Below are 57,013 nucleotides of genomic sequence, written 5' to 3'. Positions count from 1 at the left end.
GCTGGCGGTGCTGGCGCTGATCGCGCCGCTGCTGACGCTCGGCGAGCACGAGGACTCGGCGCTGACGCTGCTGGAGCCGATCTACGCGCCGCCGGACCTGTCCTCCACGCACCCGCTGGGCACCAACGCGCTCGGCCTGGACATGCTCGCCCGGGTCATCTACGGGGCGCGGGTCTCGCTGACCGTGTGCATCAGCGCCGTCCTGGTCGGCATGGCCATCGGCGGCATCCTCGGCATCACCGCCGGCTACCTGCGCGGCAAGGTCGACATGGTGATCGGCGTGTTCACCAACTCGCTGCTGTCGGTGCCGACCCTGATCATGCTGATCGCCCTCGCCAGTGTGCTGCGGCCGACGCCGCAGAACATGGTGATCGCGCTGTCCCTGGTGGCCATCCCCGGCATGATCCGGGTGGCCCGCGCCCAGACGCTGGCGCTGTCCCAGCGCGAGTACGTGACGGTGGCACGGGCGCTCGGCGCCAAGCGCAGCCGGATCATCGTGCGGGAGCTGCTGCCCAACGTGGCGCTGGCCATCATCCCGCTCGGCATGATCTACATCTCGGCGCTCATCGTGGCGGAGGCATCCCTCAGCTTCCTCGGCATCGGCATCCGGCCACCGCAGCCCACCTGGGGCAACATGATCGCGGAAGGCCAGGACGGCAAGATGGAGGAGCACCCCTTCCTGGTGATCGTGCCAGCCTTCATCCTCTTCCTCACCGTCTTCTCGTTCAACCTCATCGGTGAACGGCTGCGCAAGGTGTGGGACACCCGGCAGGTGAAACTGTGACCACTGCTACCAAGCCCCTCCTGCACATCCGCGACCTGCGCACGGAGTTCCAGACCGCGCGCGGCACGGTCCCCGCCGTGGCCGGCGTCTCCTTCGATCTGCACGCCGGCGAGACGCTGGGCATCGTGGGCGAGTCCGGCTCCGGCAAGTCCGTGCTCGGCCGGACCATCATGGGCCTGGTCGCCCCGTCGCGGACCACAGCCGTGCACGGCACCGTCGAATTCGACGGCACGGACCTGCTGCGCGCCTCGGTCAGGGAGCGCCGTGCCCTGCTCGGCGCGCAGATCGCCATGGTCTTCCAGGATCCGCTCAGCTCGCTCAACCCGGTCAAGCGGATCGGCGTGCACCTCACCGAGACGCTCCGCCAGCACAACGAGCTCAGCCGGAGCGAAGCGCGGCGGCGCGCCATCGAACTGCTCGACACGGTCCGCATCCCTGAGGCGGCCCGGCGGTTCGACCAGTTCCCGCATGAGCTGTCCGGCGGAATGCGGCAGCGTGTCATGATCGCCATGGCGCTGTCCTGCGATCCGAGGCTGCTTATCGCCGACGAGCCGACGACCGCGCTCGATGTGACCGTGCAACGGCAGGTGCTCGACCTGCTGGCCGTGCTGTGCGAGGAACGCCAGATGGCGACCATCCTCATCAGCCACGACCTGGGGATCGTGGCCGGCCGCAGCGACCGGGTGGCCGTCATGTACGCCGGCCGGATCGTGGAGAGCGCCAAGGCGGAGGAGTTCTTCCGCCACCAGCGCCACCCCTATCCGCGGGGCCTGCTCGCCTCGACCCCCCAGCTGGAAAGCCCCGCGCGGACGGTGCTGACGACCGTGCCCGGACGGCCTCCGGACCTGGCGCGCTGGCCCGGCGGCTGCCACTTCTCGCCGCGCTGCCCGAACGTGCAGGACCAGTGTCGCCAGACCCAGCCGCCGGTCGAGCAGGCCGCCGACGGCCGTACGCTCGCCTGCTTCCACCCGGTCGGCGCGGCCGGTGTCTCCGAGGGAGGAAAGTCCGATGGCCGGAACGGGTAAGGCGCACCTGCGCGACGACGGCGCCCGGCTGACCGTCCAGGACCTGGTGGTGGAGTTCCGCACCAAGGGCGACCAGACCGTGCGGGCGGTCTCCGGGGTGAGCTTCGACGTGCTGCCCGGCGAGACGCTGAGCATCGTGGGCGAGTCCGGCTGCGGCAAGTCCTCGGTCGCCCGCGCGGTCATGCACCTGCCGGCGCCCACCAGCGGCCAGGTCCGGCTCAACGCCCAGAATCTCGGCTCGCTCGACAAGCAGGCGCTGCGCCGCAGCCGGGTGGCCATGCAGATCATCTTCCAGGACCCGGTGGCGTCGCTGAACCCGCGCCGCAAGGTCAAGGACCTGGTTCAGGAAGGCGTCTCCATCTGGGGGCGCGGCACCGCCGAGTCCCGCGACCAGGACACCCGCGACGTCCTCGACTCGGTGGGCCTGGACCCGGACGTGGTGTGGAACCGCCGCCCGCACGAGCTGTCCGGCGGGCAGTGCCAGCGGGTGTCCGTCGCCCGCGCCCTGCTCATGGAGCCGGAACTGCTCATCTGCGATGAGATCCTGGCCAGCCTGGACGTGTCCATCCAGGCCCAGATGCTCAACCTGCTCAGGGAGACCAAGGCTCAGCGGCAGCTCAGCATGCTGTTCATCGCGCACGACCTGGCCGTGGTGAAGAACATCAGCGACCGCATCCTGGTCATGTACCTCGGCAAGGTCTGCGAGGTCATCGACGTGGAGGCGCTGGACCGGCCCGCCACCCACCACCCCTACACCCAGTTGCTGCTGGACTCGGTGCCGTCCATCCACGCCAGCCGGGTGGCGCCGGCCAAGGCCCCGGCGGGGCAGGACCTGCCCTCGCCGCTGAACCCGCCGTCCGGATGCCGGTTCCGGACCAGGTGCCCGCTGGCCACCCCGCGCTGCGCCGTCGAGGAACCTCGGCTGGAGCGCAAGCAGGACGATCAGTTCATCGCCTGCCACGAGGTGGCCTAGCCCGGCGTCAGTCCTCGCCCCGCCGCGTTATCGCGATCAGCCGTACCGTCAGGACGGCGGCTCCGAGGGCCGCGGCGGCGGCCTGGTAGGAGGGCGTGGACTTCAGCACGAGCGCCGGCATGGCGGTGAAAGTGAGGCCAGTGCCGACCGCGACCAGGCACGAACTGGGCATGATCAGGGAATACGCGCCGGAGGCTCAGCCGACGGTCAGGTGCCCGTGATGCTCCGGCAGCGTCGCCGGTGCCCTCTGCGCCAGCGACGCTTCGATGGCGCGGGCGGTTCTGGAGAGTTCGTTGGCGATATCGGGAATGAGCGCGTCCGGGCACCGCAGCAGTGGGATGCCGGTCGCGACCGAGCCCAGCGGCTGACCCGAGGCGTCCGTCACGCAGACGCCGATCCCGATCAGGCCGCGCTCGCTCTCCTCGTCATTGACGGAGTAGCCGTTCCGGCGGATCGTAGCCAGCTGCCGCTTGAGCGTGCCCATGTCGCAGGGGCCGGGGCCGTACGTCAACGGAAGCCCGCGCGGGTACAAGGCCGCGAGCTCGGCCGGGGTCAGACGGGCCAAAATGGCCTTACCGGCCGCCGTGCAGTGTGCCAGCATCGACATTCCCGCACGTGAGGTGACATGGACCTGATGCCGGCGCACGGTCTCCACGCCATCGACGAAGATGGCCGCCGTGCCTTGCAGCCGGACCAGGTGCACGGTCTCACCAAGCCGCCGGCTCAGCTCCACTAGATGATCACGGGCGAAGGTCGCCAGCTCGGCCCCCGGCGGAGCGTCCGCCGTGGCGCGCAGGGCCCAGCCCCGCTGGTACATCCGCCGCGCGTTCTGCTCCGCGAAACCGTGATGGACGAGCATCATCATCAACCGGTGCGCGGTGGAAGGCGCCACGCCTAAAGCGCGAGCCGCATCGGTGACCCGCAGCTCCCCGGAGTCCCGCAGGAGGTGGATCAGTCGAAGAGCATTCCCGACAGACTCGATGGGATACGCGACAGCAGGCTCCATGTCGGGAGTATGACAATCGGGTTAATCGACGCGACAGAGCGGATCTCAAGATTTCTGCGGAGTAGAAACATCGGGTCTGCCTAGCCACGGTTTCTGCGCCGCAACCCACTCGTTATCAGTGGGGATTACACAGACCGCATGGTCGGAGACGTAGCGTCCGCACCCGGTCAGCGCGTGAAGATTCTGTCCGCCAGAATCTCAAGGGCCATTTTCGAGCGTCTGAGAGCCGAAGTCTATGCTCGGGGACTAGTCAAGGCTGACGCGAATGGACAGGCAGCGGCTAGGGATCGCAGCAGCGAGGCCCACCCCCGCATCGAACCCGCGCCGCGACACTCATCACCGGATCGTCCCGCGTTCGACCACGACGATGCCGACAGAAAAGGGAAATCACATGACCGACGAAGCCACCGAGTTCCGTGGCTGGGTGCGACACGGCAACGTCCTGGAAATCCTCCCGATGCGATTGCGACCGCGCCGCCCCACGGACGTAGTGGTTCGAAACCTGGCCGCCCAAGCATGTTACACACTTGTGTCCAACGTCTTGGACTCGGACAAGCACATCCCGGGCTTCGGCGGACGCGCCCGCAGTCCGGGCCACGGCGCGATGGGCGTCGTCGTCGAGGTCGGGTCGCAGGTGCGCCGGGTCAAGGTCGGCGACCGTGTGGTCACTCCGGTGCTGCCCGCGTGCGGAACCTGTTACAGCTGCTCCCGCGGCGAATGGCACTGCTGCGGGCACAAGAACGACCTCGACTTCGCCACTCCGGACAACCCCCCGTTCGCCGAGATGTTGGACGGCACCCCGGTCTGGCAGGACCACACCGGCGGCTTCGCCGAGCTGGCCGTCTGCCCGGAGCCGTGGGTGGTCCCCGTCAACGACTCGCCGCTGTCCAACATCGAGCTGGCGACGCTCGCCTGCGTGCCCGGTCCCGGCTGGACGTTCGGCCTGATCGGCGCCCGGGTCGAGATCGCGTCCACGGTGGTCGTGCTAGGCGCGGGTCCGCTGGGCCTGTCCATCATCCAGGCCGCGAAGATGTCCGGCGCGCGACTGATCATCGCGGCCGAGCGCATCCCGCACCGCCTCGAGGCCGCCAAGAAGGCCGGCGCACACGTCGTGCTGAACACCGACGAGATCGGGGACACGCTGGTCCAGCGCATCCACGAGCTCTGCCGTCCGGAGACGGAGAACATGGCGGCTGGTGGCAAGCCCACCATCGGCTTCTACAGCGGCACCGGCGCGGACCACGTCTTCGAGGCGGCGGGCGCCACCCTCGGCGACCCCACCACCGGCAAGCCCGCCGACCTCACCGGGGCCGCCCTGATCAGCCAGGGTGTGCAGGCCACCCGCCGCGGCGGGTTCTTCGTGCACACCGGCGTCACTCTCAAGACCAACGACTCCTCGGTGTGGACGCCGGCCCCCGGGCCGTTCGACTACAACGGCAAGCGGTACCTGTCCGCCGCCTACGGTGGCGGCAACGTGCTCCGCGACATCCCCCGCCTCGCCAAGCTCATCGAAATGGGATACCTCGACGCCATGTCGCTGGTCGACCCGGTGCTGCCGTTCGAGAAGGGCGACGAGGCGATCTGGTCCTCCCTCAACCGGGACAAGCTGCTCCCGATCATCACGTTTGAAGACTGATCAGTGACTGTTCAGCGCTGCTCAGGGACTCCCATGAAGGGACCCAGATGATAACCACCGCTCGCCATGCCGTACTCGCCCTCGCCGCCACCTCCCTCCTGCTGGCCGGCTGCTCCGGCGGTGGCAAGAGCGGCGACAGCGGCGGCGCCGCGTCCACGCCGAGCCAGGCCACGAACGTGGCGCCGATCCCCCGGGGCTTTGTCGAGAACGACGCCCCCGCCGGTGACCCCGTTCAGGGCGGCACGCTCACCTACGCGTTAGGCACGGAGGCCGATAGCCTCGACCCGGCCACCGAGTTCGGCGCGGGCAGCACCGGAGGGTCGGAGCTCGCCGCGATCTACGATTCGCTGGTCCGCTATGACCCGGCGACCAAGAAGTACGAGCCTCAGCTCGCCGAGAAGATGGAGGCGAACAAGGCCAACACCGAGTGGACGGTGACGCTGCGCGAAGGCACCAAGTTCACCGACGGCACGCCCATGGACGGCGAAGCGGTCAAGTACAGCGTCGAACGCTACATCGCCGCCGGCGGCGGCTGGTCGGGCTTCCTCGACGACGCGCTCGACACGGTCACCGCCGATGGCATGAAGGCCGTCTTCAAGCTCAGCCGGCCGTGGGCGGACTTCCCGTTCATGCTGGCCCAGGCGCCGGGGAACATCGTTTCCAAGACCGGGGTCGACCAGTACGGCAAGGAGTTCGTCCGCAACCCGGTCGGCGCCGGCCCGTTCAAGCTGGAGAAGTGGGCACCAGGTGAGGAACTCGTGCTGGCCGCCAACCCGGACTACGTGAACGGCAAGCCGTACCTGGACAAGCTCCGGTTCGTACCGGTGACCACTCCGCAGGCGCTGGGCGACCTGATGACCACCAAGGGGGTCGACGCGGCCTTCCTGTCGGCTCCTCAGGTGATGCGCCCGATCCTGGAGGGGAACTTCGGCGGCTACAACGAGCCGATGAACACCGGGTCCATCCTGCTCATCAACAATGGCATCGGCGGCAAGCCGCGCCCTGGTGAGGACGTCCGGGTCCGGCAGGCCATCGCGTACGCCATCGACACCAAGGTCATCGACCAGCGCGCCACCGGCGGGACGGGACTGCCCGGCAACGATGTGTTCCAGGCCGGTTCGCGCTGGGCCAACGGCGTGGGCGGGATCAAGCCCGACACGAACAAGGCCAAGGAACTCCTCGCCCAGGCGAAGGCGGACGGCTTCGACGGCAAGCTCGTCATGGTCATCCCGCCGACCCAGCCGGAGGCGAGCCTGACTGTGCAGGCGATGCTCAACGCGGTGGGCTTCCAGATCGAGACCGCCCCGGCGCAGACCGTCCAGGACCTGATCCGGCGTGTCCTCGTCGAAGGCGACTTCGACATCTCGGTGTACGGCTGGTCCGTGCCGGACGAGCCCGGTGAGGTCTTCGCCCGGTACTACGACCGAATCGGCCGGGCGGGCAACCCGATCGGCTACAAGGCAACCGACCTGGGCCAGCTGCTGCTCGACTTCGCCGCCACCAGTGACGAGACCGAGAAGAAGACCATCATGGGCAAGCTCCAGGAGACCTGGAACCAGCAGGTGCCCAGCGTTCCCCTCGCCCAGACGCCCTCGATGGTCGCTTGGCAGGAGACCGTGCACGGCATCAAGCCCTCATCTCAGCTGATCCTGCACTTCGACAAGGCCTGGATCAGCAAGTAACAGCCGAATCGTCGGGGGGCGGCTCATCACGGCGGCTCCGATTCTCACCATCGAAAGAGATCATGACGAAACTCAACCTCACCTTCGCCTGCCTCGACTACGACCGGACACGCGCGATCCAGGACGGCCGGGTCAAGCCGGAGGGCATCGACCTGAACTTCCTCGCGCTTCCCGTGGAAGAGACGTTTTTCCGGCAGCTGAGGTACCAGGAGTTCGACATCGCCGAGATGAGCCTGTCCTCCTACGTCCTCACACTCGACCAGGAAGATCCGCCGTTCCTGGCGATCCCGGTCTTCCCGTCGCGCTACTTCCGCCATCAGTCCATCTTCGTCAACTCCCGCAGCGGGATCGAGCAGCCGGCCGACCTGGCCGGCAATCGGATCGGCGTGCCGGAATACCAGATCACCGCCGGTGTCTGGCAGCGGGGCATGTTGGCGGACGAATACGGGGTGGACCTGTTCTCCCCGCAGTACTTCACCGGCGGCGTCGAAACGCCGGGCCGCGAGGAGAAGATCACCCTCGATCTGCCGGCCGAGCTGGACATCCAGCCGATCGGGCCTGACCAGACGCTCTCCCAGATGCTGGCCGACGGGGAACTGGACGCCCTGATGACCGCCAGCGTGCCGTCGTGCTTCGGCCGGGCACCCGATGTCCGGCGGCTCTTCGCCGACCCGAAGGCCGCCGAGAAGGCGTACTACGCCAAGACCGGCATCTTCCCGATCATGCACACAGTCGTGATCAAGCGCGCGCTGCTGGACCGGCACCCGTGGGTCGCCCGGTCGCTGACCAAGGCGTTCGCGGCTTCCTTGCGCATCGCCAAGGAGGACCTGCTGTACCGCAGCGCGCTCAAAGTCATGCTGCCCTGGCTCGATGACCACGTTACCGAGACCGTCTCCGCGCTCGGGGCGGACTACTGGTCCTACGGGGTCGAACCGAACCGCCACGTCCTGGAGGTGTTCCTGCGCTACTCCCACGCGCAGGGCCTGGCCAAGCGCCTGCGCACCCCGGACGAGCTGTTCGCCGGTGCTGCGGACACGGGCTACACGGTATGAGCACCCGCCGGGGCGGCAGGTCGTCCCTACGACCGGCCGCCATCGGCACGGAACTAGGCAGGAGGAACGATGAGTAACGCCGAGAACGGCCAGGCCGCGGCGAACCGGGTGGCGGTCGTCACGGGTGCCGGCCAGGGCATCGGCGCCGCGGTGGCGCGGGATCTGGTCAAGCAGGGATACCAGGTGGCGGTGGTCGACCTGACCGCGGAAGCCGCCGAGCGGGTCGCCGGCTCGCTGGGCGAGCACGCCCTGGCAGTCGAGGCCGACGTCTCCGACGAGCAGCCCATGGCTGCGGCCAGGGAGCGGATCCTGGCGCGGTTCGGGCGGGTCGACGTCCTCGTCAACAACGCCGCGATCTTCTCCACGCTCGCGATGAAGCCCTTCGAGGAGATCGAGGTCTCGGAATGGGACCGCGTGATGGCGGTGAACGTGCGCGGCGTCTTCGTGGGCTGCCGCGTGTTCTCGCCGGACCTGCGCGCCGCCGAACACGGCAGGATCATCAACCTGTCCTCCGGCGCCGTGCTCCTGGGCCGGCCCGGATATCTGCACTATGTGGCCTCCAAGTCGGCCATCGTCGGCATGACTCGCTCGCTCGCGCGCGAGCTGGGCGGCAGCGGGGTGACGGTGAACGCGATCGCGCCCGGCTCGACCGAGACCGAGGTGCCGCGGGCGACGGTCACAGCCGCCGACGTGGCGAACATCATCGCCGGGCAGGCGATCAAGCGACGGCAGACCGCCGACGACCTGCTGGGCGCGATGGCGTTCCTGGCCGGCCCGGACAGCGGCTTCGTCACCGGCCAGACGATCGTGGTGGACGGCGGGATGTCGTTCAACTGACCGCGTTTTGATCAGCACCAGCAAGTATGAACCGACATTCTGAACGAGGAGCTTCACCATGACGTCGGCGAACTCGTACGACGGGATCATCATCGGGGCGGGCCAGCACGGCCTGATCCTGGGCAGCTATCTGGCCAAGGCCGGTTTGAAGATTCTCCTGCTGGAGCGGCGGCTCACCTACGGTGGCGGGCTTTCCACCGAGGAGCGCACGCTGCCCGGCTTTTACCACAACCTGCACTCGATCAACCATTTCAGCATCAGCACCACACCTTGGTTCAAGGACCTGGGGCTGTCCGCCAAGATGCGCTACATCGTGCCGCGCTACGAGTTCGCGCAGCCGCACTCCGACGGCTCGGCGCTGGTCTTCTCCCGCGACCTCGATGAGACCGCGGCCAACATCGGTCGTTTCTCCGCCAACGACGCCAAGACCTTCCGCGAGTGGAACATCAAGGCCGAGGAGATGACGAAGAACATCTTCCTCAAGGAGCGGTTCGCGCCGCCGCTGAGTGAGACCGAGCGGGCCGAGATGCTGGGCAAGTCGGTGCTCGGCTCGGAGTTCCTGGAGCTGACCAAGAAGCAGCCGCTGGACGCGGTCAACGAGCTGTTCGAGAACGAGTACGTCAAGGTGCTCTTCCTGTTCAAGCTCTCCCTCTTCGGCACCGTGCTACACGAGGCGCTGAACACCGGCAGCCCGGTCGGCTCGCTGATCCGCGCCTTCGACCTGGCGACCGGCTACGAGCTGGCCGAGGGCGGCAGCTGGAACCTGGCCCGGTCGCTGATGGAGACCTTCATCGCGAACGGCGGCGAGTTCCGCAACCAGACGCAGGTCGAGCGCGTCATCGTGGAGGGCAACCGCGCCACCGGCGTGGAGCTGCCCGACGGCACCGTACTGAAGGCGCGCCAGTTCGTGGCCAGCACCATCGACGTGTACCAGACCTTCGAGAAGATGGTCGGGCGCGAGCAGCTGCCCGCCGCGGTCCAGCAGAAGGTCGCGCAGCACAAGTTCACCCCGTGGACGCTGTTCGGCCTGCACCTGGCGCTCGACGAGGCCCCCAAGTACCGGTCCGGCGCGTTCGACCCCAACGTGGACAGCGCGCTCAAGTACAACGTCGGCTCCGAGACCATCGCCAGCCTGCTTGAGGCACACGACCAGGTGGAGCAGAAGCTGGTCCCGACCAAGGCCCAGTTCGGCGCCGGGGCCCTCAGCGTGCTCGACCCGCGGCAGGCTCCGCCCGGCAAGCACACCGCGTACGCCTGGCAGGTGGTGCCGTACGACATCGAGGGCAACCCGGACGCGATCGACGGCGTGCGCGACGGCCTGGCCGACGCCATCCTGAGCAAGTGGCGGGAGTACGCGCCGAACATGACCCCGGACAACGTGCTGGGCTCCTACACCTACACGGCGAAGGAGTACACCCAGGAGCTCACCAACATGCGCTACGGCGACATCTTCATGGGTGCGCTCACCTCGGACCAGGTCATGTACAACCACTTCGGCTACCGGACCAGCATCGACGGCCTTTACATGGCCGGTTCGCCGTGCCACCCCAACGGCGCGATCACCGGTGGGGCCGGCTACATCGGGGCGGGCGTCATCGCGTCGGACCTCGGGATCGACCCGTGGTGGACGCCGATGGACGCGCGTGCCGAGCTGGAAGGGCTCGCCTAGCAGCGATGCCGGGGCGCTTCAGCGGGAATCGGGCTTGTCCAGCCCGGCTTCCCGCAGCGCCTCAGTCATCTCCTGCTGGGCCTGGAACAGGTGGGCCAGCGCGTCCGGGCTGCACAGCCGGTCGAATCGCGAGATCGGGCTGGACAGCGAGAACGCGGCGATCGGACGGCCCGCCGGCTCCAGGACCACCAGGCCGATCGCGCCGACCCCGCTCTCGGACTCCTCCCGGTTGACGGCGAACCCCTGCGCCCGGACCGTGGCCAGTTCGTGGAGCAGTTCCTGGAACTCGGCGGGGGACAGGCGGTGCTCGGCCGCCAGGCCCACGTTCTCTAGGTAGAGCCGCCCCAGATAGTCGTGGCTCTGGTAGCTCAGCAGCGCCTTGCCGCCAGAGGTGGATCGGGCGGGCAGCACAGAGCCCGCCCGATCTCCCACACGCAGGATGGCCGTCGCCTCAACCGAGTACAGGAACCGCACGTGCGCGCCGATCCTGACCATCAGGTTCGCCGTCTCATCGAACAGCGCGCACAGTGCCTCCAGCGCCGGCTGCAACACCTGGCGCACTTCCCGGTGCCAGCTGGAGCTCACCGCTCCCACGCCCAGCACCGGGCTGGGGGCGTAGCGCTTGGAGTCCTCCTGGACGGCGAACCCCCGGTACACCAGCATCGCCATCAGGCGATGGGCGGTCGAGACGGCGACGCCCAGATCGGTCGCGATATCCGTCAGCCGGACGCTGCCCTGATCCCGGAGTATCTGCAGGATCCGCAGGGCGTTGTCCACCGAGGCGATCGGGTACGGCGGCGGCTGAATGTACTTCTTCTGCACTGCAGAAGAATATCGCGCTTGGGCCCCGACAACTGCCCGGGCAAGACACACTGAATCTGTGAGTCTGACGTAGTCCTCACAGAGTCTCCGCATCAGGGTGCCTGGATTGGGGACCGCTCCCGGCGCAATGGACGTGACACGAGAGGTTCTGTTGTGAAGAAAAATAGCCGGCCGGTTGTCGTCGTCGGAGGGGGAATCGGTGGCCTCACGGCAGCGCTCGCGCTGCGGTTACGAGGTGTCGAGGTCGCCCTGCTGGAGCGCGCCGACGAATTCGGCGAGGTCGGCGCCGGGCTGCAGTTGGCCCCCAACGCGACCAGGATTCTGGCCGAATGGGGCCTGCTCGACAAGACCCTCCAGCTGGGCTACGAGCCGCGCAGCATCGTCCTGAAGGACGCGCTCGACGGCGCGGAACTGACCCGGCAGGACCTGGGCGAGGAGTTCCGGGCCCGCTACGGCGCGCCGTACGTGGTCATCCACCGCAGTGACCTGCACACGATTCTGCTCGACGCGGCCCGCGAGGCAGGAGTGGAGCTGATCACCGCGTCCGAGGTCGACTCGGTCACCGAGCGGGAGCCCGCGGGCGCGACCATCACGGTGACCAACGGCGGCACCTGGGAGGCCGACGCGTGCATCGCGGCCGACGGCCTGACCTCCCGGCTGCGCGACTCGATCGTCGGCGACCAGCCCATCGCCTCCGGCTACGTCGCCTACCGCGGCACCCTGCCCCGGGGCGAGGACGCCTTCGAGGACGTGGTGGCCTGGGTCGGACCCGGCTGCCACTTCGTGCGCTACTCCCTGCGCAACGGCGAGATGCTCAACCAGGTCGCCGTGTTCCGCTCGCCGCGCTTCGCCGAAGGGCACGCGGACTGGGGCGGCGTGGAGGAGCTCGACAACGCCTTCAGCGAGTGCTGCGACGAGGTCAAGCACGGCCTCGCCCACCTGTGGCGGGACCGGCGCTGGCCGATGTACGACCGGGCCCCCACGCAGCAGTGGCGGCGCGGTTCGACGCTGCTCGTCGGTGACGCCGCCCACCCGATGCTCCAGTACCTGGCGCAGGGCGCCTGCCAGGCCATCGAGGACGCGGCGACGCTCGGTCGTGCTCTCGACCGCCACGACGGCATGCCGACCACCGGCCAGTGGCAGCCGATCTTCGACCAGGTCGTCGCCGAACGCGAGCCGCAGACCACCTTGGTGCAGAACTCGGCCCGCGTCTGGGGTGACATCTGGCACACCGAGGGGCTGGGCCGGCTCCTGCGCAATGAGCTGATGCAGCGGCGGGACACCAAGGATTTCCGCTACAGCGACTGGCTGTACGGCGCCCGCTGAAACTGGAAGGAATGACATGAGCCAGACAGATCTGCCTCCTGACGCCGATACGGAAGAGGCGCTGAAGCAGCTCTACGCGGACTTCGAGGCCAACGACCTGACCCCGCTGTGGACCCAGCTGGGCGACCTCATGCCGCTGGTGCCGGCCCCGTCGGCGAAGGCGCACGTGTGGCGCTGGGCCACGCTGCACAAGCTGGCCGAGCGGGCCGGCGACCTGGTCCCGGTCGGGCGCGGCGGCGAACGCCGGGCCATCGCCCTGGTCAACCCCGGCCTGCCCGGCACCGCGTACATCTCGCCCACGCTGTGGTGTGCCATCCAGTACCTGGGGCCGCAGGAGACCGCGCCGGAGCACCGCCACAGCCAGAACGCGTTCCGGTTCGTGGTCGAGGGCGAAGGCGTCTGGACCGTCGTGGACGGTGACCCGGTCGCGATGCGCCGCGGCGACCTGCTGCTGACCCCCGGCTGGCACTTCCACGGCCACCACAACGACACCGACCAGCCGATGGCCTGGATCGACGGTCTCGACATCCCGTTCTCGCGCTACGCCGACGTGGGCTTCTTCGAGTTCGGCTCCGAGCGCGTCACCGACGAATCGTCCCCCGCGGTCTCGCGCAGCGAGCGGCTGTGGGCGCACCCCGGCCTGCGCCCGATGTCCGAGCTGGACAACCGGACCAGTTCCCCGCTCGCGGCCTACCGCTGGGAGCACACTGACGCCGCCTTCACCGAGCAGCTCGCCCTGGAGGACGAGGGCCACCCGGCCACGGTGGAGCAGGGCCACGCCGCCATTCGGTACGTGAACCCGACCACCGGCGGCGACGTCATGCCGACGATCCGCGCCGAGTTCCACCGGCTGCGCGCCGGCATCCAGACGCGGACCCGCCATGAGGTCGGCTCGTCCGTCTGGCAGGTCTTCGAGGGCAACGGCTCCGTCGTCCTCGGCGGTGAGGAGCGCGCGGTCGCCACCGGCGACCTGTTCGTCGTGCCCTCCTGGGTGTCCTGGCGGCTCCAGGCGGAGAAGCAGCTCGACCTGTTCCGTTTCAACGATGGGCCGATCATCGACCGGCTCGGCTTCGCTCGTACGTTCATCCCGGAGACTGACTCGTGAAGTGGGGTCATGGCGCGCGGCGGGGGCTTTATTTGCCTACTTCGCCTACGCCGCCAACGGGAGGCTGGAGGCCGGGTTCGACCCTGCGGACTTCGACAAGGCCGACCCGGCCGCCCGGTGCGGCTGGAATACCGGGGCAGTGGACGCCTACCTGCATGACCTGGACTTCAGTGCGGGCGGCATTTCCCGGCACGCCTGCATCACCATGCTGGAACGCATTGCCGGCGCTACCTTTCCGGAGGATCACCAACGGCCGGCCGGGCCTCATGTCGGCTTCACCATTGCCAGGCCGCTCCCGGTCATGAGTGATGCTGAGGTCGCCCACTTCATGGGTCCACCGCTGAGTTGAGGCTCGCGTCGCCGGCTCCACGGAATCGATGAAGCTGGCGACGCCTCTCTTAGTATTGCGGTGTCAGCCTATGACCGAGAGCCCGTACCTGCGGAGATGAGAATTCAGAAGGGGTCTTTTTCGAGTAGCCTGTATTTCTGCCAGAACCATCTCAATGAGGTGCCCGCACTGCCGTTGTGCGGCTGAGGCACGTACTTGTAGCTGACATTGGCCGTGAGTGTCCCGGAGGCGTTTCTTCCGGCTCCTTCGTAGCTTGAGGCGAAGGGGTACTCGTCGCACTGGTAACCGGTAGGCCGATGGAGCAGCGCGCATGCCCTATCCTTCGCACTAACGTTGGCGCTGTAGAGCGGGTTGGGTGTGCCGTCCTGGTTCTCGTCCCAGATTCTGTGCAGCGGAGCGCCCTTGCCCTCATCGCCGTTTACGATGTACTCCAGGTAGTTTCCTGGGATCACCTTGCTGGTGTTGGCGAAGGCGCTTTTGATGTGACGAGCGACCTCTCCGTGGGCGGTGCTGCTTTCGTAATAAGTGAGGAACCTGTTTCCGGCTCTTCACAGATGAGGGTGTAGGTGCGGGCGTGGGCTTGCGGGTCTTGGGCCACCCCTCTTGCTGTCGTTGGGAGTTTCCATCCCGAGAGCGCAGCCTTGCAGTTTGGGCCCGCTGCTGAGACCTCTTGTTGGGCCGTGCTGATGCCAGGCTGATCGAGGTGGGTCAACACATCGAGACTCCCTCCTTCGGTGTCCGCCCCGGGATGCCCCGCGAACGCCCTTGGTGCCGACGGCCTCGATTGCGTAGGCATCAGCTCCTTTGGTGGCGGCGGGACTCTGTCGCGGTCGGTCGGACTCAGTCGTTGGTGGACGCCCCTGGTCCAGTCGTGGCGTACCGGGCGGCGATGGTGCGGACGGCCTCGTCGACTACCTGAGCGACGCGTTCGGCGCTCACCTCCCAGCCCGGCACTAGGAGTGTCGGCCAGAAGACGTAGTTGGAGATCATGCCCAGGAACTGGGTGGCTGCGAGGTCCACGTCCTCGACCCGCACCGTTCCCGCCTCGTTCTCAGCCAGGAGATAGCTGCGTACGGACTCGAAGTAGGGCATCTTCCCGTGCGAGAACTGCGCATGGGCCAGCTCAGGGAACCGCGGTAGCTCGGCGATGACGATCCTGAACAGGTCGGTCATCTGGGCACGGCCTAGCAGCTCGGCGTAACGGCGACCGATGATGCTGAGCCCGTCAACGACGTTGCCTGCTGGCGGAGGATCCTCCTCGTCAGCGGTCGACCAGGACTCGGTCACGATGGCGTCGAACAGGGCAGCTTTGCTCGGAAACTGCTTGAACAAGGTGGCCCGCGAAACGCCCGAGCGCTCTGCGATCCGCGCCAGCGACGTCCGGTCGTAGCCCAACTCGAGAAACAGTGCGGTCGCGGCCGTCACGATCAGCGCGCGCTTCTCCTGGGCGACGCGCTGGTGATACGTCGTCACGACCCTGCTCATGGGCCAAGCATACGAGGTGAGTGGCTTGACTCGCCACTGTCGCCGACCTAGTGTCGAGGAGATGGTGAGTCGCCTGGCTCACCACTGGCCGCCGTTCATCACTGGTGATCCCGGTCATTCCTCCCCGTACCGAAGGAACATTTGATGCCCCGCTTCGACAACCAGACCGTGCTCGTGACCGGTGGGACCGGCGGCCAGGGCTCGAGTCACGTACGCGCCTTTCATGCGGAGGGAGCGAACGTGATGATCGGCGACATCGACGCGGAACGCGGCGCCGCTCTCGCCGACGAGCTCGGGACCCGCGCTCGCTTCGCCCGCCTTGACGTTACCGACGAGAGCTCGTGGTCCGCCGCTGTGCTAGCCGTCGAGAGCACCTTCGGCGCCCTGAACGTGGTCGTCAACAACGCGGGCGTGCAGAACCCGCCAGCGCCGATCGAGAAGACGGACCAGGCCACGTGGTCGCGCATCCTCGACATCAACCTCACAGGGACCTTCCTCGGCATCAAGGTCGCCGCCCCCGCTCTGCGCCGCGCAACAGGGGGAGCCATCGTCAACATCGCCTCGACCATGGGCCTGGGCGGCACGGCGCACTACGCGCCGTACGTCGCCAGCAAGTGGGCCGTGCGCGGTCTCACCCAAACGGCAGCGCTCGAACTCGGCCGCGACCACATCCGCGTGAACACCATCCACCCCGGCGTGATCGCGACCTCCTTCATCCACGAACCAGCAGCCGGCGCAGTCGCGGCAATCGCCGACTTCTACTCACCCGAGCCGTTTGCCATCCCCCGGCTCGGGGAGCCGACTGACGTCACCCGGCTTCTCCTGTTCCTCACGTCATCGGACGCGTCGTTCATCACGGGGTCGGAGTACGTCATCGACGGTGGACTCCTCCTCGGGCCCGCCCTTCAGACCGAGACCGCATGAGCAGTCCAGACACGACCGGATGGAACGACTCCGTACGGGACGCGTCTTTGTCGCACCTGCCCGATCACATCCGGCGAGCCATCGAGATCACACCCGCCGCAGGCACCAGCGAACGGATCATCGACATCACGACGCTGGGGCGCCGCACCGGCCGACCACGCCGCATCGAGATCTTCTTCTACCGAGCTGCGGGCACCACCTACCTGTGTAGCGGCGCCGGCGGGGCCGCTACCGACTGGCATGCGAACCTTCTCGCCAATCCCACCTTCACCTTCCACCTCAAGAACGGGATCCGCGCAGATCTGCCTGCACGGGCCACGCCGGTCACCGCCCCAGCTGAACGTCAGGCCGTGCTGGCGGAGATCGTCGCGGATCTCAATCAGCCCCACGACCCCGGCACCATCCGGCCGACTCAGCTCGAAGACTGGGCCGACAGCCGGCTGATGCGCATCAGCTTCCGCCATCGGCCGTGATCCCGGACCCCTCGACAGATGACCTACTCCCAGAGACTGGGGTGTAGTCGCGGCTAGAGCGGCTCTTCACCAGATGAAGGTGTAGCTGGCGCGGCGGTCCCGGGATAGATGTCGAGGTTTCCAGAGGGAAAGGCTCCTACACGCTCATCCTGAGAGACCTCCACGTGCCCGACGCCACCGTCGGCGAGCGCTTAGATGCGTTCGCCCACCCCGATCTGACAACCTTCTGCCGCCTCGACGAGCTTGGGCTCGTCGTCACCGGCCAGCGCCTCGAGCCCGAGCGCGCAGTCCTCGCGTGCCGGGTCGTCGAACCCGACCGTTGGTGTCACCGCTGCGGCTGTGAAGGGACCCCACGGGACACCGTGACCCGGCGCCTGGCCCACGAGCCGCTCGGCTGGCGGCCCACGACGCTGCTGGTCACGATCCGCCGGTACCGATGCGGCGGCTGCGGCCACGTGTGGCGCCAGGACACCTCACTGGCGGCTGAGCCGCGGGCCAGGTTGTCGCGCCGCGGGCTGCGGTGGGCGCTAGAGGGGATCGTGGTCGGACACCTCACCGTCGCCCGGGTCGCCGAAGGGCTCGGGGTCGCGTGGAACACCGCCAACGACGCCGTCCTCGCCGAGGGCAAGCGGGTCCTGATCGACGACCCGGCACGGTTCGACAACGTGTTGGTCATCGGTGTAGATGAGCACGTCTGGAGGCACACCCGTCACGGCGACAAGTACGTCACGGTCATCATCGACCTCACGACGATCCGCGACGGCACCGGCCCGGCACGGCTGCTCGACATGGTCGAGGGCCGCTCCAAGCAGGTGTTCAAGACCTGGCTCGCCGCCCGCACAGACGCCTGGCGCGACGGCGTGGAGGTCGTCGCGATGGACGGGTTCAGCGGCTTCAAGACCGCCACCACCGAGGAGCTCCCCGACGCGGTCGCGGTCATGGATCCCTTCCACGTGGTCCGGCTGGCCGGCGACGCGCTCGATCGGTGCCGGCGCCGGGTCCAGCAGGCCATCCACGAACACCGCGGCCACAAGGACGACCCGCTCTACTCCGCGCGCCGGACGCTGCATACCGGGGCCGGGCTGCTCACCGACAAGCAGATCCACCGGCTGCGGGCGCTGTTCGCCGTCGAGGAGCATGTCGAGGTCGAGGCGACCTGGGGCATCTACCAGCGGATGATCGCCGCCTACCGCCACGAAGACCGCCGCCGTGGCCGGGACCTGATGACCGCACTGATCGACTCGGTCAGCAAGGGTGTCCCGGCCGCTCTTGTCGAGGTCGTCACTTTAGGTCGGACACTGAAGAAGCGTGCCGACGACGTGCTCGCCTACTTCGACCGGCTCGGCACCAGCAACGGGCCCACCGAGGCGATCAACGGACGCATCGAACACCTCCGCGGCTCAGCACTCGGGTTCCGCAACCTCACCAACTACATCGCCAGAAGCCTGCTCGAGACAGGCGGGTTCAGACCACGACTACACCCTCAACCGTGAAGAGCCCTGTTTCCCCTGCCCAGGACGCAGCCGCCGCGATGGTCGGTGTATTTGGGGGAGGTGTCGCACATCACCTCCGGCTCTGTGACGAAGTTCTCGACGTCCTCATCGTTCAGGAGCTTGCCGTTGAGATATCCTCCGACTTCGATGTACGTGCCTATCCTGCAAGTGCCCTCATTGTGGAAACCGGAGCTGGCGGCGGTACTGGACTTGATTTTGAAGTGCGCGTAGGGGGCGGATTTCCATCCCGCGCGCAATGCCGTTCTGGAAGAGGCCCCATCGACGGCACAGACCCCCGGACTCGGGTGGCCAGCCGTCGTGATGTTGGCATTCAGTGTGATGCTGTTGTCGTTGATGCTGACGCCCTCGGGTTCGATCTTGTACCAGACGTCGATGTCGCGGCTGTGCCTGCTGTAGTCATCCAGGGCCTGGGCCAGGTAGTTCCCGACGCGAGTAAGAATCACCGTGGTTGCGGTGAACTGGGTGAGTCCCGCAGGCACCTTCACCTTCACGCCATCCACGATGACCGTGTGGATGAGGACGACCCCGTAAGTCAAGGTGAAGCACCACGTGAAGGGCCGGTATTGATTGTGGAGAACGGCTCGGCCACCCTGCCAGCCTTCTTGCCGACAGGTCTCGGTCGTGAAGTGATCCAGGAAATCTGGCGATGCCGCCGCAGCGGACTGGGTCGCCTGCTCTCCGCTGCGGATGGGTTGGCCGCCAGTGGTATTGATCGTGGCGGTGCGCCAGGTGGTCCACGCGTCGTTGACGCCTGCAGCAATGGTGCGGGCGCGCCATCTCACTGTCTCGCCGTCCCGTAGCTTCCCTCGGGGACCTGCAGAGTTACCCGGGTATCGTCGGGCTTGGCGGTGACCTTGCCCGACCAGCGGGCCGGTCTACCTATCGGCCCGCTACTACGACCCCAGCATCGCCAAGTTCATCAGCACCGACCCGGTACTGAGCCTGCAAGCGCCGGACTGGGCCAACCCCTACAGCTACGCCGCCAACAACCCCATCACACTGTCCGACCCCGACGGGCTCAAGCCGCGGCGCGCCGCGAAAACGGCAGACGGCGACAAGCCGTGGAAGTACAACGCCTCAAGACACAACCGCGCGGTCGATGTGGCGGCGCTGCTGATCAAGTGGATGGCGCTGCTGGGCTACTCGTCCGGGAAGATCGTGCTGGAGTACCACATTCCTGGCGCCAAGAAGCTCGGCACCGACGCCCACTCGACGAGCGGGGCTTCCCCGGCAACGGCACCGCGTGGATCAACGTAACCGCTCCCATCGGGGATAGCGAGCCATGGGTCAAGCTCCAGGTGGAGCGGGTGCCGCGTACCGGCGACCGGCATCCGCCCGAGGTCCAGTGGCGCTGGGCGGAGGCGCTGAAGAGACAGGCCGCCATCACTGGCGCCTGCTATGGCCATGTCACCGACGACTGCCTCACCGACGAGACTCCCCTGGAGACCGCGCTCGGCGCCGTGGACATCGTCACCATCCCGCGCTGCGAGCTGGAACTGCGCGGCTACTCATGGGTCACCGTGTGTGCAGGCGCGCTGGGGGCGCGGTTGGGCGGGCCGGCGGCTTTGGCGGCCGCGGGTGTCTTCGAGGAGGTCGACGAGTTGCCGGGCGGCGCGCTGTTCCTGCGGGCTACCCCGACGCTCGACGATTACGACGAGGCCGCGATCGAGCGGGTGCTCACCGTGCTTGAGCCCGTCCTGATCAAGGGAGATATGCGGCGGGTGTTCGGCATGGAGCATCTTAGGTTGCACTTCCCCACCCGCTGATGTGCCGTCATAGACCGGCGTGCCAGGTGCCTCCGTGGAAGCCGGAGGGGTTCAAGATCGCCAATTGAAGAGTCTCTGATGCCTTGGGGTGACGTCCAGCCCTGGAGGGACGCTCTTTATGATCGATGGGACCACTCCGGGAGGTACACGCGAGGCCGAGGGCCGAAGCGGGAACCATCTCGTGTGCGGAGGAGGCACAGCCGTGCGCACGTATTTGGCACGATCATCCGCAATCGATCGACCACAGCCGTACAGCACCGGACACATTATGAAGCCCTTGACCGCCGTTTCCGCTGGTCAAGGGCGCTTTGCTGCTGGTCGAACCTGGTGCCCCCGGCAGGATTCGAACCTGCGGCACCCGCTTTAGGAGAGTGGGGACTGTACGGCTGGCTCACAGGCTCTGACCTGCGCAGACGCTATGCCCAGCCCGCATCGTCCGTAAGATCATCCCGCGAATGCCCCTGCACCCGTAGAGGCTGGCCACCCGACACTCGATGGCAAGCAGAGTCCTTGATTACAAAATCACCCTGCTCAGAGCGGCGGTCAGAAGATTGCAGCGTAGCTAAGTGGTCCGACCGGGAAGTCTCTCGGGGGTTGACGGACTGAGGTCGGTCGTGCGTCGGTGTTCAGGTGTCGATGCTGGTGACGTACAGGTCGCAGACCAGGTTCAGGGCTTCCTGCGGGGTGCCGGTGAACCAGGGTGCGGCTTCGTAGCGGTCGTTGCTGGGGGTGTGGACAGCCAGCCCCCAGTAGGTGGCCGAGCCGCCGTAGCGCAGTCGCATCAGGGGCAGCCGGGCGCCGTCGGTGAGCTGTCCTTCGACGTAGGCGAACTGGCCGTGGTAGCGCACATGGACCGTGACCAGTTGGGGCCAGTGCTCCCTGGCGTGCAGCGTGAGCCGCTGGGCCAGCGAGGTCTTGGTCGACTCGGGGATCGCAGGCATGACCGCCATCTTGCCGTGCGGGCGTGTCGCGCGTGCACCCACTGGCATGTGCCGGGCAAGGTCGGCGGGTTACCCGTGAAGATCGACCAGGGAAAGACCGTCGGTGCCCCGTTGCCGTGCTCGCTCCATCACGCTGACCGCCTCCGAACGGCGGCGGCTCAAGAAGATCGCCTACTCCCACACCGCTGCCTACCAGCTCGTGGTCCGGGTCAGGATCGTGCTGGATGCCGCGCACGGCTACTCCAGCAACAAGATTGCCCAGCGCCGTGGGGTGACGGTGGACACCGTGCGGTTATGGCGAGGACGCTACCGCAGCCAGGATGGCATCAAGAGCTTGACGGATCGGCCCCGCTCCGGCCGGCCACCCACCTTCAGTCCTCTTCAGCGCGCCGAGATCAAAGCACTGGCCTGCCGGCCACCTGCCGAGACCGGGGCGCCGTTGTCGCGCTGGAGCTGCCCTGACCTGGCGCGCGAGGCCATCGCCCGCGGACTGGCCGCAGCCATCTCCGCCTCCACCGTGCGCCGGATCCTGGCCGAGGACACGCTCAAACCCTGGCAGCACCAATCGTGGATCTTCATCCGCGACCCGCAGTTCGCCGCCAAGGCCGCCCGCGTGCTCGACTTATACGCGCGCCGGTGGGACGACCTCCCGCTCGGCGACGATGAGTACGTCATCAGCGCCGATGAGAAGACCTCCATTCAGGCCCGCTGCCGCTGCCATCCCACCCTGCCCCCAGGCAAAGCCCGGATGATGCGCGTCAACCACGACTACGACCGCGGCGGCGCACTGGCCTACCTGGCCGCCTACGACGTCCACGCCGCCCGCGTGATGGGCCGCACCTCGCCCAAGACCGGGATCGCCCCGTTCATGGAGCTGGTCACCCAGGTCATGACCCAAGAGCCCTACGCCTCGGCCAAGCGCGTGTTCTGGATCGTCGACAACGGCTCCTCCCACCGCGGCAAAGCCGCCGCCGACCGGCTCACCGCGACGTTCCCCAACGCGGTCATGGTGCACACCCCCGTGCACGCCTCCTGGCTCAACCAAGTGGAGATCTACTTCTCCATCGTGCAGCGCAAGGTCGTCTCACCCAACGACTTCACTGGTCTTGACCAGGTCGAAGACCGACTCATCACCTTCGAGCGTCGTTACAACGCGACCGCTCGGCCCTTCAGATGGAAGTTCACCCCGGCCGACCTCGAGGACCTACTGGCCCGGATCGAGCGACACGAACAGAAGGAGTCGAACCTCCAGCAGCCCGCTGGCTGAGACCATCAGCCTGCCGTACTGAACCCCGCCGCATAACCCCCGAAGGATTTACGAAGTCGACCACTAAGGGCTCCGAGGACCGGAACCCGCGCGGTGGTCCATAGAGCATTTGAAGGGACCCGGCAGACGCCTGCGCAACGGCGGCTTCCTCCGGTTGGCCTGGCTGTACCGAGGCGCTGTACAGCAGCTCTATGCGTTGTCGGCTGGCCCCATGCCCGACGGCTGTTGACGCGTACGGGGCCAAGCTAGAAGAGCGGAAGCCGCGACAGTCAAAGCATCCGGTTTGAGAGGAACGCCCACAACGTATTGCGGAACTAGCTTCGCAGACGTACGCTTCGTCCAGAAGGTTGGGTATGACTCAAACTTCGCGATGGCGGTCTGGATGCGTGGCGTGGCTTCGCGTGCAGTCGCTGAAAGCAAGAGCGTTTGACCTATCGAACCGCCGCACCGCCCTGCGTGGGTTCCGATGTCCGGCAGGACGGTGCGGCTCAGTCGCCCCCCGCAATGCGGGAGGAGAAGGGACATCCCCCAATGAGGACTGTCACCCTCCATGATGCATGGAGTCTGGTGCCTCGTACCAGGAGGGTCGTGGTGGTGCTCGCGGTGCTCATCACCGTGATCTTCTTCTGGGCTACCCTCACGGGCTACGGGTCCACCATGCTGATCGCGGGCACTATGGCTCTGCTGACCGCCGCGATCGAGGAATTGGTGCGTGTCGCGCTCCAGTACTGCGAGCGCATGGCTTGATGTTGATGGTGGGGACACGGTGATCATCTACGCCGTGCCCCCACCATTTTCGGTGAGAATGCAAGCCAACGCTGGTGAGGCGGCAACTCTGGGAGGAGAGATTCGTGGTACGTGCAGGGCAAATCCCGCTTCGGGAACTCTGTGTGGTGACGGCCGGCCCGTCTGGGTCTCTGCTAGCAAACCTTCATGACGATCCTGATGGAGTTCCGGTGATCGCGCCGCCAGATCTTACGGATCAACAGCGAGTAGACACTCGGCGGCTGCGTCGAATTCCATGGGCAGATACTAATAAGCTGTCCCGGTTTGCTCTGCAGGAAGGAGACCTTCTTATCGTGCGGCAGGGCGCAGTAGGACGATTGGCTCTGTTGGGTGCGGAGCATGCAACATGGTTTTATAGCTCGTCATGCATTCGCATTAGGCCCAGAGGGGAGGATATTGTTCCGGCATACCTTGCTTTTTATCTGTCGTATCCGCCGGTTCAGAAAGAGCTGTTGAGTCAGGTTCTTCCAGGTACGGTGTCCTCTATAAATACAGCCATTTTGAGTGAGCTACTGATTACTGTGCCACCAAGGGAGCAACAGCAGGCAATCGTTGCAACCCTTTTGGATATTGATGCTCAGATCAAAATTCAGCGGACGATAGCCGAACGCTTGGAAACTTTGAAACCAGCGATCTTCGGTGAGATGGTAGAGGAAACGAGGCCCACATGAGCTCTTTGACCGTTGCGCAGCTAACCCGCCACCTTGTCAGGGCAGCCGACATTCTACGGGGGAAGGGGGATGCACAGTCATACCTTGACATCCTCTCCGGGATACTGCTCCTCAAGCGTGTCTCGGATCAGCCGGATATTCTTCATGTCCCTGATAGCGCACACTGGTTTCATATCGCACAGTCTAAAGGCAAGAGGCCTGCGCTCGTAATGAGCGAAGCTCTGCGGGAACTGGCCCACCACAACCCGAACGTATTGGATGGCATGCTGGAAACGCTGGATATCTCCAGGAGGCTGGGGCCTAGCCAGATTAATGCTCTGATCGAACACTTCGACCAAATTCCGTTGGCTAACGGCGATCTGGAGTTCGACGACGTTGTCGGCCGTGCATATGATTGTTTTCTTGGTTGGGTAGCCGAGAATGCTGGCAAAAGGGGAGGGGAATTCTATACGCCCCGTTCCGTGGTCGCATTGATGGTGCGCCTGGTTCAACCAGAGGCAGGACATTCAGTTTACGACCCATTCGTCGGCTCAGCTGGCATGCTCATTCATGCGAAGGAGTATGTTGATGAGCATGCCGGGATCTGGTCTGATCTCGCGCTTTATGGCCAGGACATTAGCATGCCTGCGTGGACCATTGCACGGCTGAATTTGTTCTTTCATGGCATCACGAGCAGCTCGATCTTTCTCGGCGACACTTTGAGTACTCCTCTTCACCTGGCTACGGAGCGAGAACTTAAGACCTTTGACCGGGTGTTGACTAATCCACCGTTTTCGGTGAACTACGTCGAGCATGAGGTTACATATCCGGAGCGGATGAGATATGGCTGGATCCCAGGACAGGGTAAGAAGGCTGACTTGATGAACGTCCAGCATGTACTTGCGTCGCTGCGTCCCGATGGCATCGGAGCGGTTGTCGCCCCACATGGAGTGCTGTTCCGGGGTGGAGTGGAAGCCGAAATTCGCCGAAGAATTATTGGGGACGGTCGCCTAGGAGCGGTAATTGGAATCGGGCCGAATGTCTTCTACGGCACAGCTATCCCTGCTTGCATCCTGCTTCTACGGGGAACAGATGGGCCACCGAGGGAGAGGAACGGCGAAGTGTTGTTCATCGATGCCGAGCGTGAAGTGGTAACTGGCCGGACACAGAATTACCTGGGGCCGCAGCATGTGGAGAAGATCGTTGATGTCTATCAGAACTGGTCACATATTCCGGGATTTTCACGTGCGGTGTCAGTCGATGAGGTCGCGGAAAACGGCTTCAATCTCAACATCCGACGTTATGTCGAAACCAGTCCGAAGGTAGCGCCGCCGCTCAACGTTCGCGCAGCGCTCTTTGGAGGTGTGCCTCGAACGGAAGTAGAAGCTGAAGCACCAAAATTTCATACTTTCGGCATCGACCCGATGGAGTTGTTCCGTGCGAAGGATGGCGATTATCTAGACTTTCCGGCTGAAGGCTATAAAGCTGCTGTTGGGCGTATCGAAAAACTTGCCGAGCCCGGCGTTCGGAACTTTATCCAACGCTACCGTTCATGGTGGACTGAAACAGGCCCACGTATCGCTGAACTCTCTGGCACACAGCGGCTGCTGAGGTCGAGGTCTAGTTTGATGGAATCGTTTTCCGAGGAACTCGCACCATTGCGAATATTGGACCATTACCAGTTGGTCGGCATCTTCGCGGCTTGGTGGTCCCATTACCATGACGACCTCAGGCTCCTCGATCGCCTAGGCTTTTCTGCCGTTACCGATCGGACGATTGCAGCTTCTAGTGATCATTCCGTGGTGGGTTCAGCGGATTTGGCCTCTAGCCGGGTACTGGATTCGCTGGGCGAAGATCTTAAGGTTCGAGTCGAAAAGCTCGTCAGAGCCGAACGGCAAACACTGGTAGACACATACCGGCGGTGGTGTGACCGATATGAGGTCTCGCTAATGGACCTTGAAGAACAGCGTGAAGCTCTGGCTGCTCGGCTAAGTGTTCGTTTGCGAGGTCTTGGTTACGGACGGTCGGATAGAGATGTGTGATCGGATGGCGCAGGTGTTGCTGTACCGGCCACGCTGTACAACAACTTGATGTGACCGTCTGCACTCATTGCTTGCCGACAGTGGGCCCTTTTGCCGCAGCACCGTCAGGGTCCGCAAGCGGCAGCAAAAGCAGCGCCCGCCGTAGGAGAGCGTGGGCGAAGCTGCCTTCTCCCATGAGGTGCTGAAACGCTCTAAACAGTCTGTGGTGCTCGTATGACCATCCCGCAGATGCCCCGTATGCGCGGAGACGGCCAATCACATCATCCGGTGGCAAGCGGACCCGGACCGTAGGTCCATCAGAGCCCGAGATGCTGATCCGTCGCAGGGTGGCTACCAATTTAGTGGACAAATTGTCTTATCGGCCTGGCATGCTGATCGCGTGACCAATGTAGATCTCCCGTCGTACAAGGACCTTCTCTGGCCGACGTTGCAGGCCGTTCGCAACCTTGGCGACTCGGCGTCGATCGAAGAGATCGTCGAGGAAGTGCCTCGCCAGCAGCACTTCTCGGAGGAGCAACAGGCTGTCCTCCACCAGGAGGGTCCACAAACCAAGATCGAGTATCGGCTGGCGTGGGCCCGGAGCTATTTGAAGGGCATGGGCCTCCTCATCAACAGCGGCCGCGGAGTCTGGTCACTGACCGAACACGGTCGGAGCGCCGAGGAATCCGAGATTGAGCAGCTCCATAAGGAATACGTCATCAAGCTTCGCGAGGAGCGAAAGCAAAAGCGTGATCAGAACGGAGACGTCCAAGATTCGGAGGACGCAAGGCAGACCAACTGGCGGGACGACCTCCTGGCTGCTCTGATGGCAATGCCGCCAGACGCTTTCGAACGCCTTGCCCAGAGACTGCTCCGCGAAGCTGGCTTCATCAACGCCACCGTGACCGGGCGCTCAGGTGATGGCGGAATCGACGGCCTGGGCGTCTACCGGATCTCCCTCGTCAGCTTCCCCGTCTTTTTCCAGTGCAAGCGCTACCGAGGCAGCGTGAGCTCATCCGCCGTCCGTGACTTCCGTGGCGCCATGGCCGGCCGCGGGGACAAGGGGCTTCTGATCACTACGGGAACGTTCACCGCCGACGCCAAAGCCGAAGCAACCCGCGACGGCGCCCCGCCCGTCGACCTGATTGATGGCCAACGTCTGTGCGACCTGCTCAAGCAGTACGAACTCGGCGTCGCAACCACAGTTCGCCAGGTCGAGGACGTGACAGTGAACACCGAGTTCTTTCAGGAGATTTAGGCACGGCAAGGGCCCCTGCTGGATCCTCGCCAGCGGAAGAACGCCGTCCGCCCTGTAGGCGAGGTCGCTACTTCCGTCGGGAAATGGCGTGCACAGGTCGGATGGCGGCAAGGTACTCGGGGATCACGGTGGCGGCATCCCTGCAGACGTTGCGCAGTTCATGCCGGAGGAGCTGCGCGTCGTCATCGGAGATCTCCAGGAGAGGGCGTCGAAGCCGAATGAACCATGCGCCACTCCGCTTGTCGGGGAAGGCGTCGAGCTGCGGGACGAGCGGCACCAGCTCGATGCCCGTGAGGTACGGCGTGAGCGTTTTGATGCTGAGCTCGCAGCCCCGTGTGAACACACGGCCTGCGATCGTGACGGGCTCGTCGTAGGTGACGACGCTCGTGGCGACCTTCGCATGGCCGATGATCCGTGTGCGGTCCCGTGCCGGGTTGTGCCAGCAGCCTCTGGTGGTGAGGATGAACAGATCGTCCCCGATCTTGAGCTTAGCTACTTCGCTCCGGCTCCTTGAGGGGAAGGCCATCCGCGACTCGCGCAGCACCCAGGCCACGGCCTCACGTTCACCAAGTATCAGCAGGTACGAGATCACGATCGTCACCGTATCTAATAACTAATCCGGGTAGGGATCGTCGTTGTAGCCGGCCGGTCCGATCGTGATCTTGTACTTGCTGTCCACGACAGCGGCAGGCCGCTCTGACCCATAGGATGCGATCACATAGTGGACCAGGTCGGGCGGGAGCAGCACCCGTCTGTCCCGATTGACATGATGGCGCTTGTCCTGGAGGTCGCTGCGCCCGCCGTACCGTCGGGCAGGGCAACGGTGATGAAGTCTTCGAAGACCCGCCACATTGCCCCAACAAGGCGTCCACCTCAGGTGCTCGCGTACTGCACGATTCTCGGTCTTGAGGGTGGGCATCTGGTATACGCCAGGGGAGACGCAGAGCTGTACCGGCAGGTCGTGCACGGTGCGGGGGTCGAGATCATGCAGCATGCGATCGACCTGAACCTGCTCCCCAGCAGAGCTGCTCACCACCATTGAACGGCTCGAAGTTTGAGAGGGGAGGGTTGCATGATCATCCCCCGCACGTTCCCATCGCGCGGAGAGCAACCACGTCATCCGGTGGCAAGCCGACCCGGAGCGCAGGGCCGCCAGGCCCGAGCACCGGAAGCGGTGCGGCAGTATGACGTTCGGCTTTCAGGCGTCGCAATCAGCTTGTTGGTGGGTGGCGATCAGGAGGTGCGGAGTCGCATACGGTGCCTTCCGGGTAGGGCTGTAGTAGCCGACGTTGCCGTCACAGCCCAACCTTGCCCGGTGGCAAGGCCCGACGAGCTCATTAGAAGGGCCGCGGCCTGTCGCCCCGCATCCTACGGTGAGTACCGAAGTTTGCGATTGTCACGGCACCAGCCAACCGGTCCAAGATCAAGAGAGCGGCGCCTGTACAGCCCTCTCGCGTCGTGTGAGCGGGCCGACAGTTCGCACGGCTTGCAAGCTTATCCCGCACGCGTCCCGCATTACGTTGGGTTGTTCTCAGACAAGATCACCGGACGTCTGTACTAGACGATTTCTCCCATCCACATGCGCCGTCCAAGTTCGTCGAGTTCCATGCGGCGCTCCTCATATTCGGGCAAAGCTTGCCCTACCAGTCGCCAGAAGCGGACGCCGTGCCCGGGAATCCGGGCGTGGGCGAGCTCATGGGCGATGACATAGTCGATCAGATGCATCGGGAGCTGGAAAAGAGGCCATCCGAGACTCATGTGGTCCGACGCACGGCTTGCTTCCCCCGAGCGATACGCTCCCCAGCGGCTGCCAAGGTCACATACGTCCACTACGGGCTCGGGTACGGACATCCGGGCCGCCCAAGGCTGGAGTCGTTCCGTTACCCAGGCGTGACCGGCCCGGCAGTACCAATCGACCAGCGCCGCCCGGCCGAGTGCCATGTCTTCGGCCAATGCGCGGCTGATGATCAGGCGTCCGGCCACCAGCCGAACCCTGTCATCCCCCAACCCGTCCCCCACGACGGCGAGCCGGTATGTCCGACCGAGGTAACGGAAGACCTCCCCCTCGACAAGGCGTTTGGCCGGATTCAATGGCCGGGCTCGCTCCCGCAGCGCACGCCTGCTCACCAGCCAGGTTCGGTGTGCACGTACGAAATCCGCAGCATCCGCTGCCGAGCGTCCCTGCGGGGCGTGCAGCGTGAGACCGGCATCCGCCTCCACCGTAAGCGCGAAGCGTCTGCGCCGGGCGCTTACTTGCACCCTCAGCGCCAACCCGTCGACGGTGAGGAGGTTGTCGTCCTCCAGCGCCTGCGGGGTGTGGTCGTCGGCCGGTGCGGTCACCTGCCCTATTCTCCCTGAGCCCTCCGTAGGAATTGCGAACGGTTGTCGTTGGCGTACGCCGCGAGGCTCTCCGCGATGGCCTTCATGGGGGACCACTCAACGCCTGCGGGCCGGAGACCGGCATGGAGCAACTGGCTGTGAATGGCGTTCGCCAGCTCGCTGAGGTCCTGTGCCTGCCCCTGATACGCGACACTGCCCATTACACGTGCGGCAGTGTCGCACACCATGTCGACCAGGTGCCGCAGGTCCGTTTCCCCTCGGACGACTCCCGGGTTTCCCTCCACCTTCTCCTCAACGAGCCGGTACAGCCGTTGCTCCAGCACGCTGAGCCCCACTAGCGTGAGGTTCTCCTCGTCCTCCCTGCGGGCCTGCTCGATGAGCGGGCCCAACTCCTCGACCTGCTCTTTGAAGCGTCCGGGAAGTTCTTTCAGAATCTCCTCCAGGCGCTGCGAGAGCCGGATGTACTTCTCCGGGTCCTCTCGTCTGACCCGCTCCTCCAGGTGGAAACGGAGCGCGTGGCCCATCTCAGCCGCGGCCTCCCGCGCCGGGATGTCCCGCATCATGTCGTCGAAGGCATCCGAGGTTAGCGAGACCGGCGGGATGATCCGTTCGATCTGCGGACCTTCTAGGTGGGCGGCGATCATCGCCCGGACCTTCCGCCCATAGCGGCGAAGGGTGAAGGTGCCGCCCTCCGCGTCCCGATAGAGCCGCCGGATGCGCTTCTGCAGCATTCCCCATCGCCGGGCGTCGGGCACGTACTCCAATGCGTGCTCGTGTGGCAACACACGCTCCAGCGTGGTGAGGAAGGCGTGCAGGGCCTCATCGAAGTCGAAGCGATCCTTCTTGTCCTCGAAGGCCAGGGCGGCTCTCCGCAACCCCGAGGGGTCGGAGAGATCCGCCTCGGTGATTCTCTTCCGTACCAGGAGTTCCCGGACCGCGCCGGCCGTCGGGCGGAGATCGGCGATCTCCTCGGAGAGGGTACGCATGGTGTCGTCGACGTCCGTCTGCTGGTACGCGGCGAGCGCTTCGGAAAGGTGCTCCAGGACACCGTAGTAGTCGACGACGTAGCCAACGTGTTTACCCGGCATCGGCCGGTTTACCCGCGCGACGGCCTGGAGCAGCTCCGCGTCGCGGATCGGTCGATCCAGGTAGAGCACCTGCTCGCGCGGGGCGTCGAAACCAGTGAGCAGCATCGACTTCACGATTAGGAAGGCGATGGGACTCTCGGGATGCACGGGGTCGGGCCCGGCCTCGGGTTCAGGCGGTCCGACCGCTTGGTTCCGCGACCAGGGGTTGTTCCCCGCGCCGTCGTATGGTGTCTCCCGCGGCGGCTGGTCGAAGGGGACGGTGGTCATCCAGTCCGCTTCCACCGGCGGTTGGGGAAACGACTGCTGGAAACGCTCGATATAGCCTTTCTGCCGCTCCGCATCGGTCCAGAGCAACCACTGGCGGTACTTGCGCTCCGCGCCCGGGGAGATCACTGGCACGAAGTCGACGCGGCGCAGCAGTGCGCGATATCGGTGGGCCATGTGGAGATAGCGTTCGCGCCTGGACATCTCCTCCACCGGGCCAGTCACTGATGTCGGATCGAACGTGGCGAGCTCGGCCAGAAGGGCGCCCCGCGCTCGCCGCAGGGCATCGCGGTACGCGACGGCCGCTTTCCTGCTGACCGCCGCGACTTGAGCCTTGAAGCCTTCCGGCAGCACCCAGCTCACCCAGTGCTCCAGGATGTCCTCGGCCTTCGCCTCAATCATCGGCGTCGACTCGGCGACGTCGCGCTCGGTGGGCCAACGCTTCAGCAGTGCTCTGCGCTCGTCATCCGTACGATCGCGGACCAGGTCGTCGAAGTTCCGGTCGAGACCGTCCTTGTCGAAGACCTTGCCCTCACCGGTGCGACCCTCGTAGCGGATGCGGACGACGACGCCGTCCCGCTCGGCCTCGCTCATCCGGTACTCGTCGAGGAACCCCCTGCCGGGACCGCCGCTGAAGATCCGCCGGGTGTCCTCCGCCCGCCCGGTCATGATCGGCGTGCCGGTGAAACCGATCTTCGCGGCGTTGGGCACGGCCTTGCGCAGGGCCGCGTGGAGCACGCTGGTGTGCGAGCGGTGCGCCTCGTCGACTAGGACCAGGATCTCAGGGGAAGTGTTGCACTCCGGGAAGCTCGGCACCGGTGGGAGCTTCTCGGTCTTCCCCTTCCGCCGCGCATGCTCGGCGGCGTCGTACTCCCTCCTCAGGTTCCGGTCGTCCGCGTCCTGGACGGACTCCCCGGCGAACGCGAGCCCGCTGCCGTACTTCTGGATCATCGCGAAGACGACCCGCCGTCCGCCGTCCCGGAGCAGTCCCTCCAACTGGGCGCGGGTTTTCGCGATCTGGACGTCGGACTCGCTCAGTCTCAGGGTCTGAGAGAGCTGGTCCTGGAGCTGGGTGCGGTCGGTGACGACCACGACCATGAACTCGCTGAGGTCGTGGTGCAGGTGGACGCGCCGCACCAGGAAGGTCATGGTGAGGCTCTTGCCTGAGCCCTGCGTGTGCCAGATGACCCCGCCGCGTTCGTCGGTGTCGAACAGCCCGGTGCGGGTCCGGCCGGTGCGCAGTCTTCTTACGGCCTCCTCCGCTGCGCGGTACTGCTGGTGCCTGGCAACGATCTTGACGGTCTGGGATCCGCCGGATTCGGTCTCGACAGGGAGCGGGATGACGTAGTGCCGTACGATGTTGAGCAACGCGGCGGGCCGTAACACGACCCCGACCAGCTTGTGCCGCTCGTTCAGTGGGCCGGTCCGGTCTGGCGTCTCCGCTTCGAGCGTCTCCCTGCGTTCCGGCTTCACGCTCCGCCACGGGTGGAAGTGGTCAGGCGCGGAGGTGATCGTACCGAGATGCGAGGTCTCCGCAGTGGCGGCGACCAGCAATTGCACGGTGCGGAAGAGCTCCGGGACACCGGCAGATTCCGGCCGGTCGCTCTCCGCGCCCTCTTCGTGGGGAAGCGGACTGCCAGCGTAGTACCGCAGATCGCGTACGGCCTGGTAGACGGGATCGGAGAGATCGGGGCTCTTGCACTCGACGGCGACGAGGGGGATGCCGTTCACGAAAAGAACGATGTCGAGGACCGATACCTCCCCCGAAAGGTTCCTCACCCGGAGCTGGTCTACCACGGTGAAGTCGTTGAGCCCAACCTGATCCTCATGCCACTCGATGTATTGCACCGTCGCCGAGGCCCTGCCGTGCGCAGTGGACGGGCCTCCGAGCACAAACCCGCTCAGGAGCAGATCGGTGGCCTCGAAGTTGGCCCGGACGACACCACGGCCCAGGGAGATGGAGGCCAGACGGTCGACGGACCGGGCCACGTCAGAGTCGTCCATCCACGACCCGTGGCCGGTCGCCTTGATGTTGACACGGCGCAGGGCCGCATTCAGCTTCTTGGTGAGGAACGGGGCGTCGGAGTCGAGCGTCCCGATCTCCTTGCCGGGGACGCGCGTCCAGCCCATTGCCACGAGTTGGGCGACAATGGGCCGTTCGACCTCGTCCCGCTCGACCTGAACCACCACGTCGCCACGCCCTCCGGCTCGCCCACCGCTTAGTTGATCCATTCTGCGCTCTATCCGGGGCGAGAGTGAGCGGTTCCGGTCAAAACGGGGCACCTAGACAAGATGATGGCCCCCCCGTCAAGAAGGGCGATGACCCAAGCGGGTCTCAGAAGCTGACGCGACTGCTCAAGAGTTCGTCCACGATCCCCTGCTTGAAATTGCCCAACTTGGCGAGCTCACGGTCGAGGGAGCGCTCCTGATCCGAAAAAGAATCGACTATTTCAACGACTCTCTGCTGTTCTTTTATAGGGGGGAGCGGGAGGAAGAAACCCGCCAAGTCCTCTCTATTGACTTTCGGAATTCCTGTGCGCCCGGAGACGTTTTCTGCGTAACGCGAAAAATGTTCTCCCAGGAGAGTTGAAAAGAGGAATCCGCTAAGAATATCCTTGCCTGGCCTCAGAGGATACATGTCGGCTGAGCAGATTCCTATGAAATCGACCAGTGCAACCTTACGAAGGGCTGGCCTGATCTTACTGAAGACCACATCGCCCGGCTGGATCTCGTATTTTCCGCTGCTGGCCCCTTGCCCCTCCGCCGTCTCCCGCTTCAAGATCTTCCCTGTCCCCGGTTCCACGTGATCTGGGGCAAGCAGTATGCGACTTCGATAGGGTTCGGAGCGCGGATCCACCTGTCCTACGGGGAGATCAGCCACATCGATGAGTCGTCGAATCGGCCAGCCCTCTGCGCGGTCAATCGCATGGTCGTTTGCTTTGGGATCCCCGTTCGATCCGGCAGAAACCTTCCCCGAATCCGCTTTCAGTAGATCAGTGATCGCGCCTTTCTTGAGGTTTTGCAACTTGGCGATCGACGCTTTGACGACCCGTTCCTGCCTGGATACCGCACTGACCATCTCCACAATCCGCCGCTGTTCAGCAACGGGAGGGCATGGAATCGGCATCGCACTCAGCTGAGACGAGCTGATGGACGCCAGATTTGTCGTTTGCTTGGCGATGCGTAGAAAATACCCCTTACCCTCGGGAGATGCCATGTATAGGGCGAGGAACTCCGCCAGCAACTTTGCCTCCAGGCAGCGCACCCTAAAGACATGATTCTGGTGAAGACAGGGGTCGATTCGACCATCCCACACTGCCCCGCGGCCCAGCTTGTCAATGTCTCCACCCTCAGTGAGAAGGACATCGCCAGGCATCAGGCGGAAGCGCTCTACCAGGCGCATGGGAATAAAAATCTTCTTGACATTTCTTGTCGAAATATACCCATCTTGAACGTTGGCGACTCGCAAATATGGAAGCTCAACGCTAGACCCACTAGGCGAGATTCCGCCAAGCGCTATTCCGCCGCTTATATCGGCCAGAGAGTCGAGACGATAGTAGACGAGTCTCTTTTCATCAGGCATACCCGAGCTCCTTCAGGAAGCCTTCCAGAATCGCCGTCGCTCCCTCCCGTTCTGATTGGATTTCCCGCAGGGACACCGCGTACTTGTCCTCCCACACTCGGTACGTCTCTACCAGTTCCCGGCGGCGCCGTACGACATGGCCGTGCAGCTTGGTCGCCAAGTCATCCCGGAGCAGATCGAGCACGATACGGCGTTCGTCCTGAGCGCTGAGCGCCTTTCGCGCCCGGAACAGGTACGGCGGTTCATCGTTGAGCTTGGGCGGGTCGCTCGGCCACGGGAACCAGAAGTCGGTCTCAAGGCGCTTGATCAGGGCGGCGGCCTTTGTCCGCTGCTTCTTAACCCGGTCAAGCTCCGCCAGTTGCTCCTCGCTCAGAACCTGCGGCTCACGCGGTGGGGCCTCGTCTTCGGTCCCCACCTCGTCGTCCTCAGACGACCCGGCGTTCAACTCCTTCCACCGCGTGTCCAAGTCCGCCCTGCGCGCCTCGGCTTCGGCCAATCTCGCCTGGAAATCCGGTGCGATGGCCGCGACCACCTTGTGGTCGTAGGCATGGCGCCGCTCGGCGGCCGTCCGGTTGCGTAGCTTCCTCGTCCGGGGATCCTGCTCGGGGGCGAGCATTGTCTCAACGTTCTCAACCCAACCGTCCAGGACTCCCGCGAAGCCGTTCTCCGAGAGGGTGAGCAGGTCATACTTCGCCTCGTACCACCAACCGGCCACCGCGCCGGCGAGTGCATACCGGTCCAGCGGGCCCGCCTCGCGGAGCTGTTCCACGAACGACTCCATGAGCGAACCGCGGACCGCCATCAGCGCTGCCTTGCGCTCCGACGCTGTCAGGTCTGCCAGGCGCTCGGGTGTCGCGGCCACCGCCTCCAACTGCCGGGTCTCCGCCTTCCACCACTCCGCGAAGGCGCCGCGCAGCGCGTCCTCGCGAGGGCGGGCCAACTCAGTCAGCCGGGCGGCGTCTAGACGCTTTCCCTCCGGCGGGAAATCCACGTAGTCGGAATCCACTGGATCCCGCTCGGCGAAGAGGTCGCTCAGCCCAATCCCGTAGGCGTCGAGGAGCTCCTTTCTGCCTTCGATCTCAGCGCGTGGCATCCCGCCCACCAGGTGGGCCCGGACGTCCTGCGGCTCGGGCGGCGGTGTGTTGTCCACGTAGCGGCGGATGTTGAGGTTGTCGCCGTTGTCACGGAGTTCTTTCCGATCGACGATCCGCGAGAAACCGGACACCTCGGCACGCGAGTGGAATGTAGAGGTGATCTTCTCGGCGTGTTCCGGGAGGAGCACGTTCTGCGCCCGTTCCGAGTGGGACTCGCGGTCGGCGTTGATGAAAAGGACCTTGCCCGCCAGGGCCGGATCCTTCCTGCCCGGCGGACGCAGTACCAGGATGCACGCCGGGATGCCGGTGCCGTAGAAGAGGTTTGGGGCCAGGCCGATGACCGCCTCGATCACGTCGTCGTCTAGGAGCTTCGTACGGATCTCCTGCTCCCCGCCGCCTCGGAACAGCACACCGTGCGGCATGACGGTGACAACCATGCCGCCGCGGCCCTCACCCTTGGTCATCCAGAGCATGTGCTGCAGAAACATCAGGTCGGCCTTGCCGCGCTCGCTCGTTACGCCGTACGCCGCTCGCGCGCTGCGATACCCAAGGTTGGCGAGGACGTAGTCCATGGAGAAGGGCGGGTTGCTGAGCACCGCGTCGAACCGGTCGGCGTCGCGCTTCGGCACGTGCGCTGGCTCGGTGAGAGTGTCACCAGTCTTCAGGTCGAAACGGCGCACCCCGTGCAACACCATGTTCATCGTCGACATGATCCATGAGCCGCTGTTGGCGTCCTGGCCGCCGAAGAACATGTCCGTGGTGTCGCCGCCGTGCTCTTCCACGTACTCCTTGGCGTGAATAAGCATGCCGCCCGAGCCGACGCACGGGTCGTATACGCGCATGCCCTGCTCAGGGCGGAGCAGTTCGACCATCATGCGCACCACGTCACGCGGGGTGTAGAACTCACCGCCTTTGCGGCCCGCAGAGTCCGCGAATTCCTTGATCAGGTACTCGTACGCGGCGCCGATGAGGTCGGGGAACTCGAAGTCGTCGGTCCGCAGCCGGACGCGCCCGAAGTGAGCGATGAGCAGCTTGAGCCGCTGGTCAGCGAGCTTGGCCGTGCTCGCCGCCGCGCCGGAGCCGCCGATGCGGTTGAAGTCGAGGTGGTCGAAGAGGCCCCTGAGCTTACTGTTGCTGCTTTCCAGCGCCTGCAGTGCGGGGCGCAGACGATCCTCGTTTATGTTGTGGGTGGCTGACGAGATCCATTTCCAGCGGGCGTTTTTCGGGACGAACAGCACATCGCGCGCGCTGTAGGGGGCTTCCTGCTCCAGGTATCCGTCCAGCAGCTCTCCGGTGAGGCCCAACTCCCGGTTTGCGTGCTCCCTGATCCGCTCGCGGGCGGCCTCGAACTCATCGTTGGCCCGCTTCAGGAAGAGCAGTCCGAAGATGTAGTCCTTGTACTCGGAAGCGTCCATCGTACCGCGGAGAATGTCCGCGGCGGCGAAAAGATGCCGCTCCAACTGCGCCAGCGTGAGCTTGGCCACTCTAAGACTCCCCTACGATCCGGCATGACGTAGGAACCCTATGGCGAAGTTGTGCCGTAGCGGAAACGATTGCACCGGGCCGCGCAGTGCTTGTCAGTAGGAGGTGAGCCCAAGGCCTTGCTCCACGAAGTGGAAGACGTCGGTGTACGGATCCCGGTTCGGTAGGGGAACATGGTCACCGTGCTGGGCGTTCATCCGAAGCGCGCGTTTCTTCGCCTTTGCGAAGCTGCCCAGGACGTGCTCCGGGCACACCCGCTTGATGTTCTCCGTCTTTCTAAACGGCAGTCGTGCCGTCACCAGGTCACACATCTGATTGAAGGTCCCAGTCACGTCCCTGTGATGCAGAAGCCTCCACACCTCGAAGCAGGGATGCGAGAACGCGATGCCGACCTGTCCCTCACGAGCCTGTTTCAATGCCTGGTCGAGTTGCTGGTGGTCGTCCCGGTCGAACAGGCACCATACCTGAGGCCAAAGCTCCTTCCGCAGCTGGCTGCCCTTGGCCTCCCGGGTCAGTTCACGCATGAGCGGAACCGCTGCCTCGACCAGGTTGATCGGCTTGCGCCGGGAACCCGGTGCGCTGGCGTTCGCGATCCGGATGTCGACAGCAAACGCCTGGTCCTTGAGGACCTGCTTCATGATGTCGATGTACGAAGGCTCGGTGAGCTCACCTTCGGTGAAGACGTGGACGACTCGATTGCGCCGGCCGTGTTGCTGCTTGGGCGGCCCCAGCGTGTCCTTCCCTCTCGTACGGCTCATGGGATCTGCTCTGTCGTGTGCCGGGGTTCTCGCTCGCTCACAGTGGCCAATCGTCGGGCGATCTGCCCCTCCACGATGGAAGGGACCCCGCCGAAGGCCCCAGCCAGATAGGACTTCATCAGGTTCTCATCCTCTCCCGGCTCGGCGGCAGTTAAGGGGTAAAGCTCCGTGGCGCCGTCCTTATCCTTTTCTGTCAGCCACACCTGGCCCGGCTCCAGAAGCCGCTCACCGCTCGGGGTGGTGAGTAGCGACGGGTCGTGTGAAGTGAAGACGAGCTGCGCGCCCTTGGGGTTGGCGTGCAAATCATGGAAAAGTCTGACAACCTCCGCGGCGAACCGCGGGTGCAGACTCGCGTCCAACTCGTCGATGAGCAGCACGGCGCCCTCGTCGAGCGCCAGCAGCATAGGACCGAGCAGTGCGAACCAGGAGCGGGTGCCGAAGGACTCGTTCCGCCAGTCGAGAGAGACCTCTCCGGCAGCTGAGTGGTGGATCAGCTTCACCGTTGGGCGATCCTTGCCCTCCCGGACGACCTGCGCACCGGCGATCCCTAGGTCGGCGACCCTCAACAGTTCATTAATTCGATGCGCGCGGCTGCCGGAAAGCTCCCCCAGGGTGAAATCTTCTCGCTGCTCTCGCTCGTCCTCTGGATTGATGAGCCACAGGTTACGGCGGAACCAGTGGAAGAGCGCCGAGAGTTGCGGGTGATTGTCCGTACCCGCTGTGGACAGCACGAGAGCGTCGGGGCGGGTACGCCTGGCGAGTTGAGATCGATCCTTGACCCGATTGCCCGGCCATTCATACATCGCGACCCGCGAAGCGTCGCGATCGAGCCACACCTGACGGTAGCCACGGGGGTAGCTGTGGATCCATTCGGCCGCGACACGTGTCGCGCTCAACTCAAACCCGTACGTCCAACGCACCTCGTCGATCACGAGGTCGACCTCGAAGAAGCTTGGTTCGCTCTCCCCTTTGGGGTCCAATTTGAAGGGTTCGCGTGGAATGCCCTCGAACGAAGCCCATTGGGCATAGGAGTTGAGGACCGCTGTACGCATATCGGTCAGAGCGGCCAGTATGTTCGACTTGCCCGAAGCGTTGGCGCCGAAGATGCCAATCAGAGGGAAGACGCTCGCGGAGCGGCCCCCACCTAGTCTTATTTCACGTGCTGAGGCGCTTGACTCGGGCTCAGGGACAACGAAAGACAGTTCTTGTTCGTCGCGTAGTGACCGCACGTTCGCGGCACGGAACCGGAGCAGCACGCCGTCCCCCCTCTCCACCTACGGTTAGAGTAACTGCCTGGTCTCCTGCTGGCTTGCCCCGGTGACGATCACGTTCGGATGAGTTTGTGAGAATCTTGGCAGCTGGCCCAGACATCTCCCGCGATCTGCGCCGGACGGGTGTCGCCTCTCGCGGTTCCTGACGCCATGCGGGGCATCGGCGCGGGTTGCCGGTGAGCGGGACTGAGGGGATTCCGGTTGGCCTTTCGTCGTGTTCTGGTGATCTTGCCACCGGATTGAGGCGCGTGGGCGGCGCGGCCGCGACCGGCCGAAGAGCCGCAGCGCGGCCAGCGACCGCCCGACGCGCGGCGGGCCGCCGTAGGCGGGCCGCCCTTGAAACCGTAGAGAAAGTTCTCATCCAGCCGAGCTATTATGCCTCTGAGCTGGGCTTATGCGCTGACGGGCGAGGCTGCTGTTCCGGTTGATGCTTGACGGTCTCCGGGCAGCTCAGCCGATGTGCGGGTCGCTGTCCTGAAGGTAGTGGCGGATGCGTAGGCGCATTGACCGGTCCATGTCGTGGTTCTCAACGTCGTCCCGTGAGATCCAGAGGACCTCGCGGGACTCTGACGATGGGGTTGGTTCGCCGGCGATGGGGCGTGCCGTGAGGACGATGGAGAACTCTTGCCGCACTTCGCCGTTGCTGGTGTAGAGGATGACGTGCCTCGGATCGCTGTAGACCCCCACGATGCCGGTGATCTCGCAGGTGATCCCGGTTTCCTCCAGGGTTTCCCGGATGGCCGCTGCAGGGATCGACTCGCCGAGGTCGATGGCTCCGCCGGGAAGCGCCCAGTTGCCGTTGTCGGCACGGCGGATCATGAGCAGATCGCCGGCCTCGTTGGTGACCACGACATTGACTGAGGGGACGAGGCTGTTCGGGATGGGCGCTTCAGGGTCGTTGTAGTAGTCGATCCGGCGGGTCACGGCCCGGAGCTTAGCGGCTAGGCGCCTGATCTTCAGAGGGCTTGGCTGGTGCGGCCTGAGGCGGGTGGTACGGACCATCAGGCGCTGCGATGAGTTTGGGCACGGTTGAGAGTCGATACCGGTGAGCACTCCATACGAACGAGAGGAAGGGCCCTGCTGTGGCGAAATTCGTGACCATCGGATACGGCGACCAGAACGGCTACGACCGCACCGACGCGGCGGTACGGAACGAGGCACATGCGCATGACGCCCGCCTGCTTGAGGCCGGGGTCGTAGCGGGCATCGCCGGCTCGCCTGTACAGGTGCGCAATCACAACGGTGCCGGCATGACCGTGGAGAGCGGCTCCTTCATGTCCTCGGCCCTCCCGCTGGCCGGGTTCGGCATCATCGAAGCCGCAACCATCGAGGAGGCCGTCCAACTCGTGTCGAAGACCCCATGCGCAGTCGCACAGGGTGTGGTCGAGGTCTGGCCGTTGCAGGAGTCGCCGTAGACAGCGGGGGCAACGCACTCTCAAGCCACGCACAGTCACTGCGGTGTCGCCGACCCGGTGAACGTTGATGGCACCTCACTAGGCGGTCACGTCAGGATCCGTTTCAGGATCTCGCGGGTCTGGTTGGCGAGGCTGATGGCGGCGCCGAGTCGGTTGTCGACGGTGATATGCGCGGAGGGTGGGCTTGTTTCGATGTTGAGGGTGCTGACATACGTCTCCCAGTTCTGGAGCTTCCAGGCATCACGAGCGTCGCCGCGGAGCTTGATGTGCTCGCGCATGGATTCGGCATCACAGCGCACCCACACCACCACGACCTCGATGCCCCTGGCCGCGCAGCGATCGGCCAGGTGAGACACCCAGCTGGGATCGGTCAACTCGGCGATGAACGGGGCCGACAGGATGGCAGAGGTCCCTACTTCGAGGTTGTCGAACGCGGTCTCCATGAGGCAGCGGTATTCCAGCGGCCGGACCTCGCGCAGGTACAGCTCTGTGTGCCGATCGTGGGGGTCACAGCCGAGGGAGACGAGCAGGCACTCGACCATGACGCGGGTCATGGAGTCCTTGTCCAGGAAGGCCCAGCCGGTGATGTCGGACAGGAACCGGGAGAACTCCGTCTTGCCCGATCCGGCGTAGCCGCCGACGAGCGTGAGGATCGGCTTGGGGCCGCTCTGGCCGTGCCGGTGTTGGCGTCGCCACGCGTCTACGACGCTGCTGAGGAGAGCGTTCTGCTCGGCATTGGCTGGGCTCCCTGAGACTTTCAGCAGGGTCTGTTCGATCACCTCTGCAGCGGCGCTATCGCTCGAACGATCGGTGGGCCGAGGCTGATCCGAGATGGGATCTTTCACGCGAATGGCCGCCTGAGAGATGGACTCGCCGAGGTCGACGGCCCCACCGAGCGGGGCGCAGCTGTCAGAGCGGCGAATCAGCGACAGTTCGCCGGCGTCGCTGGTGACCACGACATCCACGGAGGGGACGAGACCGTTTAGGGCAGGCGCGTTCGGGTCGTTGTGGTGGTCGATCCGCTGGCTCACGTGCCAGAAGCCTACTTTGCCAGGGGCTCGTCTTAAGGCTCGTTGGCGTCGCTGCTTCTTGGCGCCTTACCGTCAGAATTGACGAAGCTGCCCAGGTTGGGGACGGTGTAGATCTTGTCTGCGGCTCTGAGGCGCTGCATGGCCTTGCGGATGGTGGGGCGGGAGACTCCGAACTCTTCCATGAGCTTGACCTCGGAGATCTTGAACTTGGGTCCCCACTCACCTGAGTCGATCCGCACAACGAGGACTTCGAGGATCTGCTCCCAGCGGGAACGGTCCTCTTCGAACTCCCAGGTGCGTGTGTGCTCGACATATCTGGCCACGGTATGAGGTTAGGAGGGCGTTTCACGGCCCTTCACATCAGATCACGCAGTTTCACGGACTTACATGGAGTAGACAGGCACTTACAGGCTTGCTAGCTTGGAGGTATGGCGTTGGTGAGCGACGGTCCAGGGCCCCTCCGGGTGGGGTCTGCGGTTGCGCCCCCGGCTTGTCTCCCAACAGAGTGCGCGGACATGGCCGGAGTGGTCCTTTGCTCGCCAACGCCAGTCCGACACCCGATGTCTAGGCCGGCATCGCCGACCAGGCAAGGGCACTCGCGCGGCTTGGAGGACGGTGAGTCTGTGGCTGAGTTCGACGGATATCACGGCATGCACCCCGCGTCACCCCACGCTGATGCGACGGTGGTGCAGTGGGCGACGACGCAGCGGCGTCCGGATCGTGTCCGGGTACGGGCCTACACGTGCGAGTGCCTGGCTTTGGTGTTCGAGCAGTGCCTGGCGGGCGGGCTGGGGTTCGTGCGCCGGTATGACCGCTCCGTCTGGCCTGTGGCCGTGGTCGACAGCCCGTGGGTGAAGGTCCGCGACGCCGAGACGCTCTGGGCGCGAATCATGCGGGGCGAAGCAAGGTGAGGACACGCCGAACTAACAATGCGCGCACGTAGCGTCACTTTTTGCGATTGCGTGTGACGGCGCGTTTCCGCAGGTCGAAGACCGACCTGCGGTTTCGCATGCCTGCCGACTGGCAGTTTTTCTGCCAGTGACCGAGGTCACCCGCCTTATCGTCGAAGCAACCGACGAGAGGAGGGGCGGGGACGTGGCAACAGAGTACGTGACGCAAGGCCAGCGAATCGCGCGGGCTCGTCACCGCAAGGGCTGGGATCAAGCAACCCTCGCTGAAAAGATCGGCCGTTCGGTGTCCTGGCTGTCAAAGGTCGAGAACGGCCGGATGCCGCTGGACCGGATGAGCGTAGTGGGGCAGCTCGCCGAGGTCCTCGGGGTGGAGGTCGCCGAACTGACCGGCCAGCCGTACCGGCACGAGATAACGGAACTCGACTCCGGGCACGCCGCTGTGCCAGGGCTTCGCCTCGCACTCCAACAGGCCTCGCTACCCAGTGGCGTGGCGCTGCCGGCGCGAGGGGAACCCCGGACGCTGCAGGAGCTTGAAGCGAACGTTCGGCTCGCCGAGCAGCTCCGCCAGGACGCCAAGTTCACCGCTCTGGGAGAGGTGTTGCCCAGGATCCTGACCGAACTGATCGCGATCACGACCGAGTCATCTGCCGATCGCGATCGAGCCGAGGCGCTGATGCTACGGGCCTGCCACATGGCGCGAGTGTCCTCCAATCTCCTGGGACACCACGACCTGGGCTGGACCGCGGTACAGCGCGAACTCGTCGCCGCGCAACGAGTGGGCTCACCCGACCTGATCGCGGCAGCGAGCTGGGATCTGTGCGGTGTGTGGCTGCACGAGGCGCAGCTCGACCCGGCCAAGGACGCGGCCTTGTCGGCGCTCGACCAGATCGAACCGCATGTGGGCGCTGACGACACGATCAAGGCGATGTGGGGTGCGCTGCACCTGCGGGCCGCGGTGGCGTACTCCCGGCTGTGGGATCAGAGGGAGGCGGAAGGCCACCTTGAGGAGGCTCGCCGCGTCTCCGAGGTTTTGCCGCGGGCTGGCAACGTGTTCCAGACGCAGTTCAACCGGACGAACACCACCATCCACGCCGTCGAGATCAGCATGGAGCTGGGCCGCCCGCGCGATGTCATCACACGGGCGGAACACGTAGAGGTCGCCGAGATCGCTTCATCGGAGCGGCAGGCGCACTACTGGACCTGCACAGCGGCCGGCTATCACATGAACCGGAAGGAGAACGAAGCGGCGGATGCCCTGCTACGCGCCGACCGGATCGCTCCTCAGCATGTCCGCAACCGTCCGTTGGTCCGCAACATCGTGCGTGACCTTCGCGACAGTGGGCGGCTGCATCGGCAGCGCGAGATTCTCAACCTCGCCAAATTGATGCGGCTGCTCTGATCACAACAACGGTGAGCCCATCCGCGCATTTGGCTCCCCACCCGTCAGGTAACCCGGGGGCGTTCCGGCGCCCTGCCTATACGAACGGGGTAGTACTCGTGGGTTTCAGTGAGATCGAACGACAGATCTTGCTACGCGAGCTGGCGGAGATCGCGGTCGACCTGGCCGAACTCCAGCAGCGCGCCGTCAGGATCACTTCTCGGCTTGACCAGGACGAGTCCGAGCGTCTAGCTCGTCCAGCCTGACCGTCAGCTTCTGCATGTGCTGGCGGATCTCGCCTAGCTGCTCGGAGATGATGCGGAACTCTTCGCTGTGCTCCCCAGGTGTGGGGCCGGCAGTCTCGTCGTCGGGTGTGCGACTGACGAAGCTGCCTGCCCCCTGGCGGGTCTCGATGAGTCCTTCGTCGCGGAGGACGGCCAGGGCGTTGCCGATGGTCATCATGGCAACGCCGTACCGTTCCGCCAGTTCGCGGGCCACGGGGAGGCGTTCCCCCACCGCGTACCGGCCCGATGTGATGTCGCGCCGGATGTCCTCGGCAATCCTCAGGTACGGCCGGCGCCGGTCGCTGGTTGCCATAACCCAACATTAGCGGTTCTAGATGCCTAGGTCTCTGGGCAACCTGTAAGTAAATCTCAAGCCAACTTCGCTATCTCGGTTTACAGAGCTAGATACCTAGGTATCTTTGTAGCTAGTACAACCACCTCGAAGGAGACCAGCTCTCATGCGCACCATCCCCATCCCTGTCGACACCACCAAGCTCGTGATCACCTGCGTGAAGGCGCCCAAGCCGCGCCTGGTCAACAAGGACACCGGCGAGATCAAGACCGACAAGAACGGCAACACCGTCTACGAGGTCACCGTCTCGGTCGAAGACGAGTTCGGCCGGATCGAACTCGTCAAGATCGGCACTTCGGGGGAGCCCCCGATCAGCGCCGGTCAGCAGATCAACGCCACCGGCATGGTCGGCTACGTGTGGGAGATCTCCGGCCGGTGGGGCATCTCGTACCGCGCCGCCGCGCTCCTACCGGCTGGCGGGGAGCCGCCCCGTGTCTGACACCCAACTCCTACTGCTCGGAGTCCTGGCCGCTGCGGCGGCCGGGCTCTGGGCCTGGCGCCGCTGGCACTACCCGTCGTTCTGGCTCGTGGTCGCCTTCCCGCTGACAGCGATCAGCGTACGGGCCACCTGGCGCAAGATCGCCCTTGGCTGCCACCTCACCAAGAAGCGGCAGCGCTTCTGGTTCACCACCGTTCCCGGCCTGGTCGCCTCCACCGGCGTCGTCCGCGTCCGGCGCAAGTGGCAGCGCATCGCCGTGGACACCAAGCCGTTCATGTGGCTGCCCAAGCCCACCCGGTACGGCTGGCGGGTCACCCTGCACACCCTTGAGGGGCAGATCCCCGCCGACTACGCCGACGCCGCCGAACGGCTCGCCCACTCCTGGGGCGTCCACGCGATCCGCGTATCGTCGCCTCGGCCCGGACGGGTCGTCCTGTCCGCCACCGTGCGCGATCCACTCATCCGGGTCGAGCCTCTCCCGACCTCACCCGACCTGCTCAAGGTCATCGTGGGCCGCCTGGAGACCGGCGGCCCGTGGATCATCGACTTCAAGACCATCCCGCACTGGCTCAACGCCGGAGCAACACAGTCTGGCAAGTCCAATCTCGCCAACGCCCTGGTCCAGGGCCTGGCTCCACAACCGGTCGCCCTGGTCGGCTTCGACCTCAAGGGCGGCGTGGAGTTCACCCCGTACAGCCCTCGCCTGTCAGCGCTGAGCACCACGCGGGACGAATGCGTCGGCCTACTGGATGACCTCGTCGCCCTGATGACCAGCCGCATGGCCCTGTGCCGTGACGCCGGTGCCCGCAACATCTGGCAACTGCCGGATAACGAGCGCCCCATGCCCGTCGTCGTCCTGGTCGACGAGCTGGCCGAGCTGTACCTGATGGCCGACAAGAGCGAGAAAGACGAGATCGCCAAGACCTCGACCGCGCTCCTACGGGTTGCCCAGCTCGGGCGGGCATTCGGCATCTACCTGTTCTGCTGCGGCCAGCGCATCGGCTCCGACCTCGGCCCCGGCGTCACCGCCCTACGTGCCCAGTGCTCCGGACGCATCTGCCACCGGGTCAACGACCCCGAGACCGCCACCATGACCCTCGGCGACCTCGATCCCGCCGCCCTCGCCTCGGCACGCGCCATCCCCGCCGAGACACCAGGCGTCGCGATCGTCGCCTCCCAGGACGGCCAGTGGTACCGCGCCCGCTCCTTCTACGTCAGCGAACAAGTCGCTGAACACGCCGCCAACACCTGGGCGCACCTCGCTCCGGCCTGGACGGACGTCGTCGCCGGCCACGTCCCGCAGATGAGCGATGCCGACCTCGCCGAACTCCTCGACTCCATCCCGGACCCGCGAAAGGCCTGAACCGATGCGCTGTCTCGCCCGCTGGCTGCTCGACACCGGCCCCGTCCTCGTCCTGGCCCTCATCGCCGGAGCCGGATCGTTCACCCACATCCGCGAGACCGCCAGCGAACACGGACAGTCCGGCTGGATGGCCTGGGCCGTGGCCGTATGCATCGACCTCACGTGCGTCATGGCCGCCCGCGAACGCCAACGCGACCGGAAGACCGGCCGCGTACGGCACGGCCTGATCTCCTGGCCCGTCCTCGTCCTGACCGGAGGAATCGTCCTGTCCCTGGCCGCCAACCTGCAACAAGCCGACCCGACCATCTGGGGCTGGATCACCGCCGCCACCCCGGCGGCCGCCTTCCTCCTCGCCGTCTCCATGCTCGAACGCCGGACGTCCGGCCCGCGTCCCGCCCCGTCCCAGGACGTCTCCGAGACGTCCCCGGCAGACGTCTCACCGTCCCGTCCTCGTCCCAACGAATCCGCTGCCGTCCCGTCAGCCGACCGTCCCGCCCTCGTCCCCGTCCGGGACGGCCAGGACGAACGCCCAGGACCGTCCCCGGCACTCATCAACTACGCCCGCCGCGTCGCCGACGAACACCACTCCAGACACGGCACACCCATCACCCGCGACGTTCTCCGCGCCCGCCTGGGCGTATCCAACCAACTCGCCTCCGACCTGCTCCGCACCCTGCGGACCACCTCGAAAACCACCTGAAAGGCCATCACCATGCACGACCACCGCAGAGCCCTCATCAACGGGCTGCTCAACCTGGCCATCTTCCTGGAAACCCACCCCGACGTACCGATCTCGATTTCCCCCGTCGCCATCCGCGCCTTCCCGGCCAAGGGCCCCGACGACCAGATGCGCGCCGAGGTCGAAAAGGTCGCCGCCCTGCTCGGCACCGAGATCGACCCTGCCCACGTGCCGCACGGCCACTACATGACCGGCATCGACTTTGGACCGGTCCATTACGAGTTCATCGCCATCCTCGCCGCCGCCCGCGCCCTCCACGCCGCCCAGGACAGCTACCGCGACTGCATCACGCCCGACAACACCTAGGAGGTTCCACCATGCGAATCCGACTCGAAGGCAACCGCGCCGAACTCACGCTCAGCATGATCCACCTTCGTCAGATCTTCACCGTCACATCCATGTCGCGAGCCTTCCCCGACCGGAACCGGGCGCGCAACTACCGCCTCTACGTCACGATCACCCCGCGCAAGGGCCACTGACCATGGAGCCCGAAGAGGCCGACCGGCCCGACATCCTCGCCGCCGTCTCACTCGCGCCCGGCGCCTGCTGCACCTGCAACGGCTCCGGACTCGACGAGGACCGCGACACCTGCCGCGACTGCGACGGCACCGGCATCGACAACCACGGCGCATAGCCGAGATCCCCTCACCTGGCCGCACAACCGCCAAGTTCCGCGCCAGGTGAGGGGCCATCCCATCACAGATCGCATCCGGATAGGACGGATCCCATCTTGCCCCAACCACACGCCATAGCCGGGATGATCTCCCGACTCCACGACCCGAACTACGACCGCTGGGCCGCCCAGATCAAGCGCACCGGCGGCTGCCGCCAGCCCATCCACCTGCGCGGCAAGGTCGACCACTACGACCAGGCGACCGGACAGCTCCTGCACCGCTACTGCACCAACCGGGAGCCGAACGGCGTCCTGCGGGTGGCGTGCAAGACCCGTCGCGCTTCCCGTTGCCCGGCGTGCGCCGAGGTCTACCGCTCCGACACCTACCAACTCGTCCGGGCCGGGCTGGTCGGTGGCAAAGGCGTGCCCAAGACCGTCAGCTCCCATCCGTGCCTGTTTGTCACCCTCACCGCGCCTTCCTTCGGGGCCGTGCACGTGCGGCGGGAGAAGAACGGCAAGGTCCTGCCCTGCCACGCCCGCCGCAACGCCCAGACCTGCCCACATGGGCGGGTCATGTCCTGCACCGACCGGCACAGCACCGACGATCCGCGCCTCGGTGAGCCGCTGTGCCCGGACTGCTACGACTACGAGGGCTCGGTCCTGTTCAATGCCATCAGCCCCGAGCTGTGGCGACGCTTCACCCTGGCCTTGCGCCGCCGCTTCGCCAGGCTCAACGGCCTGACCGTCAAGGCCCTGCGCCAGCACGTCAGCATCGCCTTCGCCAAGGTCGCCGAATACCAGCGCCGCGGCGTCGTCCACTTCCACGCCGTCATCCGTCTCGATGGACCGGATGGGCCTGATTCACCGCCGCCGGCCTGGGCGACGGCTGATGCCCTGGCAGAGGCCGTCCAGCATGCAGCGGCGGTCGTCACCGCGGAGGTCAAGCCGCTGAGCCGCACCTTCCGCTGGGGCACCCAGCTCGACGTCCGTCGCATCACCATGGACGGCGACCTCACCGAACAAGCCGTCGCTGCCTACATCGCCAAGTACGCCACCAAGGCCGCCGAATGCGTCGGCACCCTGGACCGGCGCATCCAGCCTCTCGACAACCTCGACGCCCTACCGATCCGCGACCACGCCCGACACCTGATCGCGGCATGCATGCGCCTTGGCGCCCATCCCGGCCTGGCCGACCTGAGGCTCATCCACTGGGCCCACATGCTCGGCTTCCGCGGCCACTTCTCCACCAAGAGCCGCCGCTACTCCACCACTCTCGGCGCTCTGCGTGCCGCTCGCGAAGAACACATGCGCGCCGAGGAGATCACCACCGGACGGCTCCCGCTCTTCGACGAGGACACCGTTCTCGTCATCGCCCACTGGCAGTACGCCGGACAGGGCCTCTCCATCGGAGAACAGGCCCTCGCGGCGGCGCTCACCGGCACCCGTCTACCAGGGCGGGCGGTGATGCCCCGATGAGTAGGCGTGACGAGTTGCTGACCGTTCCGCAAGTGCTCGCCGAGTTGGGCGGCGTGTCCCGCCGCACCTTCTACCGCTGGCGTGAACTCGGCCGTGCACCGGCGTGCGTCCAGCTACCCAACCTCGAACTCCGCGTCTGGCGGAGCGACCTCGTGGCCTGGCTCGACTCGCGGCGGGAGACAGCGTGAACACCACGTATGACGTCAAGTTCAGCCAGGTCCAGCAGCGTTCCAATCGCGGCACACCTTTCTACATCGCGCGCTGGAGGGTCGCTGGTAAGGAGAGGTCGAAGAGCTTCCGTACCAAAGGGCTGGCCAACGCGTTCATGTCGGACCTGAGGCAGGCGGCGAAGGCGGGGGAGGGGTTCGACGTTGCCACCGGTTTGCCGGTGTCGATGCTCGCGGCTGAATCCTCCGGCCCGTCGTTCCTGGAATTTGCCCAGGCGTACGTCCTTGGTCGGTGGAACACTTCGGCGGCCCGTACCCGCGAGACGGACGCGTACGCACTGCTGACGTTGCTCCCTGCCCTGGTGGCCAACGCGCCGCACCGTCCCTCCGCCGAAGAGCTGCGGGAGGTCCTCCGGACGCACGTACTGCTTCCCGAGAAGCGGCGGGCTGATCTGACGACGGCACAAGCCGCGGCTTTGAGCTGGCTGGAGAAGGCGTCTCTCCCACTGTCGGCGCTGGGGGAGGCGCACATCATTCGTACGGCTCTCGACGCCATCTCGGTCACTTTCGCCGGTGCTCCGGCGGGAGCGAACACGGTACGGCGTAAGCGCGCCATCCTGCATCACCTGCTGGAGCACGCGGTCGAGCAGAAGGTGTTCAACAGCAACCCGCTGGACGGGATCAAATGGACGGCGCCCAAGGCCGTTACAGCCGTTGATCCTCGTACGGTGGTCAACCCTGCCCAGGCTCGGCAACTCCTTGATGCGGTGCCCAAGGTGGGTCGCAAGCGCGGTCCTCGGCTCAAGGCGCTGTTCGCCTGCATCTACTACGCCGCGCTCCGGCCGGAGGAAGCAGCCGACCTACGCCTGAGGAACTGCACCTTGCCGGAGTCCGGCTGGGGTCTGATCATCCTGGAGAAGGCGCGACCTCAGGGGACGAAACGCTGGACCAACTCCGGCGAGACCCACGAGTCGCGCAGCCTGAAGCACCGCGCGGACAAGGAAACACGAGAGATCCCGATCCCGCCCGTCCTGATCGCCATGCTCCGTGAGCACATCGCTGAGTACGGCACCGCCAAGGACGGCAGGATCTTCAGCACCGGCACCGGCGGCTCCTACTCCAGCTCGGCGCACTCCTACGTCTGGCAGGAAGCCCGCAAACTCGCGCTCACCCCAGAACAGATCCCCTCGTCGCTGGCTGCTCGGCCGTACGACCTCCGCCACGCGGCGGTCTCGCTCTGGCTGAACGCGGGCGTCCCGGCCGTCGAAGTCGCGAAGCGCGCAGGCCACAGCGTGGATGTCCTGCTGCGGGTCTACGCGAAGTGCATGGACGGTCAGCAGGAGCAGATCAACGGCAAGATCAACAGCGCCTTGAACGAATAGCCCTCGTCTATCCACCTTCGGCCCCGGACCGACCGGGGCCGTTTCACGTCGCACCGCTCGCCATGCCGCGTCATTCCCGCCCTGCATCGCTACGTTGCGCCACGCTGGCATGAACGAGCAGTGAGAGGAGGACCATGCACGATGACCAGGACCGCCCCACCCTGTCTCGCAGAGAGGTAGGGCGACCCCCGTACGGCCTGCCCCCTCGGGGCCGGCCTCAACGGCTCAGCGCATCGGACTCCCTTGGGTGGCGCACGTACTCCACCCCGGACCCACCGGCGCGGTCATCCCTTCGACGCTGGAATCACCTGACCGGCCTGGCCCTGATCACCGGTCTCATGGTCTGCAGCGGCTTCGGCGTCTGGGGCGGATGGGATACCGGCAGGGCCTCACCTCGGATGCCAGCCGTCGCGGTGGCGATGCCTCGACTGAGCGTTGCTCCGCACTCGGACGCGCCTGCGTCGCCGCTAACGCTCACTCCCGCTCCCCAGACGTCCCCACCCTCCGCGAAGCGCATCTCAACCCCAAAGGCGTCGAAGAACATGACGACACCGTCGCGAAACCGTCCTCGATCATCGGCCCCGGTGGAGCCGTATCAGCGCCCTGAGAACGTCCCGGCGGCCCCGCACAGGAAGACGAAGACTCGGGTTGATCGTGTAGAAGTGCCCAAGCGTATCGATCCGAAGGACAGCAGCAAGAACAAGAACGGATTGGTAGCGTTGATCGCTGCGAAATGCGACGAACTGTTCCCATCTTCCCGCCCAGAGTTCCGCATCCGTAACCGTGCATGCCACCTGATTGCAGTGCGAACCGGATGACCATAGCGGCAGCGGTGTCCGTCTTGAACCGGTCCACTACCGCTTGACTGTAATTCCGGTTGTTTATAGGGATACATGAGGCATTTACCGTGATTGGCTGGTGTGCTTGACTCCTCCCTTGTAGCCACACCCTCTGGGAGGGTCCATGGGGGAGTTCGTCGGGATCGACCCCAGCCGGGCGGAACAGCTGATACGCGAGATGGCGAGCAGCAAAGACGTCCTGGGCCGCACGCGGCATGGGCTGGAGGCGGCGATCGCCGAGGCGGGCGCGTCGTGGACGGGCCCCGCGGGGGTAGTGGCGATGCACAGATCCTGGGCCTTCTTCGATGAGACGCAGCGCGATCTCAAATGGCGGATGGACACGCTCAAGCAGATGGTTCCGACCTCGGGAAATGGCCTGTTGAGTGTGTTCTTGCCCTTCAACAGCGAAACTGAGGCCGCCCGTCAGGGGAAGGCCGACGCGGGGCCCATTGCCGAGGCTCTCAAGCAGCATGAAATCGAAAGCTCGGTGGAGAGCTGGCGCAAGGTGACTGCGGTCACGGTGGTGACGAAAGAGAAGCTGAACGATCCGGCCTATGCCTCCGCCTTACTGAACTCCCTCGGGCCGGACAAGTTCCGTGCGTTGTTCATGCACTGGATGAAGGACAAGGGCCCGGCTATGGACAGGGGACTCCCGCCCGGGGTGCTCCAGCAGGGCCGGGAGAGTCTGGGACCGCTGGCTGAGGCGTATGCCAATGCCGAACGTGCCGGGCGGCTGGGGGAGGAGTGGCGTGGGAAGTTCATGGAGACGACTCAGCCGGGTGTGTTGACGGCCCTGGTCGCGATGTCCAAACCGTCGAGCAGGCTCCTCAACCAGGTGGCGCTGCGCGTCCTGGGCCGTCCACTGGCGGCAGACCTTCCGACAAGCCCCAACTGGAACCTGAATGCGCTGGTGGAGGCGTACGACGCCGACCCGCAGGCGCTGCAAACGCTGCTGGCTGACAACAAGGACGCCGCAGGCTGGCTACTGCATCCGCAGCGCGCCCGGATGAGCGGCGTTGCCGGCCTCGAAGAGAAGCTTGCGGGCGTGCTGGACAAGGCGTTGAAACCAGGCGCCGGAACAGACGGTGTTCGTGATCAAGCATGGTTCAACATCATTCGGGGGATGGGAGCCGAGGACAGCCCGTGGATCAGCGGCTCGTGGGGAACGATCAAGGATTCGCCGATCAGCGAGACCTTGGCCAGAAATGTGACGCCCTATCTCGACCAGCTCGCCCGTGGACAGTCCAAGCGGGACTCACCGGAGCTAAAAGCGGTTTTCCCAACGCCGCCCTGGGACACCCTCGCCCCTGATGACGCCTCCCGCTTCATGGGCGGCTTGATGCAGGACAAGGACGCAGCGAACGCGTTGATGAAGGCATCGCAGGACTACACGTTGGGCTTGGACATCGGCCGGTTCCGGCCGTTTGGGGACGAGGCCACACAGGAGCAGTACACCTCCCGGGCGGCGCTCGCCGGAGGCGCGGCGAATCTGATGCTGAGCGGCTCGACGCACGCGGAGTGGACCGACGACGAATACGCCGACTGGCTCGCAGGAGTCGCACTGCTGCCCGTCTCTTGGCTTTCCAACAAGTACTGGCCCATCCAAGACGCCACGGTGGCCACCGGCCGAGATGCTGGGTTGGACGAAGCCAAGGATGGCCTCAAGGGCGTGATCACGGACTACTTCGACAAGAAGACTTCAGCCACGGCAGATGACGTTGCAGACGGCATCGTGCAGCGACAGGCTGAGTGGGTGAATGACTCGCTGAACCAGCACGGTCAGAAGCCATTGACGGACGCTCAACAGAATGAGGTTCGTATGGCGTTCCGTGGGCGGCTCTACGATGCATTGGTCAAGGCACTGAAACAGCGGGGAGGCTGAGCATGACTATCCCCAGCCAAAGTCAGCTGCTTCGACAGGCCGCCGATAAGGAGCTGCTCGCCACGTCCCTCACCCGGTACGCCGAAGAGCTGGACATGGTTTTCGCTGGAATGCTGGCAAGGCCTCAGGAAGTTGACGCGTTCTGGAAGGGGCCTGCCGCGGATCGTTTCACCTCTCAGGCCGCACAGTTACACCGCGAGATCGGTGTACTCCGGGACAGCTGCACATCCACAGCTGACCGTCTGCGTAAGCAAGCCCAGCTCGCGCGAACAGAGGCGGCCCAGATGCCCAGCTAAGCCTGAGGTCATCTGCTGCGTTCGTAACAGCTGGTCTTGCCGACGATCATGATGTTGGGCTTCTGACCATTGCGCACGGTTATCAAGAATGTGATCCCGGTTGTCGGGTGCTGCAGTACGGCCGTCCCTAGATTCTCGTCACCAAGATCGAGGTTATCCACGATCTTGGTGTAGCCACGCAAGCGCAGCCCACTTGCCATCAGACCGACTGCGCTGCTCGGCGAATGCTTGTATGGCGGACCGGTGAGGTCGCCCTGAGCACGGAAGAAACGCTGGACTTGGCCTTTCAGGCACCCGACTTCGCTGTCCCGATCTGCTCGTACGGTCGCGGTGGCGGAGCCTGTGGAGGCTAGGTCCTGAGAGGCCAGTAGCTTGTCGCCTTCTGCGATGAGCAGCTTCACGGACTCGTCAAAGGTGGGTTTGTCGGGTTCCCCTGTGCAACCCGTCACAACCATGAGGGAAATAAGCACCGCGACGACAGACAGTCGGCGAATATCTGGGCGCACGCCCCGGACACTACCTAACCCTTACTCTCACGTACACCTCGTATGCCTTCTTGCACTGAATACGGTCATCCCATCCCGGCCACGAAGCTGCAGCATGGCATGCGGTCCTCCTTGATTAGGCGACCTTCACGAAGAGGACAGAAGCGTCGGTTTCTGTTGTGTAGTGTCACCCGGACATGATCAATTAAGGGGCGAAGGGCGCTATGTTCCGTCTCCTGGCCATCCTGGCGGCTGTGAAACCAGCGGTCTTATCGGCCCTGATTCCCTGGCGAGAGCTGTGGTTACTTCGGTTATCAGGTGCCGGAGCCCAGCCTGCTGGAGACGGTGGTCTGGGACAGTGCCGCATGGGCCGTGACACTGCTGCCCTTGGTGCTGGCGCTGCTCGCCCTGTGGGTGCCTCGGTGGTTCCCCGTGCTCGGCGCGTTCGTCGCGACCGTGGTGCTGGTGCTCACCGTGCTGACCATCGTCGTCCCCTACACCGGCATCTGCGGCCGGCAACAGGGTGAGTGGCTGCTGTCCGCCTGCGTGGCCGTCGTCGTGATCGCCCTCTTGCTTGCCCGCCGGGAACGGGCGCATCTGGTGCCGCGTATGACGGCGGCCATCTGGAGCGTCGTCCTGATCATTCTCTTCGGCCGCATGGTGGTGGCCACGATGCCCGTTTCCTCGGGCGATGACCTCGGCTGCTGGATGAGTTTGCAGGGCGTGTGGGCGCTGGCGCAGATGCACCTCTTCACGGTTGAGGCTGTTGGGGTATGGGTCGGTGTCGCGGCGGTCGGTGCCGTGCTCACCGGGGGCCGGGCTGCGCCGGTCGCGAGCCTGATGTTGCTCATCCCGGCGCTCTTCGAGCCGGTGGCCCAGGTTGTTTCGTCCGCGCCACACGACTGTTCTGGCCTCCTGGCGCTGATCACCTGGCCGTATCTCGTTGCCGCGGTATTGGGCGTGGCTGTCAGGTCGTCATTGATGTGGCCGATTCCGGGGTGATTTGGCCAAGTAGGTGGCCAGTTCGCGGAGATGTGGCAAAAATGATCAGATGACCGGGGTGCCGCCTGGTTCACCGGCCGGTGGGGCGGCGCGGCCTTCAACGCCTGGCCAGGGTGCGGGCGTAGCCGGCGCGGGCCGCCGCCTCCAGACAGTCGAGGAAGCGCGCGCCGGCGCCGGCGGCCCACTCGCCAGGAGGATCATCGTTCGGGTGGTGTATCTCACCACCCGCCACTGCCGAACGCGTGAGGCGTATGACCGGGGACGCCGCTTCATGATCCGCCGGGGGGATCCCCGTCTCCTTCCTTCCCGACTCAGAGCCCGGCCGTTGCGCTTCCTCCCACAGTGTCCGTTAGGGCATGGTTCTGCTGACTATGGTCGGCGCCCCAGGTAGGCGGCCAGCCGGGCGTAGACGTCGACGTCATCGGGCACCGGTACGACGGGGCTGAACGGGCCCTGCTCGCTGCGGGCCTCTGGCGGCGCAAACTTCGAGAATGCCTCGAGTGCCTGCGCGGCAAGGTCGGGGTCGAGTTCGGCGAGCCGCCGGGTGGCATGTGCGAGGTCCCAGGAATGAACTGTGAACTCGTGGGTGTAGGCATCGAGAGCAACCCGGCCGGGCAGCGTGGCCCACGGTAGCTCGACCATTCGGTCGAGCTTCTCGTCGTCGGCCCACACCCGCTCGACCTCGCTACGGGCCTGAGTGAATGCGCTTGCCCAGCCGCCATCGGCGATGCCGTCGATCACATCGGGGACGTCGCGCGCATCGCCTCCGGTGCCGACACGGGCGAGCTTGTGCAGCACCGCGACTACATGCCCGAGCAGCGCGCGAACGTCGTAATCGGCACAGGGAGTGCGGTTACTTAGCTCATCGGGACTTACCGCCGCGACCTGCTGCCCGGCCTGATCAAGTGCCCGGGCGAAGATCGGACGCGGGTCATGGGCCAGCTCTGTTGTCATGATTGGGAGCCTATGAGGACACACCGACAGGGTCCCAAGCCCCTTCCAGAAAAGGGCCACTTCAGATGAACGATCCAGCCGTCAATTCGTTCAGCTAGAACTGGCCAACCGCAGGTCAAAGGCATGGCCGGTGGTCAGATGCAACCGGAACTGACAGTGGCCGCCGAGGTCGTTTCCCGGCGCGGGGGAGTCACACCAAGGTTGCCCATGAACCTATGAGTGACCTGGGGAAACGCCTCCAAGATCATCCCGCATATATCCCGTGATCAAGGTCCTATGGCTGCATATGGGTGCCCTCGGCGGCCTACCAAGGGCCTGGCAAGCAAAAGACCTGCGGTCGAGGAACCGCAGGTCAGAGTGCTAAATGCCTGGTCGGACGTGGTGCCCCCGGCAGGATTCGAACCTGCGGCACCCGCTTTAGGAGAGCGGTGCTCTATCCCCTGAGCTACGGAGGCGGACGCACGTAAGCCTAGCGAAAGTCTGGCACTGCGTGGGACGTAGGGCTGGGGAGAGTTTGGTGGGGTTGGTTATGGGTGCTCTGAGCTGCGGTAAAGGCATGACAAGTGATCAGAATCTCGCTCTTCGAGCGTGGATAGCTTCCTCCTGTGACCAAGAGGCGAAGCAGGCAGGTTCGTCGGCGGCCCGTGGCGTTCTTCGGGGCGTTGCTGGCGCCGGCGATGACAGTGGCCGCCGAGGTCGTTTCCCGGCGCGGGGGAGTCACACCAAGGTTGCCCATGAACCTATGAGTGACCTGGGGAAACGCCTCCAAGATCA

The 57,013-nt window shown here is 65.3% G+C and carries 57 protein-coding genes, 1 tRNA gene and 1 pseudogene (1 of these 59 cut by a window edge); 36 read left to right on the top strand and 23 right to left on the bottom strand.

The window, feature by feature from the left end; genetic code table 11:
- The 3 genes in view from ITP53_RS60215 to ITP53_RS11150 are tightly spaced (each overlapping or abutting the next) and all read left to right on the top strand, a layout consistent with a single transcriptional unit that may run on beyond the window.
- Positions 1-784: the 3' portion of an ABC transporter permease gene (locus tag ITP53_RS60215; protein WP_207755825.1), read on the top strand. The gene continues 311 nt to the left of window position 1, outside the view; the window shows 784 of its 1,095 coding nt (coding positions 312-1,095); its start codon lies off the left edge, out of view; the stop codon is at positions 782-784.
- On the top strand, positions 781-1,809 hold the full coding sequence (locus ITP53_RS11155; RefSeq protein WP_195895273.1) for an ABC transporter ATP-binding protein: 1,029 nt from the start codon (positions 781-783) through the stop codon (positions 1,807-1,809). The genes ITP53_RS60215 and ITP53_RS11155 overlap by 4 nt, the downstream gene beginning before the upstream one ends.
- Positions 1,793-2,782 carry an oligopeptide/dipeptide ABC transporter ATP-binding protein gene (locus tag ITP53_RS11150; protein ID WP_195895272.1) on the top strand — a complete coding sequence of 330 codons (990 nt, stop codon included), beginning with the start codon at positions 1,793-1,795 and terminating at the stop codon, positions 2,780-2,782. Before ITP53_RS11155 ends, ITP53_RS11150 begins: the two co-directional genes overlap by 17 nt.
- A gap of 7 nt (positions 2,783-2,789) precedes the next feature.
- Here ITP53_RS11150 and ITP53_RS11145 read toward each other — a convergent pair whose 3' ends face one another.
- Both ITP53_RS11145 and ITP53_RS11140 read right to left on the bottom strand, forming a co-directional pair.
- Positions 2,790-2,954: a hypothetical protein gene (locus ITP53_RS11145; RefSeq protein WP_195895271.1), complete on the bottom strand. Its 165-nt coding sequence runs from the start codon at positions 2,952-2,954 to the stop codon at positions 2,790-2,792.
- Between the two features lie 24 nt (positions 2,955-2,978).
- The gene (locus tag ITP53_RS11140) at positions 2,979-3,788 is read right to left on the bottom strand and encodes an IclR family transcriptional regulator (protein ID WP_195895270.1); all 810 of its coding nucleotides are present in this window, start codon (positions 3,786-3,788) and stop codon (positions 2,979-2,981) included.
- Between the two features lie 265 nt (positions 3,789-4,053).
- On the opposite strand from ITP53_RS11140, the gene ITP53_RS11135 reads away from it, so the two are divergent.
- The 5 genes from ITP53_RS11135 to ITP53_RS11115 all read left to right on the top strand — a co-directional run bounded on the left by ITP53_RS11135 (position 4,054) and on the right by ITP53_RS11115 (position 10,664).
- Positions 4,054-5,424, top strand: coding sequence for an alcohol dehydrogenase catalytic domain-containing protein (locus ITP53_RS11135; protein WP_328814365.1), 1,371 nt, complete (start codon positions 4,054-4,056; stop codon positions 5,422-5,424).
- Between the two features lie 47 nt (positions 5,425-5,471).
- On the top strand, positions 5,472-7,106 hold the full coding sequence (locus ITP53_RS11130) for an ABC transporter substrate-binding protein (protein ID WP_195895268.1): 1,635 nt from the start codon (positions 5,472-5,474) through the stop codon (positions 7,104-7,106).
- A gap of 62 nt (positions 7,107-7,168) precedes the next feature.
- The gene (locus ITP53_RS11125) at positions 7,169-8,158 is read left to right on the top strand and encodes a PhnD/SsuA/transferrin family substrate-binding protein (protein ID WP_195895267.1); all 990 of its coding nucleotides are present in this window, start codon (positions 7,169-7,171) and stop codon (positions 8,156-8,158) included.
- 69 nt (positions 8,159-8,227) lie between these two features.
- On the top strand, positions 8,228-8,995 hold the full coding sequence (locus ITP53_RS11120) for an SDR family NAD(P)-dependent oxidoreductase (protein ID WP_195895266.1): 768 nt from the start codon (positions 8,228-8,230) through the stop codon (positions 8,993-8,995).
- Positions 8,996-9,053: 58 nt separating this feature from the next.
- A complete protein-coding gene (locus tag ITP53_RS11115; RefSeq protein ID WP_195895265.1) occupies positions 9,054-10,664 on the top strand; it encodes a phytoene desaturase family protein in 1,611 nt (536 codons plus the stop codon).
- A gap of 18 nt (positions 10,665-10,682) precedes the next feature.
- On the opposite strand, the gene ITP53_RS11110 is transcribed toward ITP53_RS11115, so the two are convergent.
- Positions 10,683-11,486: an IclR family transcriptional regulator gene (locus ITP53_RS11110; protein WP_195895264.1), complete on the bottom strand. Its 804-nt coding sequence runs from the start codon at positions 11,484-11,486 to the stop codon at positions 10,683-10,685.
- A 153-nt stretch (positions 11,487-11,639) separates the two neighbouring features.
- Between ITP53_RS11110 and ITP53_RS11105 the strand changes: the two genes are divergently transcribed.
- Genes ITP53_RS11105 through ITP53_RS11095 form a run of 3 tightly spaced genes read left to right on the top strand, consistent with a single transcriptional unit; the run spans position 11,640 to position 14,266 of the window.
- A complete protein-coding gene (locus ITP53_RS11105; protein ID WP_195895263.1) occupies positions 11,640-12,812 on the top strand; it encodes an FAD-dependent monooxygenase in 1,173 nt (390 codons plus the stop codon).
- A gap of 16 nt (positions 12,813-12,828) precedes the next feature.
- Positions 12,829-13,917, top strand: coding sequence for a cupin domain-containing protein (locus ITP53_RS11100; protein WP_195895262.1), 1,089 nt, complete (start codon positions 12,829-12,831; stop codon positions 13,915-13,917).
- 1 nt (position 13,918) lies between these two features.
- Entirely contained in the window at positions 13,919-14,266 is a 348-nt protein-coding gene (locus tag ITP53_RS11095; protein WP_195895261.1) for a hypothetical protein, read from the top strand.
- A gap of 104 nt (positions 14,267-14,370) precedes the next feature.
- On the opposite strand, the gene ITP53_RS11090 is transcribed toward ITP53_RS11095, so the two are convergent.
- Positions 14,371-14,718 (bottom strand): NucA/NucB deoxyribonuclease domain-containing protein, encoded by a 348-nt coding sequence (locus ITP53_RS11090; RefSeq protein WP_195895260.1) that lies wholly within the window; start codon positions 14,716-14,718, stop codon positions 14,371-14,373.
- A gap of 388 nt (positions 14,719-15,106) precedes the next feature.
- Entirely contained in the window at positions 15,107-15,751 is a 645-nt protein-coding gene (locus ITP53_RS11085) for a TetR/AcrR family transcriptional regulator (RefSeq protein ID WP_195895259.1), read from the bottom strand.
- A 144-nt stretch (positions 15,752-15,895) separates the two neighbouring features.
- Between ITP53_RS11085 and ITP53_RS11080 the strand changes: the two genes are divergently transcribed.
- The 3 genes from ITP53_RS11080 (at position 15,896) to ITP53_RS11070 (ending at position 18,641) form a co-directional block, all read left to right on the top strand.
- The gene (locus tag ITP53_RS11080) at positions 15,896-16,675 is read left to right on the top strand and encodes a glucose 1-dehydrogenase (RefSeq protein ID WP_195895258.1); all 780 of its coding nucleotides are present in this window, start codon (positions 15,896-15,898) and stop codon (positions 16,673-16,675) included.
- 47 nt (positions 16,676-16,722) lie between these two features.
- A complete protein-coding gene (locus tag ITP53_RS11075; RefSeq protein ID WP_236050690.1) occupies positions 16,723-17,148 on the top strand; it encodes a nitroreductase/quinone reductase family protein in 426 nt (141 codons plus the stop codon).
- A 164-nt stretch (positions 17,149-17,312) separates the two neighbouring features.
- The gene (locus tag ITP53_RS11070; protein WP_195895256.1) at positions 17,313-18,641 is read left to right on the top strand and encodes an ISL3 family transposase; all 1,329 of its coding nucleotides are present in this window, start codon (positions 17,313-17,315) and stop codon (positions 18,639-18,641) included.
- Here ITP53_RS11070 and ITP53_RS11065 read toward each other — a convergent pair.
- Complete coding sequence (locus ITP53_RS11065) at positions 18,632-19,444, bottom strand: hypothetical protein (protein WP_195895255.1); 813 nt, start codon at positions 19,442-19,444, stop codon at positions 18,632-18,634. The genes ITP53_RS11070 and ITP53_RS11065 overlap by 10 nt on opposite strands.
- A 94-nt stretch (positions 19,445-19,538) precedes the next feature.
- Between ITP53_RS11065 and ITP53_RS61010 the strand changes: the two are divergent.
- The 3 genes and pseudogenes from ITP53_RS61010 to ITP53_RS11055 form a co-directional block, all read left to right on the top strand.
- Positions 19,539-19,670, top strand: a pseudogene (locus ITP53_RS61010) (RHS repeat-associated core domain-containing protein); the annotation flags it as partial.
- A gap of 93 nt (positions 19,671-19,763) precedes the next feature.
- Entirely contained in the window at positions 19,764-19,919 is a 156-nt protein-coding gene (locus ITP53_RS57245) for a hypothetical protein (RefSeq protein ID WP_236050689.1), read from the top strand.
- Positions 19,920-19,969: 50 nt separating this feature from the next.
- Positions 19,970-20,428 (top strand): hypothetical protein, encoded by a 459-nt coding sequence (locus tag ITP53_RS11055; protein ID WP_195895254.1) that lies wholly within the window; start codon positions 19,970-19,972, stop codon positions 20,426-20,428.
- Between the two features lie 626 nt (positions 20,429-21,054).
- Here ITP53_RS11055 and ITP53_RS11050 read toward each other — a convergent pair.
- On the bottom strand, positions 21,055-21,369 hold the full coding sequence (locus ITP53_RS11050; RefSeq protein ID WP_195895253.1) for a hypothetical protein: 315 nt from the start codon (positions 21,367-21,369) through the stop codon (positions 21,055-21,057).
- 103 nt (positions 21,370-21,472) lie between these two features.
- On the opposite strand from ITP53_RS11050, the gene ITP53_RS11045 reads away from it, so the two are divergent.
- The 5 genes from ITP53_RS11045 (at position 21,473) to ITP53_RS60210 (ending at position 27,351) form a co-directional block, all read left to right on the top strand.
- Positions 21,473-22,636 carry an IS630 family transposase gene (locus tag ITP53_RS11045; RefSeq protein ID WP_207755821.1) on the top strand — a complete coding sequence of 388 codons (1,164 nt, stop codon included), beginning with the start codon at positions 21,473-21,475 and terminating at the stop codon, positions 22,634-22,636.
- Positions 22,637-23,203: 567 nt separating this feature from the next.
- On the top strand, positions 23,204-23,383 hold the full coding sequence (locus ITP53_RS11040) for a hypothetical protein (protein WP_195895252.1): 180 nt from the start codon (positions 23,204-23,206) through the stop codon (positions 23,381-23,383).
- A gap of 74 nt (positions 23,384-23,457) precedes the next feature.
- Complete coding sequence (locus ITP53_RS11035; RefSeq protein WP_328814364.1) at positions 23,458-24,093, top strand: restriction endonuclease subunit S; 636 nt, start codon at positions 23,458-23,460, stop codon at positions 24,091-24,093.
- Positions 24,090-26,114, top strand: coding sequence for an N-6 DNA methylase (locus ITP53_RS11030; RefSeq protein WP_195895250.1), 2,025 nt, complete (start codon positions 24,090-24,092; stop codon positions 26,112-26,114). Before ITP53_RS11035 ends, ITP53_RS11030 begins: the two co-directional genes overlap by 4 nt.
- Positions 26,115-26,493: 379 nt before the next feature.
- Positions 26,494-27,351, top strand: a complete 858-nt coding sequence (locus ITP53_RS60210) for a restriction endonuclease (RefSeq protein ID WP_195895249.1) — start codon at positions 26,494-26,496, stop codon at positions 27,349-27,351.
- A 67-nt stretch (positions 27,352-27,418) separates the two neighbouring features.
- On the opposite strand, the gene ITP53_RS11020 is transcribed toward ITP53_RS60210, so the two are convergent.
- The 9 genes from ITP53_RS11020 to ITP53_RS10980 form a co-directional block, all read right to left on the bottom strand.
- Complete coding sequence (locus ITP53_RS11020; protein ID WP_328814363.1) at positions 27,419-27,943, bottom strand: hypothetical protein; 525 nt, start codon at positions 27,941-27,943, stop codon at positions 27,419-27,421.
- 21 nt (positions 27,944-27,964) lie between these two features.
- A complete protein-coding gene (locus tag ITP53_RS11015) occupies positions 27,965-28,345 on the bottom strand; it encodes a hypothetical protein (protein ID WP_195895247.1) in 381 nt (126 codons plus the stop codon).
- Between the two features lie 563 nt (positions 28,346-28,908).
- Complete coding sequence (locus tag ITP53_RS11010) at positions 28,909-29,691, bottom strand: M48 family metallopeptidase (protein ID WP_195895246.1); 783 nt, start codon at positions 29,689-29,691, stop codon at positions 28,909-28,911.
- A 5-nt stretch (positions 29,692-29,696) separates the two neighbouring features.
- A complete protein-coding gene (locus ITP53_RS11005) occupies positions 29,697-33,233 on the bottom strand; it encodes a type I restriction endonuclease subunit R (RefSeq protein ID WP_195895245.1) in 3,537 nt (1,178 codons plus the stop codon).
- A 145-nt stretch (positions 33,234-33,378) separates the two neighbouring features.
- Positions 33,379-34,626: a restriction endonuclease subunit S gene (locus ITP53_RS11000; RefSeq protein ID WP_195895244.1), complete on the bottom strand. Its 1,248-nt coding sequence runs from the start codon at positions 34,624-34,626 to the stop codon at positions 33,379-33,381.
- Positions 34,619-37,204: a type I restriction-modification system subunit M gene (locus ITP53_RS10995; RefSeq protein ID WP_195895243.1), complete on the bottom strand. Its 2,586-nt coding sequence runs from the start codon at positions 37,202-37,204 to the stop codon at positions 34,619-34,621. The genes ITP53_RS11000 and ITP53_RS10995 overlap by 8 nt, the downstream gene beginning before the upstream one ends.
- A gap of 93 nt (positions 37,205-37,297) precedes the next feature.
- Complete coding sequence (locus ITP53_RS10990) at positions 37,298-37,960, bottom strand: RloB family protein (RefSeq protein WP_195895242.1); 663 nt, start codon at positions 37,958-37,960, stop codon at positions 37,298-37,300.
- The gene (locus tag ITP53_RS10985; protein WP_195895241.1) at positions 37,957-39,216 is read right to left on the bottom strand and encodes an AAA family ATPase; all 1,260 of its coding nucleotides are present in this window, start codon (positions 39,214-39,216) and stop codon (positions 37,957-37,959) included. Before ITP53_RS10985 ends, ITP53_RS10990 begins: the two co-directional genes overlap by 4 nt.
- A 465-nt stretch (positions 39,217-39,681) precedes the next feature.
- Positions 39,682-40,155, bottom strand: a complete 474-nt coding sequence (locus tag ITP53_RS10980; RefSeq protein ID WP_195895240.1) for an NUDIX hydrolase — start codon at positions 40,153-40,155, stop codon at positions 39,682-39,684.
- Positions 40,156-40,313: 158 nt separating this feature from the next.
- Here ITP53_RS10980 and ITP53_RS10975 point away from each other — a divergent pair, with 158 nt between their 5' ends.
- On the top strand, positions 40,314-40,646 hold the full coding sequence (locus ITP53_RS10975; protein ID WP_195895239.1) for a YciI family protein: 333 nt from the start codon (positions 40,314-40,316) through the stop codon (positions 40,644-40,646).
- 86 nt (positions 40,647-40,732) lie between these two features.
- Here the strand turns inward: ITP53_RS10975 and ITP53_RS57240 are convergent, their stop codons facing one another.
- Positions 40,733-41,677, bottom strand: coding sequence for an AAA family ATPase (locus ITP53_RS57240; protein WP_195895238.1), 945 nt, complete (start codon positions 41,675-41,677; stop codon positions 40,733-40,735).
- A 32-nt stretch (positions 41,678-41,709) separates the two neighbouring features.
- The gene (locus tag ITP53_RS57235) at positions 41,710-42,000 is read right to left on the bottom strand and encodes a winged helix-turn-helix domain-containing protein (RefSeq protein WP_195895237.1); all 291 of its coding nucleotides are present in this window, start codon (positions 41,998-42,000) and stop codon (positions 41,710-41,712) included.
- Between the two features lie 300 nt (positions 42,001-42,300).
- On the opposite strand from ITP53_RS57235, the gene ITP53_RS10960 reads away from it, so the two are divergent.
- Both ITP53_RS10960 and ITP53_RS10955 read left to right on the top strand, forming a co-directional pair.
- A complete protein-coding gene (locus ITP53_RS10960; protein ID WP_195895236.1) occupies positions 42,301-42,588 on the top strand; it encodes a hypothetical protein in 288 nt (95 codons plus the stop codon).
- Positions 42,589-42,715: 127 nt separating this feature from the next.
- Entirely contained in the window at positions 42,716-43,987 is a 1,272-nt protein-coding gene (locus ITP53_RS10955) for a helix-turn-helix domain-containing protein (RefSeq protein WP_195895235.1), read from the top strand.
- Between the two features lie 192 nt (positions 43,988-44,179).
- Here the strand turns inward: ITP53_RS10955 and ITP53_RS10950 are convergent, their stop codons facing one another.
- Positions 44,180-44,563, bottom strand: coding sequence for a GntR family transcriptional regulator (locus ITP53_RS10950; RefSeq protein WP_195895234.1), 384 nt, complete (start codon positions 44,561-44,563; stop codon positions 44,180-44,182).
- Between the two features lie 145 nt (positions 44,564-44,708).
- Here ITP53_RS10950 and ITP53_RS10945 point away from each other — a divergent pair, with 145 nt between their 5' ends.
- The 10 genes from ITP53_RS10945 (at position 44,709) to ITP53_RS10900 (ending at position 53,502) form a co-directional block, all read left to right on the top strand.
- Positions 44,709-45,041: an SCO3933 family regulatory protein gene (locus ITP53_RS10945; RefSeq protein ID WP_195895233.1), complete on the top strand. Its 333-nt coding sequence runs from the start codon at positions 44,709-44,711 to the stop codon at positions 45,039-45,041.
- Positions 45,034-46,404 (top strand): FtsK/SpoIIIE domain-containing protein, encoded by a 1,371-nt coding sequence (locus ITP53_RS10940; protein WP_328814361.1) that lies wholly within the window; start codon positions 45,034-45,036, stop codon positions 46,402-46,404. Before ITP53_RS10945 ends, ITP53_RS10940 begins: the two co-directional genes overlap by 8 nt.
- Before the next feature lie 4 nt (positions 46,405-46,408).
- Complete coding sequence (locus tag ITP53_RS10935) at positions 46,409-47,104, top strand: DUF2637 domain-containing protein (RefSeq protein ID WP_195895232.1); 696 nt, start codon at positions 46,409-46,411, stop codon at positions 47,102-47,104.
- 12 nt (positions 47,105-47,116) lie between these two features.
- Complete coding sequence (locus tag ITP53_RS10930) at positions 47,117-47,449, top strand: hypothetical protein (RefSeq protein ID WP_195895231.1); 333 nt, start codon at positions 47,117-47,119, stop codon at positions 47,447-47,449.
- 11 nt (positions 47,450-47,460) lie between these two features.
- Entirely contained in the window at positions 47,461-47,622 is a 162-nt protein-coding gene (locus ITP53_RS10925; protein WP_195895230.1) for a hypothetical protein, read from the top strand.
- A 2-nt stretch (positions 47,623-47,624) separates the two neighbouring features.
- Positions 47,625-47,777 (top strand): hypothetical protein, encoded by a 153-nt coding sequence (locus ITP53_RS10920; RefSeq protein ID WP_195895229.1) that lies wholly within the window; start codon positions 47,625-47,627, stop codon positions 47,775-47,777.
- Between the two features lie 123 nt (positions 47,778-47,900).
- Positions 47,901-49,232: a replication initiator gene (locus ITP53_RS10915; protein WP_195895228.1), complete on the top strand. Its 1,332-nt coding sequence runs from the start codon at positions 47,901-47,903 to the stop codon at positions 49,230-49,232.
- On the top strand, positions 49,229-49,420 hold the full coding sequence (locus ITP53_RS10910; RefSeq protein WP_195895227.1) for a helix-turn-helix transcriptional regulator: 192 nt from the start codon (positions 49,229-49,231) through the stop codon (positions 49,418-49,420). Before ITP53_RS10915 ends, ITP53_RS10910 begins: the two co-directional genes overlap by 4 nt.
- Positions 49,417-50,781, top strand: coding sequence for a tyrosine-type recombinase/integrase (locus tag ITP53_RS10905; protein WP_195895226.1), 1,365 nt, complete (start codon positions 49,417-49,419; stop codon positions 50,779-50,781). Before ITP53_RS10910 ends, ITP53_RS10905 begins: the two co-directional genes overlap by 4 nt.
- 963 nt (positions 50,782-51,744) lie before the next feature.
- The gene (locus ITP53_RS10900; protein ID WP_195895225.1) at positions 51,745-53,502 is read left to right on the top strand and encodes a hypothetical protein; all 1,758 of its coding nucleotides are present in this window, start codon (positions 51,745-51,747) and stop codon (positions 53,500-53,502) included.
- Between the two features lie 304 nt (positions 53,503-53,806).
- Here the strand turns inward: ITP53_RS10900 and ITP53_RS10895 are convergent, their stop codons facing one another.
- Complete coding sequence (locus ITP53_RS10895) at positions 53,807-54,199, bottom strand: hypothetical protein (protein WP_195895224.1); 393 nt, start codon at positions 54,197-54,199, stop codon at positions 53,807-53,809.
- A 402-nt stretch (positions 54,200-54,601) separates the two neighbouring features.
- Here ITP53_RS10895 and ITP53_RS10890 point away from each other — a divergent pair, with 402 nt between their 5' ends.
- On the top strand, positions 54,602-55,285 hold the full coding sequence (locus ITP53_RS10890) for a hypothetical protein (RefSeq protein WP_195895223.1): 684 nt from the start codon (positions 54,602-54,604) through the stop codon (positions 55,283-55,285).
- Between the two features lie 97 nt (positions 55,286-55,382).
- Here the strand turns inward: ITP53_RS10890 and ITP53_RS59130 are convergent, their stop codons facing one another.
- The 3 genes from ITP53_RS59130 to ITP53_RS10880 all read right to left on the bottom strand — a co-directional run bounded on the left by ITP53_RS59130 (position 55,383) and on the right by ITP53_RS10880 (position 56,694).
- Complete coding sequence (locus ITP53_RS59130; protein ID WP_268961002.1) at positions 55,383-55,517, bottom strand: hypothetical protein; 135 nt, start codon at positions 55,515-55,517, stop codon at positions 55,383-55,385.
- 137 nt (positions 55,518-55,654) lie between these two features.
- Positions 55,655-56,239, bottom strand: a complete 585-nt coding sequence (locus tag ITP53_RS10885; protein WP_195895222.1) for a TIGR03086 family metal-binding protein — start codon at positions 56,237-56,239, stop codon at positions 55,655-55,657.
- Between the two features lie 379 nt (positions 56,240-56,618).
- Positions 56,619-56,694, bottom strand: a tRNA-Arg gene (locus tag ITP53_RS10880).
- Positions 56,695-57,013: the final 319 nt, after the last annotated feature.

Origin of the sequence: Nonomuraea cypriaca, from assembly GCF_015645445.1 — a bacterium.
GTDB lineage: Bacteria > Actinomycetota > Actinomycetes > Streptosporangiales > Streptosporangiaceae > Nonomuraea > Nonomuraea cypriaca.
This window is presented reverse-complemented; position numbering and strand designations above follow the sequence as displayed.

Bases quoted from the DNA above. Each gene is read 5' to 3' on its own strand.
- ITP53_RS11050 (WP_195895253.1), bottom strand. From the start codon at position 21,369: ATGCCTGCGATCCCCGAGTCGACCAAGACCTCGCTGGCCCAGCGGCTC.
- ITP53_RS11150 (WP_195895272.1), top strand. From the start codon at position 1,793: ATGGCCGGAACGGGTAAGGCGCACCTGCGCGACGACGGCGCCCGGCTG.
- ITP53_RS11115 (WP_195895265.1), top strand. From the start codon at position 9,054: ATGACGTCGGCGAACTCGTACGACGGGATCATCATCGGGGCGGGCCAG.
- ITP53_RS11135 (WP_328814365.1), top strand. From the start codon at position 4,054: ATGGACAGGCAGCGGCTAGGGATCGCAGCAGCGAGGCCCACCCCCGCA.
- ITP53_RS10945 (WP_195895233.1), top strand. From the start codon at position 44,709: ATGCGCACCATCCCCATCCCTGTCGACACCACCAAGCTCGTGATCACC.
- ITP53_RS10915 (WP_195895228.1), top strand. From the start codon at position 47,901: ATGATCTCCCGACTCCACGACCCGAACTACGACCGCTGGGCCGCCCAG.
- ITP53_RS11085 (WP_195895259.1), bottom strand. From the start codon at position 15,751: ATGAGCAGGGTCGTGACGACGTATCACCAGCGCGTCGCCCAGGAGAAG.
- ITP53_RS10930 (WP_195895231.1), top strand. From the start codon at position 47,117: ATGCACGACCACCGCAGAGCCCTCATCAACGGGCTGCTCAACCTGGCC.
- ITP53_RS10900 (WP_195895225.1), top strand. From the start codon at position 51,745: ATGGGGGAGTTCGTCGGGATCGACCCCAGCCGGGCGGAACAGCTGATA.
- ITP53_RS11015 (WP_195895247.1), bottom strand. From the start codon at position 28,345: ATGCTGCATGATCTCGACCCCCGCACCGTGCACGACCTGCCGGTACAG.
- ITP53_RS10910 (WP_195895227.1), top strand. From the start codon at position 49,229: ATGAGTAGGCGTGACGAGTTGCTGACCGTTCCGCAAGTGCTCGCCGAG.
- ITP53_RS11120 (WP_195895266.1), top strand. From the start codon at position 8,228: ATGAGTAACGCCGAGAACGGCCAGGCCGCGGCGAACCGGGTGGCGGTC.
- ITP53_RS11000 (WP_195895244.1), bottom strand. From the start codon at position 34,626: ATGCCTGATGAAAAGAGACTCGTCTACTATCGTCTCGACTCTCTGGCC.
- ITP53_RS10935 (WP_195895232.1), top strand. From the start codon at position 46,409: ATGCGCTGTCTCGCCCGCTGGCTGCTCGACACCGGCCCCGTCCTCGTC.
- ITP53_RS11125 (WP_195895267.1), top strand. From the start codon at position 7,169: ATGACGAAACTCAACCTCACCTTCGCCTGCCTCGACTACGACCGGACA.
- ITP53_RS11140 (WP_195895270.1), bottom strand. From the start codon at position 3,788: ATGGAGCCTGCTGTCGCGTATCCCATCGAGTCTGTCGGGAATGCTCTT.
- ITP53_RS11145 (WP_195895271.1), bottom strand. From the start codon at position 2,954: ATGCCCAGTTCGTGCCTGGTCGCGGTCGGCACTGGCCTCACTTTCACC.
- ITP53_RS11130 (WP_195895268.1), top strand. From the start codon at position 5,472: ATGATAACCACCGCTCGCCATGCCGTACTCGCCCTCGCCGCCACCTCC.
- ITP53_RS11100 (WP_195895262.1), top strand. From the start codon at position 12,829: ATGAGCCAGACAGATCTGCCTCCTGACGCCGATACGGAAGAGGCGCTG.
- ITP53_RS10950 (WP_195895234.1), bottom strand. From the start codon at position 44,563: ATGGCAACCAGCGACCGGCGCCGGCCGTACCTGAGGATTGCCGAGGAC.
- ITP53_RS10885 (WP_195895222.1), bottom strand. From the start codon at position 56,239: ATGACAACAGAGCTGGCCCATGACCCGCGTCCGATCTTCGCCCGGGCA.
- ITP53_RS10925 (WP_195895230.1), top strand. From the start codon at position 47,461: ATGCGAATCCGACTCGAAGGCAACCGCGCCGAACTCACGCTCAGCATG.
- ITP53_RS10920 (WP_195895229.1), top strand. From the start codon at position 47,625: ATGGAGCCCGAAGAGGCCGACCGGCCCGACATCCTCGCCGCCGTCTCA.
- ITP53_RS11080 (WP_195895258.1), top strand. From the start codon at position 15,896: ATGCCCCGCTTCGACAACCAGACCGTGCTCGTGACCGGTGGGACCGGC.
- ITP53_RS10990 (WP_195895242.1), bottom strand. From the start codon at position 37,960: ATGAGCCGTACGAGAGGGAAGGACACGCTGGGGCCGCCCAAGCAGCAA.
- ITP53_RS11030 (WP_195895250.1), top strand. From the start codon at position 24,090: ATGAGCTCTTTGACCGTTGCGCAGCTAACCCGCCACCTTGTCAGGGCA.